This window comes from Pseudomonas sp. R15(2017), from assembly GCF_002112685.1.
GTDB classification, from domain to species: domain Bacteria; phylum Pseudomonadota; class Gammaproteobacteria; order Pseudomonadales; family Pseudomonadaceae; genus Aquipseudomonas; species Aquipseudomonas glycinae.
This window is the reverse complement of record NZ_NEII01000001.1, coordinates 113,350-170,597: the sequence shown is the minus strand read 5'-3', so window position 1 is coordinate 170,597 and position 57,248 is coordinate 113,350. Positions and strand designations below refer to the sequence as shown.

The 57,248-nt window shown below is 61.6% G+C and carries 51 protein-coding genes (1 of these 51 running past the window's edge); 25 read left to right on the top strand and 26 right to left on the bottom strand.

All coding sequences use genetic code 11. The features are described from left to right. The 4 genes from uvrD to CAF77_RS00785 form a co-directional block, all read left to right on the top strand. Positions 1-1,934, top strand: the 3' portion of a protein-coding gene (gene uvrD / locus CAF77_RS00800; RefSeq protein ID WP_085653925.1) for a DNA helicase II. It extends 250 nt beyond the left edge of the window; only the last 1,934 of its 2,184 coding nucleotides appear in the window; its start codon lies beyond the left edge, outside the window; the stop codon is at positions 1,932-1,934. Between the two features lie 148 nt (positions 1,935-2,082). Continuing rightward, entirely contained in the window at positions 2,083-2,523 is a 441-nt protein-coding gene (locus CAF77_RS00795) for an EamA family transporter (protein WP_064379739.1), read from the top strand. 175 nt (positions 2,524-2,698) lie between these two features. Then, complete coding sequence (locus CAF77_RS00790; RefSeq protein ID WP_085653924.1) at positions 2,699-3,577, top strand: Tim44 domain-containing protein; 879 nt, start codon at positions 2,699-2,701, stop codon at positions 3,575-3,577. Between the two features lie 138 nt (positions 3,578-3,715). Next, positions 3,716-4,123, top strand: coding sequence for an SMI1/KNR4 family protein (locus tag CAF77_RS00785; protein ID WP_007954245.1), 408 nt, complete (start codon positions 3,716-3,718; stop codon positions 4,121-4,123). Between the two features lie 21 nt (positions 4,124-4,144). Here the strand turns inward: CAF77_RS00785 and CAF77_RS00780 are convergent, their stop codons facing one another. Continuing rightward, positions 4,145-5,908, bottom strand: a complete 1,764-nt coding sequence (locus tag CAF77_RS00780) for a cation:proton antiporter (protein ID WP_064379734.1) — start codon at positions 5,906-5,908, stop codon at positions 4,145-4,147. 282 nt (positions 5,909-6,190) lie between these two features. On the opposite strand from CAF77_RS00780, the gene CAF77_RS00775 reads away from it, so the two are divergent. Then, positions 6,191-6,673 carry an acyl-CoA thioesterase gene (locus tag CAF77_RS00775; protein ID WP_003229693.1) on the top strand — a complete coding sequence of 161 codons (483 nt, stop codon included), beginning with the start codon at positions 6,191-6,193 and terminating at the stop codon, positions 6,671-6,673. Positions 6,674-6,790: 117 nt separating this feature from the next. Here CAF77_RS00775 and pdxY read toward each other — a convergent pair whose 3' ends face one another. Then, positions 6,791-7,663 carry a pyridoxal kinase PdxY gene (gene pdxY / locus CAF77_RS00770; protein ID WP_085653923.1) on the bottom strand — a complete coding sequence of 291 codons (873 nt, stop codon included), beginning with the start codon at positions 7,661-7,663 and terminating at the stop codon, positions 6,791-6,793. A gap of 117 nt (positions 7,664-7,780) precedes the next feature. On the opposite strand from pdxY, the gene CAF77_RS00765 reads away from it, so the two are divergent. Next, a complete protein-coding gene (locus CAF77_RS00765) occupies positions 7,781-8,194 on the top strand; it encodes a DUF3301 domain-containing protein (RefSeq protein ID WP_064379729.1) in 414 nt (137 codons plus the stop codon). 1 nt (position 8,195) lies between these two features. Here CAF77_RS00765 and CAF77_RS00760 read toward each other — a convergent pair whose 3' ends face one another. After that, positions 8,196-9,167 (bottom strand): CobW-like GTP-binding protein, encoded by a 972-nt coding sequence (locus CAF77_RS00760; RefSeq protein ID WP_064379727.1) that lies wholly within the window; start codon positions 9,165-9,167, stop codon positions 8,196-8,198. A 25-nt stretch (positions 9,168-9,192) separates the two neighbouring features. Between CAF77_RS00760 and CAF77_RS00755 the strand changes: the two genes are divergently transcribed. Next, positions 9,193-9,549 (top strand): hypothetical protein, encoded by a 357-nt coding sequence (locus CAF77_RS00755; RefSeq protein ID WP_064379725.1) that lies wholly within the window; start codon positions 9,193-9,195, stop codon positions 9,547-9,549. A gap of 4 nt (positions 9,550-9,553) precedes the next feature. Here CAF77_RS00755 and CAF77_RS00750 read toward each other — a convergent pair whose 3' ends face one another. Further along, complete coding sequence (locus tag CAF77_RS00750; RefSeq protein WP_064379723.1) at positions 9,554-10,204, bottom strand: DUF1826 domain-containing protein; 651 nt, start codon at positions 10,202-10,204, stop codon at positions 9,554-9,556. Then, complete coding sequence (gene zigA, locus CAF77_RS00745; RefSeq protein WP_011336648.1) at positions 10,204-11,409, bottom strand: zinc metallochaperone GTPase ZigA; 1,206 nt, start codon at positions 11,407-11,409, stop codon at positions 10,204-10,206. The genes CAF77_RS00750 and zigA overlap by 1 nt, the downstream gene beginning before the upstream one ends. Before the next feature lie 224 nt (positions 11,410-11,633). On the opposite strand from zigA, the gene CAF77_RS00740 reads away from it, so the two are divergent. Continuing rightward, complete coding sequence (locus CAF77_RS00740) at positions 11,634-12,008, top strand: hypothetical protein (protein WP_064379721.1); 375 nt, start codon at positions 11,634-11,636, stop codon at positions 12,006-12,008. Here the strand turns inward: CAF77_RS00740 and CAF77_RS00735 are convergent. Beyond that, positions 12,005-13,204, bottom strand: a complete 1,200-nt coding sequence (locus CAF77_RS00735) for an N-acetylmuramoyl-L-alanine amidase (protein ID WP_064379720.1) — start codon at positions 13,202-13,204, stop codon at positions 12,005-12,007. The genes CAF77_RS00740 and CAF77_RS00735 overlap by 4 nt on opposite strands. Positions 13,205-13,288: 84 nt before the next feature. On the opposite strand from CAF77_RS00735, the gene folE2 reads away from it, so the two are divergent. From folE2 to CAF77_RS00705, 6 genes are read left to right on the top strand one after another with little or no spacing between them, the layout of a single operon-like run. After that, a complete protein-coding gene (gene folE2 / locus CAF77_RS00730; RefSeq protein ID WP_064379717.1) occupies positions 13,289-14,185 on the top strand; it encodes a GTP cyclohydrolase FolE2 in 897 nt (298 codons plus the stop codon). Further along, on the top strand, positions 14,182-14,850 hold the full coding sequence (locus CAF77_RS00725) for a metal ABC transporter ATP-binding protein (protein ID WP_064379716.1): 669 nt from the start codon (positions 14,182-14,184) through the stop codon (positions 14,848-14,850). The genes folE2 and CAF77_RS00725 overlap by 4 nt, the downstream gene beginning before the upstream one ends. After that, the gene (locus CAF77_RS00720) at positions 14,850-15,716 is read left to right on the top strand and encodes a metal ABC transporter permease (protein WP_064379715.1); all 867 of its coding nucleotides are present in this window, start codon (positions 14,850-14,852) and stop codon (positions 15,714-15,716) included. Before CAF77_RS00725 ends, CAF77_RS00720 begins: the two co-directional genes overlap by 1 nt. 11 nt (positions 15,717-15,727) lie before the next feature. Continuing rightward, positions 15,728-16,603, top strand: coding sequence for a metal ABC transporter substrate-binding protein (locus CAF77_RS00715; RefSeq protein ID WP_064379714.1), 876 nt, complete (start codon positions 15,728-15,730; stop codon positions 16,601-16,603). Then, positions 16,600-17,160, top strand: coding sequence for a carbonate dehydratase (locus CAF77_RS00710; RefSeq protein WP_011336655.1), 561 nt, complete (start codon positions 16,600-16,602; stop codon positions 17,158-17,160). The genes CAF77_RS00715 and CAF77_RS00710 overlap by 4 nt, the downstream gene beginning before the upstream one ends. A 3-nt stretch (positions 17,161-17,163) precedes the next feature. Beyond that, positions 17,164-18,501 (top strand): dihydroorotase, encoded by a 1,338-nt coding sequence (locus CAF77_RS00705; protein WP_064379713.1) that lies wholly within the window; start codon positions 17,164-17,166, stop codon positions 18,499-18,501. Between the two features lie 40 nt (positions 18,502-18,541). Here CAF77_RS00705 and CAF77_RS00700 read toward each other — a convergent pair whose 3' ends face one another. Then, complete coding sequence (locus CAF77_RS00700) at positions 18,542-19,060, bottom strand: DUF3617 domain-containing protein (RefSeq protein ID WP_007954220.1); 519 nt, start codon at positions 19,058-19,060, stop codon at positions 18,542-18,544. Between the two features lie 146 nt (positions 19,061-19,206). Between CAF77_RS00700 and cls the strand changes: the two genes are divergently transcribed. Beyond that, positions 19,207-20,646 carry a cardiolipin synthase gene (gene cls, locus CAF77_RS00695; protein WP_064379711.1) on the top strand — a complete coding sequence of 480 codons (1,440 nt, stop codon included), beginning with the start codon at positions 19,207-19,209 and terminating at the stop codon, positions 20,644-20,646. 2 nt (positions 20,647-20,648) lie between these two features. Here cls and cfaB read toward each other — a convergent pair whose 3' ends face one another. The 5 genes from cfaB to hflK (CAF77_RS00670) all read right to left on the bottom strand — a co-directional run bounded on the left by cfaB (position 20,649) and on the right by hflK (CAF77_RS00670) (position 27,962). Further along, positions 20,649-21,836 (bottom strand): C17 cyclopropane fatty acid synthase CfaB, encoded by a 1,188-nt coding sequence (gene cfaB / locus CAF77_RS00690; RefSeq protein WP_064379710.1) that lies wholly within the window; start codon positions 21,834-21,836, stop codon positions 20,649-20,651. 177 nt (positions 21,837-22,013) lie between these two features. Next, a complete protein-coding gene (locus CAF77_RS00685) occupies positions 22,014-23,921 on the bottom strand; it encodes a heavy metal translocating P-type ATPase (RefSeq protein WP_064379706.1) in 1,908 nt (635 codons plus the stop codon). After that, the gene (gene hflK / locus CAF77_RS00680) at positions 23,918-24,976 is read right to left on the bottom strand and encodes a protease modulator HflK (RefSeq protein ID WP_064379703.1); all 1,059 of its coding nucleotides are present in this window, start codon (positions 24,974-24,976) and stop codon (positions 23,918-23,920) included. Before hflK (CAF77_RS00680) ends, CAF77_RS00685 begins: the two co-directional genes overlap by 4 nt. Beyond that, the gene (gene hflC / locus CAF77_RS00675) at positions 24,973-26,019 is read right to left on the bottom strand and encodes a protease modulator HflC (protein ID WP_085653922.1); all 1,047 of its coding nucleotides are present in this window, start codon (positions 26,017-26,019) and stop codon (positions 24,973-24,975) included. The genes hflK (CAF77_RS00680) and hflC overlap by 4 nt, the downstream gene beginning before the upstream one ends. Then, positions 26,016-27,962 carry a protease modulator HflK gene (gene hflK, locus CAF77_RS00670; RefSeq protein WP_085653921.1) on the bottom strand — a complete coding sequence of 649 codons (1,947 nt, stop codon included), beginning with the start codon at positions 27,960-27,962 and terminating at the stop codon, positions 26,016-26,018. Before hflK (CAF77_RS00670) ends, hflC begins: the two co-directional genes overlap by 4 nt. Positions 27,963-28,172: 210 nt before the next feature. On the opposite strand from hflK (CAF77_RS00670), the gene lpdA reads away from it, so the two are divergent. Beyond that, complete coding sequence (lpdA, locus tag CAF77_RS00665) at positions 28,173-29,573, top strand: dihydrolipoyl dehydrogenase (RefSeq protein WP_011336663.1); 1,401 nt, start codon at positions 28,173-28,175, stop codon at positions 29,571-29,573. A gap of 37 nt (positions 29,574-29,610) precedes the next feature. Here lpdA and CAF77_RS00660 read toward each other — a convergent pair whose 3' ends face one another. Next, positions 29,611-30,084, bottom strand: a complete 474-nt coding sequence (locus tag CAF77_RS00660; protein WP_007954205.1) for an Lrp/AsnC family transcriptional regulator — start codon at positions 30,082-30,084, stop codon at positions 29,611-29,613. A 143-nt stretch (positions 30,085-30,227) separates the two neighbouring features. Between CAF77_RS00660 and CAF77_RS00655 the strand changes: the two genes are divergently transcribed. Next, on the top strand, positions 30,228-30,857 hold the full coding sequence (locus CAF77_RS00655) for a LysE family translocator (protein WP_085653920.1): 630 nt from the start codon (positions 30,228-30,230) through the stop codon (positions 30,855-30,857). On the opposite strand, the gene CAF77_RS00650 is transcribed toward CAF77_RS00655, so the two are convergent. From CAF77_RS00650 to CAF77_RS00620, 7 genes are read right to left on the bottom strand one after another with little or no spacing between them, the layout of a single operon-like run. Next, a complete protein-coding gene (locus tag CAF77_RS00650; RefSeq protein WP_085653919.1) occupies positions 30,854-32,992 on the bottom strand; it encodes a hypothetical protein in 2,139 nt (712 codons plus the stop codon). The two genes, CAF77_RS00655 and CAF77_RS00650, sit on opposite strands and share 4 nt — an antisense overlap. Next, the gene (locus tag CAF77_RS00645; protein ID WP_085653918.1) at positions 32,979-34,172 is read right to left on the bottom strand and encodes a DUF3142 domain-containing protein; all 1,194 of its coding nucleotides are present in this window, start codon (positions 34,170-34,172) and stop codon (positions 32,979-32,981) included. Before CAF77_RS00645 ends, CAF77_RS00650 begins: the two co-directional genes overlap by 14 nt. A 48-nt stretch (positions 34,173-34,220) precedes the next feature. Next, complete coding sequence (locus CAF77_RS00640; RefSeq protein ID WP_085612457.1) at positions 34,221-35,039, bottom strand: class I SAM-dependent methyltransferase; 819 nt, start codon at positions 35,037-35,039, stop codon at positions 34,221-34,223. Then, positions 35,033-36,187: an acyltransferase gene (locus CAF77_RS00635; RefSeq protein ID WP_085653917.1), complete on the bottom strand. Its 1,155-nt coding sequence runs from the start codon at positions 36,185-36,187 to the stop codon at positions 35,033-35,035. The genes CAF77_RS00640 and CAF77_RS00635 overlap by 7 nt, the downstream gene beginning before the upstream one ends. Further along, a complete protein-coding gene (locus tag CAF77_RS00630; protein WP_085653916.1) occupies positions 36,184-37,068 on the bottom strand; it encodes a class I SAM-dependent methyltransferase in 885 nt (294 codons plus the stop codon). The genes CAF77_RS00635 and CAF77_RS00630 overlap by 4 nt, the downstream gene beginning before the upstream one ends. Next, a complete protein-coding gene (locus tag CAF77_RS00625; RefSeq protein ID WP_085653915.1) occupies positions 37,065-38,369 on the bottom strand; it encodes a glycosyltransferase in 1,305 nt (434 codons plus the stop codon). The genes CAF77_RS00630 and CAF77_RS00625 overlap by 4 nt, the downstream gene beginning before the upstream one ends. After that, positions 38,363-39,910: a glycosyltransferase gene (locus CAF77_RS00620; protein ID WP_256576090.1), complete on the bottom strand. Its 1,548-nt coding sequence runs from the start codon at positions 39,908-39,910 to the stop codon at positions 38,363-38,365. Before CAF77_RS00620 ends, CAF77_RS00625 begins: the two co-directional genes overlap by 7 nt. 425 nt (positions 39,911-40,335) lie before the next feature. On the opposite strand from CAF77_RS00620, the gene CAF77_RS00615 reads away from it, so the two are divergent. Genes CAF77_RS00615 through CAF77_RS00580 form a run of 8 tightly spaced genes read left to right on the top strand, consistent with a single transcriptional unit; the run spans position 40,336 to position 49,321 of the window. Further along, positions 40,336-41,250 (top strand): GDP-mannose 4,6-dehydratase, encoded by a 915-nt coding sequence (locus CAF77_RS00615; protein ID WP_085653913.1) that lies wholly within the window; start codon positions 40,336-40,338, stop codon positions 41,248-41,250. Next, positions 41,247-42,218, top strand: coding sequence for a GDP-mannose 4,6-dehydratase (gene gmd, locus CAF77_RS00610; protein ID WP_064379679.1), 972 nt, complete (start codon positions 41,247-41,249; stop codon positions 42,216-42,218). Before CAF77_RS00615 ends, gmd begins: the two co-directional genes overlap by 4 nt. A gap of 3 nt (positions 42,219-42,221) precedes the next feature. Then, positions 42,222-43,664, top strand: coding sequence for a mannose-1-phosphate guanylyltransferase/mannose-6-phosphate isomerase (locus tag CAF77_RS00605; protein WP_085653912.1), 1,443 nt, complete (start codon positions 42,222-42,224; stop codon positions 43,662-43,664). Further along, entirely contained in the window at positions 43,665-44,462 is a 798-nt protein-coding gene (locus CAF77_RS00600) for an ABC transporter permease (RefSeq protein ID WP_085653911.1), read from the top strand. It begins immediately after the preceding gene. After that, on the top strand, positions 44,462-45,712 hold the full coding sequence (locus CAF77_RS00595) for an ABC transporter ATP-binding protein (RefSeq protein WP_085653910.1): 1,251 nt from the start codon (positions 44,462-44,464) through the stop codon (positions 45,710-45,712). Before CAF77_RS00600 ends, CAF77_RS00595 begins: the two co-directional genes overlap by 1 nt. Continuing rightward, positions 45,709-47,076, top strand: a complete 1,368-nt coding sequence (locus CAF77_RS00590; protein WP_085653909.1) for a glycosyltransferase family 1 protein — start codon at positions 45,709-45,711, stop codon at positions 47,074-47,076. The genes CAF77_RS00595 and CAF77_RS00590 overlap by 4 nt, the downstream gene beginning before the upstream one ends. After that, positions 47,060-48,190, top strand: a complete 1,131-nt coding sequence (locus tag CAF77_RS00585; RefSeq protein WP_085653908.1) for a glycosyltransferase family 1 protein — start codon at positions 47,060-47,062, stop codon at positions 48,188-48,190. The genes CAF77_RS00590 and CAF77_RS00585 overlap by 17 nt, the downstream gene beginning before the upstream one ends. Beyond that, a complete protein-coding gene (locus tag CAF77_RS00580; protein ID WP_085653907.1) occupies positions 48,191-49,321 on the top strand; it encodes a glycosyltransferase family 4 protein in 1,131 nt (376 codons plus the stop codon). Between the two features lie 4 nt (positions 49,322-49,325). Here CAF77_RS00580 and CAF77_RS00575 read toward each other — a convergent pair whose 3' ends face one another. The 6 genes from CAF77_RS00575 to glmU all read right to left on the bottom strand — a co-directional run bounded on the left by CAF77_RS00575 (position 49,326) and on the right by glmU (position 57,234). After that, positions 49,326-51,356, bottom strand: coding sequence for a pyridoxamine 5'-phosphate oxidase family protein (locus tag CAF77_RS00575; protein ID WP_064379666.1), 2,031 nt, complete (start codon positions 51,354-51,356; stop codon positions 49,326-49,328). A 38-nt stretch (positions 51,357-51,394) separates the two neighbouring features. Next, a complete protein-coding gene (locus tag CAF77_RS00570) occupies positions 51,395-52,021 on the bottom strand; it encodes a glutathione S-transferase family protein (RefSeq protein ID WP_064379665.1) in 627 nt (208 codons plus the stop codon). 104 nt (positions 52,022-52,125) lie between these two features. Beyond that, a complete protein-coding gene (locus tag CAF77_RS00565; RefSeq protein ID WP_064379662.1) occupies positions 52,126-53,052 on the bottom strand; it encodes a LysR family transcriptional regulator in 927 nt (308 codons plus the stop codon). Between the two features lie 73 nt (positions 53,053-53,125). Further along, a complete protein-coding gene (gene glmS / locus CAF77_RS00560; protein WP_064379660.1) occupies positions 53,126-54,958 on the bottom strand; it encodes a glutamine--fructose-6-phosphate transaminase (isomerizing) in 1,833 nt (610 codons plus the stop codon). Positions 54,959-54,960: 2 nt separating this feature from the next. Next, the gene (locus CAF77_RS00555) at positions 54,961-55,737 is read right to left on the bottom strand and encodes a DeoR/GlpR family DNA-binding transcription regulator (protein ID WP_064379658.1); all 777 of its coding nucleotides are present in this window, start codon (positions 55,735-55,737) and stop codon (positions 54,961-54,963) included. 129 nt (positions 55,738-55,866) lie between these two features. Then, positions 55,867-57,234, bottom strand: coding sequence for a bifunctional UDP-N-acetylglucosamine diphosphorylase/glucosamine-1-phosphate N-acetyltransferase GlmU (glmU, locus tag CAF77_RS00550; protein ID WP_064379656.1), 1,368 nt, complete (start codon positions 57,232-57,234; stop codon positions 55,867-55,869). Positions 57,235-57,248 lie beyond the last annotated feature (14 nt).

Sequence of the window (57,248 nt, the reverse complement as noted above, 5' to 3'; positions counted from 1 at the left end):
CGGCCGGCATGTGGGTCGGCACCTTCCACGGCCTGGCGCACCGTCTGTTGCGGGCGCACTGGCAGGAAGCCGGGCTGAGCCAGACTTTCCAGATTCTCGACAGCGACGACCAGCAACGCTTGGTCAAGCGGGTGATCCGCGAGTTGGGGCTGGACGAGCAACGCTGGCCGGCCCGCCAGGCCCAGTGGTTCATCAACGGGCAGAAAGACGAAGGTCTGCGTCCGCAACACATTCAGGCCAGCGGCGATCTGTTCCTGGCCACCATGCGCGGCATTTATGAAGCGTACGAGGCGGCGTGCCAGCGTGCCGGCGTCATCGATTTCTCCGAACTGCTGCTGCGCGCCCTCGACCTGTGGCGCGACCACCCGGGCCTGCTGGCGCACTACCAGAAGCGCTTCCGGCACATTCTGGTGGACGAATTCCAGGACACCAACGCCGTGCAGTACGCCTGGTTGCGTCTGCTGGGCAAGGGCGGCGACAGCCTGATGGTGGTCGGCGACGACGACCAGTCGATCTACGGCTGGCGCGGCGCGAAAATCGAGAACATCCACCAGTATTCTTCGGACTTCCCGGATTCGGTGACCATCCGTCTGGAGCAGAACTACCGCTCCACGGCCGGCATCCTCAAGGCCGCCAACGCCCTGATCGCCAACAACACCGGGCGTCTGGGCAAAGAGCTGTGGACCGATGGCGGCGATGGCGAAGCGATCAATCTTTACGCTGCCTTCAACGAACACGATGAAGCACGCTACGTTGTCGAAACCATCGAAAGCGCGCTGAAAACCGGCCTGGCTCGCAGCGATATCGCGATTCTCTACCGCTCCAACGCCCAATCGCGCGTTCTGGAAGAAGCCTTGCTGCGTGAACGCATTCCGTACCGCATCTATGGCGGCCAGCGCTTCTTCGAGCGGGCGGAAATCAAGAACGCCATGGCTTACCTGCGCTTGCTGGAAGGTCGCGGCAACGACGCGGCCCTGGAACGGGTGATCAACGTTCCGGCGCGCGGCATCGGCGAGAAAACTGTCGAAGCGATTCGCGACCATGCGCGCCACTGCGATGTGTCGATGTGGGAAGCCATGCGCCAGCTGGTGGCCAACAAAGGCCTGACCGGTCGCGCCGCCGGTGCGCTGGGCGCGTTTATCGAACTGATCGAAAACCTGGCTGCCAAGTGCGCCGAGATGCCGTTGCACCTGATGACCCAGACCGTCATCGAGCAATCCGGACTGATCGCCTACCACGAAGCGGAAAAAGGCGAGAAAGGCCAGGCCCGGGTGGAAAACCTTGAGGAACTGGTCAGCGCTGCGCGCAACTTCGAGAACACCGAAGAAGACGAAGAGCTGACGCCACTGGCGGCATTTCTCGGCCACGCTTCACTGGAGGCCGGTGACACCCAGGCCGACGAGCACGAAGACAGCATTCAGTTGATGACCCTGCACAGCGCCAAGGGCCTGGAATTCCCTTACGTGTTCCTGGTGGGCATGGAAGAAGGCTTGTTCCCGCACAAGATGAGCCTGGAAGAACCGGGCCGCCTTGAGGAAGAGCGGCGTCTGGCCTATGTCGGCATTACCCGGGCGATGCAGAATCTGGTGATGACCTATGCTGAAACCCGACGCCTGTACGGCAGCGAAACCTACAACAAGGTGTCGCGTTTCGTACGGGAAGTACCGAAAGGCCTGATTCAGGAAGTACGCCTGTCCAACAGCGTCAGCCGGCCGTTCGGCGGCAACCAGTCGATGGGCGGCAGCAACCTGTTCAGCGGCAGCGAGATACCGGAAACCGGCCTGAGCCTCGGGCAGGCTGTCCGTCACTCGATCTTCGGCGACGGCGTGATCCTAAACTTCGAAGGCGCCGGCGCCCAGGCCCGGGTGCAGGTGAATTTCGCCGAAGGCAGCAAGTGGCTGATGCTCGGGTACGCGAAGCTGGAAGCCATTTAAGGGCAGCCCGTAGTTGCTCATCGTTCCCACGCTCTGCGTGGGAATGCATCCCGTGACGCTCTGCGTCACTGTGGACGCGGAGCGTCCATGGCGGCGTTACCACGCAGAGCGTGGGAACGATCGGACACGAACACTGGAGGCAACATCCATGGGCTCGGGCTTCTTTTCTTCCTGGACGTTCTGGGCCCTGCTCTCGGCCACTTTCGCCGCGCTGACGGCCATCTTCGCCAAGATCGGCATCGAAAACGTCAACTCCGACTTCGCCACCCTCCTGCGCACAATCGTCGTATTGGTGAGTCTGGCCTTGATTTTGTACGCCACGGGCCAATATCAGTCCCTGGGATCGATCTCCGCCAAGAGCTACCTGTTCCTGCTGTTGTCGGGCCTGGGCACCGGCGCTTCGTGGCTGTGCTACTTCCGGGCATTGAAAGTCGGCCCGGCGTCGCTGGTCGCCCCGGTGGACAAGCTCAGCGTGGTCTTCGTGGCGGTGCTCGGTGTGATCCTGCTGGGCGAGAAACTCGACCTGCGCCAGTGGGGCGGCATCGGCCTGATCACCGCCGGTGTGGTGATGCTCGCCTTGCGGCGCTGATCCATTTCCTGCTGAACCTATCGCCTTTTCCTACAGACAAAAGTACATGGCCTTATTGCCCCGACCGAGCTGAACGTAACCTGTCAGGCAAAAGCCCGAAACACTCTCTCGCTAGCCAGTAACACTTCAGCTGTGCAACATGGCGCGCGTGTCTCCACAAACGGGAATTCCCTTTATGAAACGTTTTCTTAGCATCGCCATGGCGTTGTGCATCGGCCTGACGATGAGCCTCGACGCCAACGCCAAGCGCTTTGGTGGTGGCAAAAGCGCCGGCGCTGCGCCGACGCACCAGACCAGCCAGATGGCTCCTTCTTCCCCAGGCATGGGCGGCGCTGCGGCGACCGCTGGTGCTGCCGGTGCCGCGGGCGCTGCGGCCAAGGCCGGCGGTGCTTCGAAATGGCTCGGCCCTCTGGCCGGCATCGCGGCCGGTGGCCTGCTCGCTTCCATGTTCATGGGCGGCGGCTTCGAAGGCATGCAGTTCTTCGACATCCTGATCATGGCCGTGATCGCGTTCGTGATCTTCCGCTTCATCGCCGCCCGTCGCCGCAAGCAGCAGGAGCAGTTCGCTCCGGCCGGCGCGCCGATGCAGCGTGAAGTGTTCGAACAGAAACCGGCAGCCATGGGTTCGATCTTCGGTGGTTCGGCCGCGCCTGCTGCCGCCCGTCCGGTGATCAACGCGCCGGCCTGGTTCAACGAACAACGCTTCCTCGAAGCCGCCCGCAGCCACTTCCAGGCGCTGCAGCAGCACTGGGACGCCAACGAAATGGACAAGATCGCCGAGTTCGTGACCCCGCAAATGTTCGAGTTCCTCAAGCGCGAGCGCGCGGAACTGGGTGATGCCTTCCAGTCCACCTACATCGACAACCTCCAGGTACAACTGGATGGCGTGGATGACCGTGCGGACAAGACCATCGCCACCCTGACCTTCAGCGGCGTGTCGAAAACCTCGCGTTTCGACCAGCAGGGCGAAGTGTTCAGCGAAAGCTGGAACATGGAACGTCCACAGGGCGACAACCAGCCTTGGCTGGTCGCCGGTATCCGCCAGAACGGCTGATCACTTCCGACGTTTTACCCGCTGCAATAAAAACCCCGGCCTCGGCCGGGGTTTTCTATTTCACGGTTGCATCTATAGCGAGCTACTGTATAAACCGGCCCATATAAACCGCGCCATTCAAGCAAGAGGATCCCGGACGTGGAAGAAATCATCGAACAACTGCGCGAAGCCAACGAACCCGTACCGGTTCCTTTGGAATTGCCCGACGAAGACCAGTTGGTGGAAATCGAAGAAGAACTCTTCATCAACATCCCGTTCGTCTTCAAGGAGTTTCTGCTGACTGTCAGCGACGTGGTTTACGGCAGCCTGGAGCCGGTAACCGTCACCGACCCGCAATCCCACACCTACCTGCCGGACGTCGCTGCCAACGCTTGGGATGCCGGCGTGCCGCGCGACCTGATCCCGATCTGCCAGGACGGCGACGACTACTACTGCGTCGAAGAAGACGGCACCGTGGTGCTGTGGTCGGGCGAAGAAGAACTGATCACCGAAGAGTCCTGGGAATCGGTCTGGCACTGGGCGCGGGACGTTTGGTTGGAAAGCTGAAACGCCCCACACCATGGGTGGTCAGTGCCCCGACGGCTCCTTGTGGTTGTCGAGGGTTTCCAGCAAGGCTACCTGCATCCGCGTGTGCACCCGGATGAACCAGCGCCAGAGTAGCGCCGCCACGGCGGCCGCGACTACGGCGATCAGCACCAGCAACTTGTTGGTCGGCAAGATACTGGCCGACAAGGCTGCCAGCAGCAGGAAAATCACCAGCAGCGAGATGATCGGGATCACTTCGGCGATCACCCGGCGCACTCGCTGCGTGTGACGCCCGGCCATTTCCGGCTTCACGCCCATCTCCGCCAGCAGCATCGACAGCGCCTTGAGCTTGCGATAGGCCGCGATCAGGAACGGCAACGACACCAGCAACGCCCCGCCCCAGATCAACGCCTTCTGCCAGCTTGGATCGCTGATCCAGTCCTGCATCCAGATCGAGAGACGTCCGGCAAAGAAAGCGCCGGCAAAGAAGATTGCTATCACCAACGCCAGATTGACCCCGACCTGCAACAGTATTCGCCGGATCATCGACGCCAGCATCGCGCCCTCACCCTGCGGCTGAATGCTGCGCAGCCACTCGCCGTACATCCCGAACACTCGACCGAGGCGCTGCGGCATGGCGGCGGACAGCTTGATCGACAGCGGATCGGCAGCCCGGATCAGGTACGGCGTCAGTAACGTGGTAATCACCGAAACCGCCACGGCCACTGGATACAGGAAGTTGCTGGTGACCTGCAGGGTCATCCCCAGCGCCGCGATGATGAAAGAAAACTCGCCAATCTGCGAAAGCCCCATCCCGACCCGCAGTGAGGTGCGTCCGTCATTACCCGCGATAAAGGCACCCAGACCGCAGGACAGCATCTTGCCCAGCACCACAGCCACAGTGATCACCGCGATCGGCCACGCGTACTGCAGAAGAATCATCGGGTCGAGCATCAGGCCGATGGCGACGAAGAAGATCGCGCTGAACAGGTCGCGAACCGGCTCGATCAGGCGCTCGATTTTCAGCAGTTGCCGCGACTCGGCCATGATCGCGCCGATCAGGAACGCGCCGAGCACCATGCTGTACTCGAGTTTGACCACCAGCAGGCAGAAGCCGAAACACAGGCCCAGCACGGTGATCAGCAGCATCTCGTTGCTTTCGAATTTCGCCACGTAGGCCAGCAGTCGCGGCACCAGCAGAATGCCGACCACCAGGGCGACGATCATGAACAGCGAGAGCTTGCCGACCGTGGAAAACACTTCGCCGGAACTCACCGTGCCACTGACTGCGATGCTCGACAGCAAGGCGATGATACCGATGCCGAGAATGTCCTCGACGATCAGCACGCCGAAGATCAGCTGCGCAAAGCGCTCGTTTTTCATCTTCAGGTCGTTGAGCGCCTTGACGATGATGGTGGTCGAGGAAATCGCCAGGATCGCACCGAGGAACAGCGAATCCATGGTGTTCCAGTCGAACCAGCGGCCAATTTCGTAGCCGATCCAGATCATCAGGACAATTTCGAGAAACGCCGCGATGAAGGCCGTGGCACCAACCTTGAACAGCTTGCGCAGGCTGAACTCCAGACCCAGGCAGAACATCAGGAAAATCACCCCCAGCTCGGCGAGGGTCTTGATGGTTTCTTCGTCGTGGATCAGGCCGAACGGCGGCGTGTGGGGGCCGATGATGAAACCGGCGACGATGTAGCCGAGCACTACCGGCTGCTTGAAGCGGTGGAACAGCACGGTCACCACACCTGCGACCAGCATGATCACCGCCAGATCCTGAATAAAGCTGATGGCATGCATGGTGTGGGCTCCTTGAATGACGAGGCTCACGCAGGCATGGGAAATGTCTGGGCGAGCTGAGTAAAAATCCGCTTTGGGTGTAGGAATCGCCCTTGGGGAGGCGCTTTTGCAGGGTAACACCGCGACTTCCGGCTGAAAGGCGGTGCAATATATGGAAACAGATCGCTTCCGGCGTGACGGCGACCAGTTGCCTGGCGTCCCGATATCGGTGCTTTTGAAAAGCGACCAGGCACCCGCAGAGGTGTTTCTTCCAGCAACCCTGCCTTGACCCGTGAGAACGTTATGGAACCCGGAAACGCCCAGCTGTCGATGACGGTACTGATGACCCCTGACATGGCCAACTTCTCTGGCAATGTCCACGGCGGCACCCTGCTCAAATACCTCGACGAAGTGGCCTATGCCTGTGCCAGCCGCTATGCCGGCCGCTACGTGGTGACCCTGTCGGTGGATCAGGTGATTTTCCGCGAGCCGATCCATGTCGGCGAACTCGTGACCTTCCTCGCGTCGGTCAACTACACCGGCAACACCTCGATGGAAGTCGGCATCAAAGTGGTGACCGAAAACATCCGCGAGCGCTCGGTGCGCCACACCAACAGCTGCTTCTTCACCATGGTCGCGGTGGACGATCAGCGCAAACCCGCCGCCGTACCGCCGCTGCAACCGCAAAACAGCGAAGACAAGCGCCGCTACATGCAGGCGCAGCAACGCCGGCAGATCCGTCAGGAGCTGGAAAAGCGCTATCAGGAAATCAAGGGCGACGCCTGATCAGCCCTTCGATCTATGGCGCTCTGTAGATAGCTTTCGCGAGCAAGCCCGCTCCCACATTTGGAACGCGTTCCTCCTGTGGGAGCGGGCTTGCTCGCGAATGGGGCCAACTCGGTATTACAGACTGATCGGCGTGGCCTCGAACTTCACCCGCGGATGCGCAATCCGGTCCTGCGCTCGCACCAGCTGCAGCTCGTAACTGGCGCAGGCCTGGGTTTCCAGCAACACCTCATGCACCGCCGCTGCGGTGAATTCAAACGCCGCCACCAGGCTGTCACCGAGCAGCACTCTCGCCAGGAACAGGCCGGACGTCAGATCGCCCACACCAACCGGCTGACGCGGAAACGCCAGCAGCGGACGCCGCAAATGCCAGCTGCCCTCGGCCGTTACCAGCAACATTTCAAAGCCATCCGCCGGTTTGCCCGGATAATCCAGATGTTTGACCAGTACCGCTTTCGGCCCACGTGCCAACAGAGCCCGCGCCATCGCCAGGCAATCGAACAGCGACTGCGGCTTGCGCCCGGAGAAACTGTCCAGTTCCAACTGGTTCGGGCACATGAAGTCCGCAACGGCAGCGGCTTCGTCCAACAGAAAATCACTGACTTCAGCAGGAACGCTGCAGCCCTTTTCCGGATGCCCCATCACCGGGTCGCACAGATAAAGGGCTTTCGGGTTGGCTGCCTTGATCCGCTCGATGCCACTGAGAATCGCCCGGCCCTGCGCCGCACTGCCGAGATAGCCGGACAGCACCGCATCGCAATTGCCCAGCTCACCGATCGCGGCAATACCTTCGACCAGTTCCGGAATCCGCTGCGGCGCCAGCACTTCTCCGGCCCACTGGCCGTACTGCGTATGGTTGGAGAACTGCACCGTGTTGAGCGGCCAGACATTCACCCCGACCCGCTGCATCGGAAAAACCGCAGCGCTGTTGCCGGCGTGGCCGAACACCACATGGGACTGGATGGCGAGCAGATGAGGCGTACGTTTCATTCGGGTTTTTCCGTAAAACGATTGAAATTCAAGCCGCGCAGTATGCGACGAAACGCAGCCTGTACGACAGACCGGCGACGCAGTTAAGCTGACGCCATCATTTGGAGTTTCGTGTTAATGCTCACCCTGGAAAACATTTTCGTGCTGATGCTGTTCGCCGTCGCCGGTGCGTGGCTCTGGCACAACCACGGCTTGCGCGAGCGGGCGCTGGAGCGGGCCAAACAGCATTGCGCGAATGTCGGCGTCGAGTTGCTCGACGGTAACGTGGCGCTGAAGAAGATCGGCCTGATCAAGGACGCCAGCGGTCGGCGACGCTTGGCCCGGGTCTACAATTTCGAATTTACCGTGACCGGCGAATCCCGACACAACGGCACCATCACCCAGTTCGGCGCGCACAGCGCGCAGATTGAACTGGCGCCCTACCCGGCACCGTTCGATGACACACCGCCCGTAGTGGAAGTGACCAAGCCGCGTGGTGAAGTGATCGAGTTGAGCCAGTGGCGCCAGGAACACACCAAGTGGAAGCCTTGAATCAGCTCGCCTGAAGCCGACACCAGGCCAGTCCGGCCTGTAATTCACCGACCGACTGCGGTTCGTCGAAAATCAGCTCGATCCGGGAATCCTTGCGCCATTCACTGGGCAGCCAGCGGAGCTCGGCATTGTCCAGCGCATTGGCTGACTGCCAGCCGTCCGGGCTGTGAATCACCAGTTTGGCCCGGCGCCAGTTCAGGCTTTTCAGCCATTGAGTTATTCCCGACACATCGAACACCTGGCTCGGATGCCAGCGCCAACCGATGCTCCAACCACCCTCCTGGGCCTGACTCAGGCAGATCGGCAACGCCGGATCGCTCCAGATGGCCGGCATCTGCGCCAGCCCTTGGGGGACGATCAACTTATCCACACCGGCCTGCGCCTGTACCGCCAGACCTGGCAACTCGCTGAGCGACAACATCGCCTGTTGCGCCCAGATCAGTCGGACAGGCGGCAACTGTCGAATGATTCGCTCACGCGCGGGCTTGTCGAGGTTTTCTGCCTTGTTCAACAGCAGCAAGCCTGCACTGGACAAGGCTTCCTGCTGCGCGTCCGGCAGCGGTTTGCCCGCGGCGAGGGCCTGGGCGTCCAGCACCAGCACGCAAGGTTGTACGGCGAGTACGCCTTGCCACGGCGCCTCGTTCAGTTGCTTCAGCAACTGCGCCGGATGCCCGAGCCCCGAGGGCTCGATGAACAGGCGATCCGGCTGCGCCTTGCGCAACAAACGCCCCAGACCAATCTGGAACGGCGCACCGTTCACGCAACACAAACAGCCCCCGGCCACTTCGCCCAGTGCGATACCATCGGCGGCGCAGGTCAACAGCGCAGCGTCGAGACCGATCTGGCCAAACTCGTTGATCAGCACCGCCCAGCGTTCGCCCTCCGGTCTCTGGGCCATGAGCTGGCGGATCAGGCTGGTCTTGCCCGCGCCCAAGGGGCCGGCGATGACGTGGGTGGGAATGTTCTGCAACATGATCAAGGTTTTCTGGAGGTCGAAGATGCGGTGGATGGGATGGTCGTTGCTGCTGATGCTGGCGTCGGGCCAGGCATTGGCACAGGCCTGCGTGGTGCACAGTCAGGCAGAGCGGCTCGACGTGAAAGTCTGCCAGCAGAACCGCAACATCCCGGAAAAACTGTTCAGCGACGGCTTCTGTCAGCCGACCCTGGCCGGGCAGAAAGTCGAGGTTCAATACGTCGACCAGTGCCCCGCCGGCGCGTTCGGCGTGTGCAGCAACGCGCAAGTCGCCAATATGCCTTATCGTCAAGATATCCACTATTACGGCGTGGCCACCGATGCGGCGTATTTGCAGCCCTACTGCGAGGCCCAGAGCCAGGGGAAATGGCTCAAGCCCTGAGGCGCTATCCGAGCCAGTCGAGGGTCAGCATCAGCCGCCGCTCACCCGGCGCCGGTTGCGGCGAGCGATGGATCAGCCCGAAACCTTCGTTGCCGTGCCATTTCTCGCCCTTTAGCAACGCCACTTCGCCGCGATTCAATTGCTGAATCCGTGAAGTTTCCCGCGGCTCGGCTTGCGGCTGTCCCAGTTGCCGACGGTCCATTTCCCCTTCCCTGAGCCATTCGCTGCCAACGCCTGAATAGGTCGTGATCAACCGCACCGGCACATGATCGACGTGAAAACGCGGACACATGGCCTTGTCCAGCACACGCAGGCGCAAGCCGATCCGCCGCGCGCCGAGCAAGCAGGCGAAGGCACTGACCAGCCATTTCAAGTCGCTGATAAACCCTTCGTAGCCTTCCAGATCGCGAAAGCCGCTGGCCAGCCCCGTGAGATCCGGTTCGGCGTCTTCGTCCGGCAATTCCAGGCAAAGCGCCTCGGCGTAAGGCTCGTTCAGAGACAACAACAAATCAGCGAACTCGGCAATGTGCAGCGGAAGCTGGCGCTGCCAGACCGCGAGGTTGGTCTCGTCGTCGAGAATGTTCGCCAGTGCCTGCGGGGTCTGGCCGAAAGACTGATGACGAATGCTGCCTGGCAGCGTTTTCAGGGCGAGCATCAGGCGACCTCGTCGTGCCATGAGCCAAACGGATCGCGTAGTTGTAGCCAGCCTTGAGTACCGAGCGCCATTTCGTCATCGGTCAGCAGGCAATCATCCAGTTCCGACGACAGCTGTGCGAAATCGATGTTCTGTCCGATAAACACCAGCTCCTGGCGACAATCGCCTACGCTGGCGATCCAGTTTTCCATGATCGCGGCGGTACTTTCCTGATCCTGCGGCCACTGTTCCTTTGGCACGAAGCGCCACCAGCGCCCGGCGAAACCGTGGCGCATCAGGCCACCTGCCTGGGACCAGCTACCGGCGTCGGTGGGTTTGCTGGCCAGCCAGAAAAAGCCTTTGGAGCGCAGCAATTTGCCGTTTACCCAAGGACGATCGATGAAGTCGAAGAAACGCTGTGGATGAAAGGGCCGGCGCGCCCGATAGGCCGTGGAGGCGATGCCGTATTCCTCGGTTTCCGGCACATGCTCGCCACGCAATTCCTGCAACCAGCCCGGGGCCTGGGCGGCCTTTTCAAAATCGAAGCGACCGGTATTGAGAATTTTCTCCAGCGGTACCTCACCCATGACCATCGGGATGATCTCGGCCTGAGCGTTGAGGCGTCTGAGAATGGCCATCAGCTCTTCCCGTTCGCGGCTGCTGATCAGGTCGATCTTGCTGATCAACAGGACGTCGGCGAATTCGATCTGCTCGATCAGCAGATCGGTGATCGAGCGCTCATCTTCTTCACCAAGAAATTCGCCACGAGAGGCGAGGTTTTCGGCGGCCTGGTAGTCCGGCAGGAAATTCATACCGTCGACTACAGTGACCATGGTGTCGAGGCGAGCGATGTCGGTAAGGCTTTGCCCCTGTTCATCACGGAAGGTGAATGTCTCGGCCACGGGTAACGGCTCGGAGATTCCCGTGGATTCGATCAGCAGATAGTCGAAGCGGCCTTCACGGGCCAACTGACTGACCTCTTCAAGCAGGTCTTCGCGTAACGTACAGCAGATACAGCCGTTGCTCATTTCCACGAGCTTCTCTTCGGCACGGTTCAGGCTGACATCACGCTGGACTTCGCTGCCATCGATGTTGATCTCGCTCATATCGTTGACGATAACGGCGACGCGCAAATCATCTCTGTTACGTAGTACGTAATTCAAAAGTGTACTTTTTCCGGCACCGAGAAAGCCGGACAAAACGGTCACGGGAAGTCGGGAAGACATTGGATAAACCTCATCAGACGGTCGCAAAACAGCGCTGGAGGCTCTCGGGGGCGAGCGTTCTTGGGCTTCGATGGGATCACCAGGGAAGCGGACGCTTGAAAAGGAAGCCACGGAAAGCCCGGTCCGGATAATGTTATAGTATAACAACAAAATCAATCCACTCTCTTCTTGCCCAAAGTGACAAAGGGCCGGAAGCTGCAATCAGTTCATCGCCGAGTCACATCATGAAAACCGCGCTGAAATACTCTTTTATCTGCCTGACATTGCTGACGCTGAAGGCCGAAGCACAAGTGCCGGGACTCGCCAATTGCACGCGCAGCGCAAACCTGTTGGCGTGCATCGATGACAACGGCAACGCCTACAGCGTCAACACCGTCGGCAGCACGATTTACCTGCGCGGATTCGAGAAAGCGGGAAACCGCTACTGGGCACAAACCAACAGCCGCTATGGCCAGCTGACGTTCTTCACCGGCATCGCATCTGATGGAGAAGCCTGGGTTGGTTACAACCGCCGCGTGGGCTGGACGACGATCAATCGGTTCTCCAGCTCAGGCGGCAGCAGTGCGAAGTTCACCTGCAGCCGGATCACTGGCTGCTAAACCCGCGATCCTTTCTGCTCTTGCTGCCAGGCCATGTAGCTGTCGACAGGCGGATTCTTCTGGAAATAGCGCTGCAAGCCCTCAAACAAACCGTCTGCCACGGCCTGCTGATGACGCGCGGTTACCAGACGCTGACTGTCCCGCGGGTTGGAAATGAACCCGGTTTCCACCAGGATTGACGGCACATCCGGCGACTTCAGAACGGCAAATCCAGCCTGTTCCACGCGCTTTTGATGCAGCGTGGTGATGCCGGCCAGGCTGCCCAGCACTGTGCTTCCAAGTTGCAAACTGGCGGCGATGGTTGCGTTCATCGACATGTCGAGGATCACGCCAGCGAGCATCGGGTCCTTGTCCTTGAGATTGAGCAGGCTGGTTGCGCCGAGCAGATCCACACCGTTCTCACGCTGCGCCATGAACCGTGCGGTGGCGGAGGTAGCGCCGCCTTCGGACAAGCAATACACCGACGCCCCGGAGGCCGTCAGACGCGGCGCAGCATCGGCATGTACCGAGATGAACATGTCGGCCTTGTGCTGACGCGCGATTTCCACGCGCTTGCGTAACGGGACGAAGAAGTCGTCGTTACGCACCAGCTTCACATCAAAGCCTTTCTCTCGCTTAAGCCGACGTGCGAGCAGTTGCGCGATGGACAGCACCACATCCTTTTCTCGCTCGCCTTTGGCGCCGATTGCACCCGGATCTTTCCCGCCATGACCTGGGTCGACCACCACCATGATGTCGCGCTTGGGGTGAGATTTTTCTTGGGGTGTTTCACGTGGAACGCTCGCCGGAACTCCTGCTGATGCGCTCATCAAATCCAGAACCAGGCGATGTCCTTGCCCATCCTGAGGCGCCAGCAAGAATGAATTGAGCTGCACCGGGCTGCTTAGATCCAGCACGATCCGGGTGTTCCCCTGGCCAAAGTGCCCGGAGCGAATTGAGCGAATCGGAGTGCCGGATAACGCCAACTGGCTGAAATCCCCACTCAGACTGGCCCCGCTCATATCGATGATCAACCTTTCAGGCGCACTCAAGGTGAAGGTCTTGTAGCTCACGGAACCACTCAGATCGAACACCAGCCGAAGCTTGTCATCCGAACGCCAAAGCCGCGCATTGCGTATTTGCGTGGCGGACACCGAGAAAGGCAAAAAAAAGGCCGCGCTGGCCAGCATCATGTTGAGCAAGTGACGTCTGTGCATATGAAAGCCTGTTCATGAAAAAGGCATCGTGGTTTGAATTGTTATAATGTAACATCTAATTCAATCACCATGATGGAACAGCTCATGAACGCGCTGACTTTGCCGGATGTCGCGGCGCAAGCCGCCCGCCAGGCCCTGCCTCTCGAATGGGTGGGGATGTGCGGCATCGCACTACCTGTGTTTATCGAAGGCCAACGCTTGGCTGCCAAAGCGGATGCAGGCGTCAGTCTGGATGATGGAGATGCACGCGGCATTCACATGTCGCGGCTCTATCTGGGGCTGGAAGCGCTGGAGCAGCAGAACCTTTCTCCCGCTCTCCTACGCCAGGTTCTGCAGGGTTTTCTCGACAGCCACGAAGATCTGTCCGATGCCGCTTATCTGAATATCCACACCGATTTACTGCTCAGAAGACCGGCATTGGCCAGTCCTTTGGCGGGATGGAAAACCTATCCCATCACCGTTTCAGCCCAGCTAAAAAACAAAGTGTTCCACGTGGAACTGAAAATCGACGTCGCGTATTCCTCAACGTGCCCATGTTCTGCAGCATTGGCGAGGCAGTTGATCCAGCAACAATTCGTCGACGACTTTGCCAACAAGCCACTGCAACACGCCGATGTGTTGACCTGGTTGGGTTCGGTACAAGGCATCGTGGCCACACCTCACAGCCAGCGCAGTACCGCCCAGTTGCATTTGCACCTGGATGAATTCGTCGACGAACTACCGCTGACGTCTATCATCAACGACGCCGAAGCAGCCCTCGGCACCGCCGTGCAAACCGCTGTGAAACGCGCCGACGAACAGGCCTTCGCCCTCGCCAACGGCCAGAACCTGATGTTCTGCGAAGACGCCGCCCGACGCCTGAACCTGGCACTGCGTCGTTCACCCGGTATCAGCGAATTCCACGTACGAGTCATCCACGCCGAAAGCCTTCATGCTCACGACGCCGTCGCCGAGAGTCATTGGCGCCGGGAGCAGCCATGATTCGCTGCCACAACCTGAGCTGGGGGATACCCGGCCAACCGCTCACTGCACCGCTCAACCTGAGGTTGGAAAACGGCAGTCTGACGGCAATCATCGGCGTCAACGGCAGCGGCAAAAGCAGCCTGCTCAAAGTCATCGCTGGTTTGCAGAGACCGCTGGCCGGCAAAGTCGAACTGGGTGTTCCACGCCAAAGCGGTTTGTCCTTCCTGCCTCAGCAACAGCATCTGGATCGACAGTTCCCGATCAGTCTTCAAGAGTTGGTGGCGGCCGGTTTCTGGGGACGCCGACTGTCGTCGCAACTGAGAGCCCAACGTCTCGAATCCGCACTGGAAGACTGGCACCTGAGCGGACTGGAACATCGTCCCTTGATGGCTCTCTCCGGCGGGGAACTGCAACGCGCCCTACTCGCTCGACTGAGTCTGGCCGACACACCGTTGCTGCTGCTCGACGAACCCCATGCCGCGCTAGACGAAGTGGGTCAGACACTGTTGTGGCAACACCTGCACGCCTGGCATGAACAAGGACGAACCCTGGTCGTGGTTTGCCATGACCTTGCCGCCGTGCGCCAACACATTCCACAGACCTTGCTGATCAGACAGAGCGGCTGCGCTTTCGGCAGCAGTGCCGACCTCATCCAGCAAACACCTCACACGCAGGTGGCCTGATGCTGACGTTGAGCCATTTATGGCAACCGTTCCACGAGTTCGTCTTCATGCGTCGGGCCCTGCTCGGCGGTCTGGGATTGGCGTGCAGTACGGCACCACTGGGCGTGTTTCTGATCCTGCGCCGAATGAGCCTGATCGGTGACGCCGTCGCCCACGGCATCCTCCCCGGCGCCGCACTGGGGTTCTGGTTCGCCGGACTGAGTCTGCCGGCGCTGACCCTCGGTGGACTCGGTGCCGGTCTGAGCATGGCCGGACTTGCCGCGTGGATCACTCGACGCACCGGCCTGCGCGAAGACGCCAGCCTCGCGGCCATCTATCCCATCTCGCTGGCCAGCGGTGTGCTGATTCTCGGCATCGCCGGCAAGCGACTCGATTTGCTGCACCTGCTGTTCGGCTCTGCCTTGGCGGTAGACGGGCCGACCCTCAACGGCATGTTGTGGGTATCGGCGCTCAGCCTGATGGCCATGGCGCTGATCTACAAACCGTTGCTACTCGACACGCTCGATCCGTTTTTCCTGCGCACGGTCAGCCGGCTCGGACCCGTCGCCCATGGCGTGTTCCTGACGCTGGTGGTGCTGAATCTGGTGATCGGCTTTCAGGCGATCGGTGCATTGATGGTGGTCGGGCTGATGATGCTGCCTGCCGCCGCCTCGCGCTTCTGGAGCCGACGCCTGCCGATCCTGATCGCCATCGCCGCGCTCATCGGTTGCGCCTCGGTATGGCTTGGACTGTTGCTGTCGTTCCACTACTCGCTGCCCAGTGGCCCGGCCATCGTGCTGGTCGCCGGTGGCGGTTACCTGTTTTCCGTGGTGTTCGGACCGGTTCACGGTCTGTTGCGCCGCCCGCCTTTGCTTACATCCCAATGAGGTGTTTCCCGATGCGCGCTCTACTCGTGCTGTTCAGCCTGATGCTGTCGATGTCGTTATCGGCGGCGGAAAAACTGCCGGTGGTCACCAGTTTCAGCATCCTTGCCGACATGGTGCATCAGGTCGGCGGCGAGCATATCCAGATCACCAACATGGTCGGCCCTGACGCCGATGCCCACACTTACGAACCCACTCCAGATGACGCCAAGGCACTGCTCAAGGCAAAGCTGATCATCAAGAACGGACTGGGTTTCGAGCCCTGGCTGGATCGGCTGATCGCCAGCACCGACACCAGAGCCCCGGTGATCTGCGCCAGTCGCGGCGTGATTCCGCGCTCGCTGGATGAGGACGGCGAAACCGTCCCCGACCCTCACGCGTGGCACAACCTGGCGAATGCCGAGCTGTACGTCGCCAACATCACCAAAGCGCTGATCGCTGCTGACCCGGCCAACAAAGCCGACTACGAGCGCAACAGCCAGGCTTACCTGAAACAGATCTACGCCCTCCTCGCCCAAGCGAAAGCCAAGCTCGGTTCACTGCCGCCGGGCAACCGCAAGATCGTCACCAGCCACGACGCGTTCGGTTATCTCGGTCAGGCCTACGGCATCGACTTCATGGCGCCACAAGGTCTGTCCACCGAACGCGAACCTTCCGCTGCCGAAGTCGCCGCGCTGATCACCCAGATTCGTCAGGCCAAAGTCAAAGCGGTGTTCATGGAAAACATCAAGGACGCGCGACTGCTGAAACAGATCGCCGACGAAAGCGGCGCGCACATCGGCGGCACGCTGTACTCCGACGCCCTCGCCGCCAGCGGCCCGGCCAGCACCTTCACCGGGCTGTTCGAATACAACCTCAACACCCTCCACCAAGCCCTGAGCCAACCATGATCCGTAAAAACCCTTCCGGTGATTTGCCGCAGATTGCCGAGTCTGCCTACGTCGATAAAACCGCAATCATCTGCGGCAAAGTCGTCATCGGTGAAAACGTGTTCGTCGGCCCGTACGCGGTGATCCGCGCCGATGAAGTAGACGCCACGGGCGAGATGGAACCGATCACCATCGGCGCCAATTCGAACATACAGGACGGCGTGGTAATCCACTCCAAATCCGGCGCGGCGGTGACCATTGGCGAATTCAGCTCGATCGCCCACCGCTCGATCGTGCATGGCCCGTGCACGGTCGGCGACCGGGTGTTCATCGGCTTCAACAGCGTGTTGTTCAACTGCGTGGTCGGCAACGGTTGCGTGGTGCGACACAACTCGGTGGTTGACGGTCGGGATCTGCCGGACGCGTTCTACGTGCCCTCCACCACCCGCATCGGCCCGGGAACCGACCTCTCACAATTCCCGCCAGTGAGCGTCAGCGCTTCGGAGTTTTCCGAAGACGTGGCGCGCACCAACGTCGACCTGGTGCGCGGCTACAAAGCCTTGCAGAACGAGTTCTGAATCATGAGCAGTGTGCTGATTCGCAATGCGCGGCTGGTGAACGAAGGGCGTGAGTTCGATGCCGATCTGTTGGTCAGCCACGGACGCATCGTCAAGATCGCCGGCAGCATCGAAGGTGAAAACGCGACCCGGGAAATCGACGCCACCGGCCAATGGCTGCTGCCGGGGATGATTGATGACCAGGTGCATTTCCGTGAGCCGGGTGCGCCGGCCAAGGGCAGCGTCCACACCGAGTCCCGTGCAGCCGTGGCCGGTGGCATCACCAGTTTCATGGACATGCCCAACACCCACCCTGCCACCCTCACCCTTGAAGCGCTGGCCGACAAAAAACGCCGGGCAGCAATCAACTCGGTGGCCAACTACGGTTTTCACTTTGGCGTCAGTCACGACAATCTGGACACGGTCGCAGCACTCAACCCGAGCGAAGTGGCCGGGGTCAAAGTGTTCATGGGCGCGTCCACCGGCAACATGCTGGTGGACGACCCGCACACCCTCGAGCGCCTGTTCGCTGAAGTGCCGACGATTCTGCTGGCCCACTGTGAACACACGCCGAGCATCGAAGCGAACGCCGCGAACCTGCGTCAGCGGTACGGCAACCAACTGCCACCCGATGCCCATGCGCAGATCCGCAATGCCGACAGCTGCTTTCGCTCATCGTCTCTGGCAGTGGATCTGGCCAAACGTCACGGCACTCGCCTGCACGTCCTGCACCTGACCACGGCCCACGAGCTGGCCCTGTTCGAAGATAAACCGCTGACGCAAAAACGCATCACCGCCGAAGTCTGCCTGCACCATTTACTGTTCGATGAACGTGACTATCCGAACCTCGGCAACCTGATCAAATGCAACCCGGCGATCAAGTCCCGGAGCGATCGTGACGCCCTGCGCCAGGCACTTCTGAGCAATCGACTGGACGTGATCGGCAGCGATCACGCACCGCACACCTGGGCGGAAAAACAGCAAGCGTATGAACAGGCACCGTCCGGGCTGCCATTGGTGCAACACGCGCTGCCGGCGTTGTTGGAACTGGTGGCGGATGGCGTGCTGCCGATCACCACGCTGGTGGCCAAGATCAGTCACCGGGTGGCAGATCTGTTTGCCATTCCGGATCGCGGATATTTGCGTGAGGGGTATTGGGCGGATCTGGTGTTGATTCAACCGGAGCCAAAAGGTGTCGCGGTTTCACGCCAGCCGGTTCTGTCGCAATGCGGCTGGACGCCGTTCGCTCAGCGTAGCTTTCGGCATCGGGTCAGCACGACGATGGTGTCAGGGCAGATCGCGTGGCATGACCATCGGATCCATGACAACTGCCAGGGATTGCCGCTGCGGTTCATGCGCTGAAAAAAAGAACCGCCTCCACTCGATGTGGAGGCGGTTTGATTTACGCTCTCGGTTTGACGGTGCCGCAATCCTGACCCAGCCAGACCGCCCGGGTTTCCAGACTGCCCTTCTGGTTGATCCCGATCGCATTGAAAGTACCGTTGGCGACAGTGGTGAACTCACGATCACTGAGGAACGTCGCGACGCCGGTGCCTTGGGCTTTCGGGCAACTGAAGCGGAATTTCCACTGGTTGCCGACGCGCTCGGTGATCTGCTGCTTGCAGCCCGACTGTGGGTCCGCCAACGGAATATCGTTGGTCGCCACCTGCTGTGGCGTCAGGCAGGCCCGGATGCCCTTGCCGCCGATGTTGATCCCCTGCTTCTCCAGTTCAGCCCGCTGCTGCGGGGTGATCTGGCCTTGAATCTGACCGAGGATCGATTGCACATCCATCACCTGATCGTCGACCTTCACATTGCTCGACGTCATTTCCCACAACCCCGGCTGCAGCATTTGCGCCTGAGCAACCACCGGCAAGGCCAAACCCAGGCCCAGCGCCAAACCCAGCAGACGAACGTTCATTGAAAAACTCCTGATCAGTAGTGGCCGTTAGACGCCGGCCGCCCGTTTCGGTTCATGGCAGGCGCTGGCGGCGTGAAAACAAATAGCGACAATCGCCATGGAACATGGTCTGTTAAGCATTGAATCTTCAGGAGCAAGGTTGCCCCATGGATTATTTCGGACCGCACATTTTCGGTTATCTGATCGCCCTGATACACACCCTCGGCTCGATCGCCGCGATCCATGCCGTGTTGACCGTCCGCACCGCCCAAGGCTCGATCGCTTGGGCGCTGTCGCTGATCTTTATTCCCTACCTCACCCTGATTCCTTATCTGGTGTTCGGCCGCAGCACCTTCGATGGCTACATCAAGGCCCGCCGCCAGGCCAACGAACAGATGCGCCTGGCGATTTCCGAACTCAACTGGCGGCCGTGGGTGGAAGAAGCCCTGACCGCCCGCGCCTCGAATGCTTACGACTCATTGCGCGCGATGCCGAAGCTGGGGCGCATGCCGTGCCTGGCCAACAATGAAGTGCAATTGCTGATCAATGGCGCGGCCACCTTCGAGGCGATTTTCCACGCAATCGACCAGGCGCGGGAAGCGGTGCTGATCCAGTTTTTCATCATTCACGACGATCGTCTTGGTCAGCGCCTACGCGACCTGTTGCTGAAAAAAGCGGCCGAAGGCGTGGTGATTCATTTGCTCTACGACCGCATCGGCAGCCATGCCCTGCCCCACAGCTACGTGCAGGCGCTGCGCGACGGCGGCGTCGAGGTCAAGGCGTTCGCCACCCGCAGCGGCTGGCTCAATCGGTTCCAGGTGAATTTTCGCAACCACCGTAAGATCGTGGTGGTCGACGGGCTGATCGGGTTTGTCGGCGGTCACAACGTCGGCGACGAATACATGGGTGAAAAGCCACCGCTGGCACCGTGGCGCGACACCCACGTCCAGGTGCGCGGCCCCGTGGTGGCGTGCATGCAGGAGTCGTTTGCCGAAGACTGGTTCTGGGCCGCGCGGACATTGCCGCCGCTGATCCTGCCGGACGCTTACCCGGATGACGGCGTGCTTTGCCAATTGCTTGCAAGCGGCCCGGCGGATGCTTACGAAACCTGCTCGCTGTTCTTTGTTGAGGCCATCCACGCCGCCACCGAACGCGTGTGGATCACCAGCCCCTACTTCATTCCTGACGAAGCCGTGTTCGCGGCGTTGCGCCTCGCAGTTTTGCGCGGGGTCGACGTGCGCCTGTTGCTGCCTTCGCGTCCCGACCACCGCATCGTCTACGCCGCCTCCAGCCTTTACGCCTTCGAAGCGGTACGCGCCGGCGTGCGGGTATTCCGCTACGAACCGGGGTTCCTGCATCAGAAAGTGGTGTTGATCGACAGCGAAATCAGCGCCATCGGCAGCGCCAATCTGGACAATCGTTCGTTCCGGCTGAATTTCGAGGTGATGCTGCTGACCGTCGACAGCGAATTCGCCGCCAGCGTGGAACAGATGCTCAACGACGACTTCGCCCTGGCCTACGAGGTCGCCAAAGAAGAAAGCCGGGAGATCCACCGCCTGCAACAGGTCGGCATGCGGATCGCCCGGCTTATTTCACCGATTCTCTAGGTTCAAGGATGGTAGATGTCGTCCCTCGTCCACGGCAGTTCATGGCTGCCGTCGGCATGGGCCTTCACAGCGAGGATCTGGTGCAGATTGATCCAGCCGCGAGCGAATGCATAAGCGCAGCCCGCCAGGTACAGACGCCAGATACGCAACGCCTGGTCCGGCACCAGTTTCGCGGCGGCTTCAAGGTTGTCCTCCAGCCGTTCGCTCCAGTGGTCCAGAGTGCGTGCGTAATGCAGGCGCAAACTCTCGACGTCGACAATCTCCAGACCCGCTTCGCTGATCTCGGCCGAGATCATCGCCAGGTGCGGCAGCTCGCCGTTGGGGAACACATATTTCTCGATGAAATCCCCGGCGCCGCGCCCCACAGGGCGGCCATCGGTGTGCTTGGCGGTGATGCCGTGATTCATCACCAGACCGCCCTCTTTCACCGCGCCGAACAGGGTTTTGCAGTATTCGGCGAGGTTGGCGTGGCCGACGTGCTCGAACATGCCGACGCTGACCACTTTGTCGAAACGCCCGTCCTGGGGCAGATCGCGGTAGTCGAGCAGTTGCAGTTCGATCTGATCTTCCAGCCCCTCGGCTTTGACCCGCTCACGGGCCAGCGCCAGTTGCTCTTTGCTCAGGGTGATCCCGAAGACCTTGGCGCCGAACTCACGGGCGGCATAACGCGCCAGTCCACCCCAACCGCAACCAACGTCCAGCAAATAGTCGCCGGGCTGCAGACGCAGCTTGCGGCACAGGTGTCGGAACTTGGCTTGCTGGGCTTGCTCCAGGGATTCGCTGCCGGTTTCGAAATACGCGCAGGAATACGCCATGTCGCTGTCCAGCCACAGCTGGTAGAACGCGTTGGACAGGTCGTAGTGATAGGAAATGGCTTTGGCGTCGGTTTCCTTGTCGTGGAGCGTACGCACCGGCTGACTGTCCTCGTCTTCATCGAGCAGCGCGGAGCTCAGCTCATCGCACACCCGGATGACTTCGCTGATCGAGCCCTCCAGTTCGAGTTTTCCCTCGACGAACGCCGCCCCCAGCGCGTCGAGACTTGGATGGGTCAACTGGGACACCATCAACGGGTCCTTGACCACGATGGTGACGCTGGGCGCCGGGCCCAGATTGAATTCATGGCCGTCCCAGAGTCGCAGGCGCAGCGGAAGCTGCAGATTCTGTAAGGCCGGTGGAAGTTGCGCGAGCATGGAATATCCCCCTGGTTTCAGACGTCTGATCTGAGGGTAGACCATCCTTGAAAATTAGCAGGCTATCGATTTGATAGTCGCCGACTATCAGCCGCACAGGCTGTAATGGCGCTGTCATCCTTGCTTCAGTGCGCCTTCTCAAATGACTGCGAGGGCGGCGCACAGTTCGAAAAATGATCAGTCCGACGCCTTCAGCTTCAGCAGCGGCTCCTGAAACCGCAGCAGGCGACCGGCATTGCCCAGCACCAGCAACGTGCTCAGGTTGTGCAGCAATGCAGCGATCATCGCCCCCGCTGCACCGAGCCAGCCGAAGGCCGCGAACACCACAATGGCCAGCGTCCAGCCCAGGCCAATGATCACGTTCACTTGCAAGGTCCGTCGACACTGACGACTAAGGCGCACGCAGGTGCCGAGCCGACGCAGGTCGCTGCCGATCAGCACGATATCGGCGGAGGCCAGCGCGATGTCCGCGCCACCCGCGCCCATCGCCACACCGACCACTCCCGCTTTGAGCGCCAGCGAGTCATTGATCCCGTCGCCGACCACCATCGGCCGGAAGCCGTTGTCGATTTCCTTGAGCACTCGATTGAGTTTGTCTTCGGGCAACGCCTGGGCTTCGACTTCGTGCAGGCCGACATCCTTGGCCAGTGTCTGCGCGACGCTTTGCCGGTCACCGGTCAACAGCAGTTGTCGTCCCAATCCGAGGTCACGCAGTTCACTCAGCGCAAATCGCGCTTCCGGTTTGACGGTGTCGGCCAGCAACAGCCAGGCGAGGAATTCGCCGTTCAATGCCAACCCGGCAATCGGGCCATCGTGTTCGGGGATCGCCGTGGTCGGGATGCCCAACTGCGCAAACAGCTCCGGGCGCCCGAGCGCGGCCTCGCCTTGCTCCGTCCCGGCGACCACGCCCAACCCCTGCCGCTCATGAATATCGGTCAGCACCAGCACCTGTTCCGCGCTGACCAGTCCGGCCAGCGCGCGGCTGACCGGATGGCTGCTCGCCGCACCCAGGCTTGCAGCCAGCGCCATCACCGACCCGTGATCCGCTCGCGGGCTGTTGATCGACTGCAAGCGCAGCGTGCCGTAAGTCAGAGTGCCAGTCTTGTCGACGACCAGCGAAGTGAGATCAGCCAGCTCCTCAAGAAATGCCGAACTGCGAATCAGAATCCCGTGCCGCGCCGCCACCGCCACCCCGGCAATCGCCGTGGCCGGCGCTGACAACACCAGCGCGCATGGGCATGCCGCCACCAGCACCGCGAGCATCGCCTGTGCATCGTTGGTGATGAACCAGGTCACCGCCGCGAGCAGCAACACCAGCACCATGTAACTGCCGGCATAACGTTCAAGCAAACGGGTGATCGGTGGCTTGGAGCGTTCGGCGTTCTGCATCAGCGCGATGACTTTGCCGAGGGTAGATTCATCCCCGGTACGGGTCACTTCGATTCGCAGCAACCCGTCGAGGTTGATCGCGCCGCCGAACACCGCCATGCCGACGCCCGCCTCCACCGGTACCGACTCACCGGTGATCGACGCCGTGTCGAGGCTGGCCTGGCCGGATAAAACCCGACCGTCCGCCGGCACCCGATCCCCGGCGCGCACTTCGACGTTATCGCCGGCCTTGAGCGTGCCGTTGTCGACTTCGATGATCGAGCCGTCCGCCTGCACCTTGCGCGCATGGCTGCGGGTCAATTGGCCGAGGGCATGAATCGCTTCCTGGGAACCGATCACACTGCGCTCTTCCAGCACGTGGCCGAAGATCATGATGATCGGCAACAACGCGGCCGTGAGCAGATCACCCGTGGCCCAGGCTCCTATCATTGCCAGGGCGATCAACTGGTCGGTGATGCCGTGCAGGCTCGGATAACGCAGGCTGAACCACGCCGAACGCATTACCGGCACCGCGACTAATAAAGAAGCGAATCCGAGCAACAACTGACTGACGCCGGTTTGCTCCGGCATCAGCCAGCGCCAGATCAGCCCCAGACCGAGCAAGCCGAGGGCGAGCATCGCCAGGGTCAACTGGCGCGCGGCGCGGCGTTGTTCGGCCGAGGACAACAGGCTCGGAGCGGAGGTGGTTGCAGTCATTGGCTGGCTCCCTGAATGATCAGGCGTGAATCGTCTTTCGGATCAACCGTGGTCACCGAACCGGCCTGACCGAGAATCTTCGGCATCCGCTCGCGGTACAGACGCAACAGCAGTTGCGGGTCCGTGCCCTGCTGTTGCGCCTTGGCCAGACTCAACACCGTCGCCGTGTCGGCGGAGGCTTTGGCCAGGCGCTCACCGGCCTGGGCGTGGGCGACTTGCAGCGTGCGGTCGGCTTGCTCGTTGGCGGACTGGGTGAGTTTCTCAGCTTCCGTGCGGGCATTGGCGACCGCTTTGTCGGCTTGCTGGCTGGCGGTGAGGACGGCGTTGAACGCACTCACCGCCGGCTCCGGCAGACTCGATTGCACATCGACCCTCGCCACTTCGATGCCGATGCCCTGCCCGCTCGCCTTCAACTCGGCGAGACGTCGGTTGATGCCTTGCACCAGGTCACCGCGCAACCTTTCACGACGTTCGGCAGCCTGATTATCAGCGCCGATCAACTCCGGTCGCGCCACCAGAATCGTGTCCAGATCCCGCGCTGCCGTCAGTGCGACTGCGCTACGCGTTACCACTCGATCCAGCGCCGGCAGCACATGTTCGCCTTGCAGTACGAAGTCATAGGGATCGGTGACTTTGTAGAACACCCGCACATCCAGCTGCACAACACCGGCATCACCGGTGAGCAGATAACCGGAACCGGCCAGCGCATCACTCAGCGGCGTGGCGAAGGTTGCCACGCGATCCGCCTGCAGGGCCTGATCGCTGCGCAGCAAGTTTTCCACTCTGCGCTCGATCACCCGATCCGCCGCCGGCAATAAAACCACCTGTTCGAACGGCTGCGGCCACGCCAACAACAGCCCGGCATTCTGAATGCGATCCAGCGCTCCGAAATGCAAAACCACCGCTCGGTTTTGCGGATCGATCTGCCGGACATTGGAAAATGCCCAGGCCAATGCCGCGAGCACGGTTACCGCGTACAGCGCGAAAAACGCCAAACGTCCTGCTTGAATCCACGGACTGTTCAGCGAATGTGTTCCACGTGGAACTTCATTCATGGCTGCAATCCGCTCTTGCTGTCGAGATTCGGCGGACCGTCGACCAACACCCGGAATGGCGCGGCGTCGGTGCGCAGGATCAGTTTGGTGTCTGGCGAAACGATAGTGCCGAGGGTGTCCAGCGAACGAAGCAAGTTATACAGCTGCGGCGAACCGGCGTAAGCACGCCCGTAAATCTGCGCCGATTCCACCCGCGATTGGGCTTCGATATCGGCGGCTTTCACCGTGGCATCGGCTTGCACGATTCGCGCATCGCGTTCGGCGGCGGAGCGGATCTGCGCCGCTTCACGTTTGCCGATGGCAGTGCGTTCGGTGGCGATGGTTTCACGCTCTGCGCGCATCCGGTCAACCGTTGCGGTCAGGGTCACCGATGGCAATGTCAGCCGTTCGATGCCCACCTGCACCACGCGAACGCCATAAGTGGCGAGCAGTTGCTGATCGATTTGCTGACGCAACTGCGCTTCAAAATCGGCGATGCGAACCTGACTGGCATCGGTGTTCACCAGATTGGCCAGATCGAAACTGCTGGCCGTGGTTTCCAGTGCCGAGCCGACAAACGTGCGAATCTGCCGCGCCGCTTCGTCCGGCTGGTTCTGCACCGCGCGCATAAAGCGCTGCACGTTGTCGGGATCGCCCTGCACCTGCCAGGCCACGTACGCCTGCACGATGATGCGCAGACCGTCGCGGGTGCCGACATCCTGCAAGCCGCTGGAGGTCGTGCGCAAACGCAGATCCACCGGGATCGCCGCTTCGAACGGCGCCGGCCAACGCCAGCTCAGTCCCGGTTCCAGCAACACGCGGGACGGGTTGCCGAAACGGGTGATGACCGTGGCTTCACCGGAGCGCACTTGCACCAGGCTCGCCGCCGCGATGGCAAACGCCACCAGCAATGCCGCCCAGCCCATGCGTTTCCACGGAAAAGGCCCCGCCTCTTCCGGCGCACCGTGGTGATGGTGATGATGCCCGTGATGGTGATGACCGCCGCCATGAGCATGATCGTGGCCGCTGTGGTCATGGTGATCGTGAGTGTGCGACTGGCTCAATGGGTGGCTCCTGGCTGAGCGGTGGTGCGCGCCGGATCTACCGGCAGCGTGAACGTACGCAGGTCGATGGTCGGTGCGTTAGTGCTGCCGCCCAGGCGATGGTCGAGTACCAACAGTTTGGCTTTGCTCAAACCCTGGCTGAGTTGGCTGAGGTATTGCTCCAGCACAAAGGCCTGGCCGGCGCTGGCGTAGGCTTTTTGTTCGGCGCTGAATTTCAGATCCGCCGCCCGGGCGGTGGCATTGATTTCGTGGGCGTTGGCACTGGCCTGGTCCCGCGCGAGGCTGGCCTGCAACTGCGCCTGATTACTCGCTTCGGCAGCGGCACCGCGCTCGCGGGAGATCAACGCCTGAGCACCGATCTGAGCCGCCTGCACGCTGTGATAGGCATTGGCCGCCCCGGCCGGTGGGTGAATCGCTTCGACTACCGTGGCGAGAATTTCCACACCGCTGTCGAGTTTCTGCAGATCGCTTTGCACGGCGCGGCCGATTTCTTCGGCGAGCCCGGTCCTGTCCTCGCCGAGCAATCCGTCGAGGGTACGCGAGGCAAAGTCATGCACCAGAATCCGGCTGGCGGTGCTGCGGATCAGCGTCGGCACATCGGCGCTGTTGTAAGTGGCGGCCAGCGCGGCTTGATCGCTCAGACCGATGCGATAGACGAAGCGCACGTCCATGTTGACGATCTGAAAGCTCTGCTGATCGCCACGGCTGCTGGCGATCACCTGTGACTTGTCATTGACGTGGCTGGCGTCCCACAAACGGTTGGCGGTGAGTGGCGCCGGGCCTTCTGCCGGGTCCAACTGCACGGGTGCCGGGTTCTCGCCGACGCTGGTCGCCAGTTCATGCACCACGCCGTTCTCAACATTCAGCACACGCCCCAGTGGCCAGGGCAAACCCGCATGCAGCCCCGGCCCGAACACCTGCACCGGTTTGCCGAAGCGCTCGTAGATGCCACGGCTTTGCATCGGAATTTCGTGAAGGCCGGTGAGCAACCAGCCCACCGTTGCTACCAGCACCAACACCGGCAAGAACGCGCGGCGCATGTAACTGAAGGCCCAGATCTGACGCAGATCGATGCCGAAGCGGTTATGCAGTTCATGCTGCAACGCGAGCAACGGTTGTGGCGGCCAACGCAGCAGATCAGCGACAAAACTGCGGGCCAGCAGCACCGGTTCGAGTTGCTCGCGGCGCGGGCTGAACAGCGACAGCAGCGCACGCAGCAGCAATTCCAGAGCAACCAACCCCGGCAAAATGCCAATCAACACTGCCAGCCGCACCGGCCAGATTGCACTGTCACTGGCGAACAACAAACACAGCGCGCCCAGCACCAGACTGATGATTGCCACTCGAGTCAGCTGCGCCAGCGCTCCGGCCTCGGGCCATTGCGCCGGGTTTTCCTGCGCCAGCTGTCGCTCCAGTACCAGCAGAGCGAACGCCAAGAGCAACGCGATGGCCGCGCCGACCGTGGCGGACACCCCCACACCCGCCGCCGGCAGCGTCAGATTCCACATTTGCTCGATGCTTAACAGCGCCAGCAACGACCACCCGCCCAGCCACAACGTGGCTGCGCCGATCTGCCCGAGCAGCTGCAGACTGCGCTGGCTCATGCGATCCAGCAGTCGCTCGTACCAGCCTTCTGGCGCAGGTTCTTCAGCAGCCGTCACCGGCACCACGGGATTGATCACCCGCGCCCGCCATTGCGTCACCCACCACGCCGATTGCAGCCCGGCCACCAGCACCAGCAGTGCCGCGCTCTGATTGACCAGCAGCGCGGGCCACAGCGATTGCGGCGCAAACAGCCCGACAAAAAATGCCAGCACCCACCCTGCACCGGCCAACGCAGCCAGACCGATCGCCAGGCGACGCAAGCGCCGGCCCTGCGTCGCCGCTTGCTGAAAGCGCGGCAACCCGGTGACCGGCGTGCCTTCATCCAGATCGACTTGCATATCCCCCCAAAACCCTTGGCTCACTGCACATATCGTTACGATATAACGAAAGTCGTGAAATATTTGTACTCATTTGCATCATTCAAAGATGCGCAACCTGTCGCTTGCCTGAAGCCTTGACCGAAATGTCGGGAAACGCTCATATTACGTTCGTAATTTTTAGCACGAACTACTTTTACTGATCCGCATCCTTCAGCCAGGAGCAAGAGCATGAGCAACTATGACGTGGTGATTCTGGGCGGTGGCCCCGGCGGTTATAACGCAGCGATCCGCGCCGGCCAGCTGGGCCTCAAGGCCGCGTGCGTCGAGGGTCGCGCCACGCTGGGTGGTACCTGCCTGAACGTCGGCTGCATGCCGTCCAAGGCGCTTTTGCATGCGTCAGAGCTCTACGAAGCGGCCCTGGGAGCGGAGTTCGCCAACCTCGGCATCGAAGTCAAACCCACGCTCAACCTTGCGCAAATGATGAAGCAGAAAGACGAAAGCGTGAGCGGCCTGACCAAAGGCATCGAGTTCCTGTTCCGCAAGAACAAGGTCGACTGGATCAAAGGCTGGGGCCACATCGACGGCCCCGGAAAAGTCAGCGTGACCGGCGATCAGGGCAGCAGGATCGAGCTCACCGCAAAAGACATCGTCATCGCCACCGGCTCCGAGCCCACTCCCCTGCCCGGTGTGGAGATCGACAACAAGCGCATCCTCGACTCGACCGGTGCGCTGTCCTTGAGCGAAGTGCCCAAGCATCTGGTGGTGATCGGCGCTGGCGTAATCGGTCTCGAACTCGGCTCGGTCTGGCGCCGGCTCGGCGCGCAGGTGACCGTAGTGGAATACCTCGACCGCATCTGCCCCGGCGTCGACGGCGAAGCCGGCAAGACCCTGCAACGTTCGCTGAGCAAACAGGGGATCAGCTTCAAGCTGAGCTCGAAAGTGACCAGTGCCACTTCATCGGCCAACGGCGTACAACTCAGCGTCGAGCCCGCCGCTGGCGGCAGCGCGGAAATCCTTGAAGCCGATTACGTTCTGGTGGCCATCGGTCGTCGTCCATACACCCAGGGCCTGGGCCTGGAAAACGTCGGCCTGAGCACCGACAAACGCGGCATGCTCGCCAATAAACAGCATCGCACTGAAGCGCCTGGCGTGTGGGTGATCGGTGACGTGACCTCCGGGCCGATGCTCGCGCACAAGGCCGAAGACGAAGCCATGGCCTGCATCGAACAGATCGTCGGCAAGGCCGGCGAGGTCAATTACGACCTGATTCCCAACGTGATCTACACCCGCCCCGAGCTGGCCAGCGTCGGCAAGACCGAAGAGCAGCTGAAGGCCGAAGGCCGGGCGTACAAGGTCGGCAAATTCCCGTTCACCGCCAACAGCCGGGCGAAGATCAATCACGAGACCGAAGGCTTCGCCAAAGTCATCGCCGATGAGCGCACCGACGAAGTCCTCGGCGTGCACCTGGTCGGCCCGAGCGTCAGCGAAATGATCGGCGAGTTCTGCGTGGCCATGGAGTTCAGCGCCTCGGCCGAGGACATCGCGCTGACCTGCCACCCGCATCCAACCCGCTCCGAAGCGTTGCGTCAGGCGGCAATGAATGTCGAGGGGATGGCGACGCAGATGTAAGCACTGTGCGAATACTTCCCGCGCAATGCGGGAAGTATCAGGACGGCAGATGCCCCAGCGGCAACGCGCCGGGCGTCTTCACCGTGTGGATCGCAAAATTGCTGCGGATATCGCTCACCCCCGGCAGCTTCAACAGGCACCCGGTGAGAAAGCGGTCATAGGCGCGCAGATCCGGCACCACCACTTGCAGCAGAAAGTCCGATTCCCCGGACACCAGAAACGCGGAAATAACCTCCGGCAATGCCGTCACCGCCCGGTGGAATGCCTCGGCCTGTTCGTCGTTGTGCCGCTCGACCTTGACCCCGACAAACACCGTCAGCCCCAACCCCACTTCATCACGATCCAGATTGGCCTGATAACCGCGAATCACCCCGGCCTCCTCCAGCATCCGCACCCGGCGCAGGCACGGCGATGCCGACAGACCGATTTCGTCAGCCAGCTGCACATTGCTCAGGCGCCCGTCCCGTTGCAGCGCGGCGAGAATCTTGCGATCAAAGGCATCCAGTTTCATGGCTGGCAGATCCTGATGGCTTAGGCGGTGAAGGAGCGCAGATTATGCCAATTCAGAGGCCTTTAGAAGCTGACTACGCAACCACCTGCCCTGCCCTTCGGCTCTAAACTGAGGCGACCGAATCGACGACGAAGGGGTGCGACATGGCTAGTCTCTGGCTGTTTTTCCTGGCGCTGGCAGTGGTCTTTCTGTTGCCCGGCCCGGACATGATCCTGCTGTTGCAGACCGGCGCCCGCCAGGGTCGCGGCGTAGCGCTGGCCACGGCGGTGGGCCTGGCCGTTGCCCGAGGCTGTCATGTAGCGCTCGCGGCATTGGGGCTGGCGGCGCTGTTCAAGGCGGCGCCGTGGACGTTCGATGCCGTGCGAATCGCCGGGGCGGCGTATTTGCTGTGGATTGGTATTCAATGCCTGCGCACTACGTTGCTGCCGGATCTGAACGCCGGCACCCTCACGGACAGTCATGCGCAGTGGTACGCCGCCATCCGTCGCGGCCTGTTGACCAACCTGCTCAACCCGAAAGCGTTGCTGTTCTGCTCGGTGTTGCTGCCGCAGTTCATCGTGGCAAATGGCGCACCGGTGCTGACGCAATTCGCCGCGCTTGGCGCGATGCTGGTGGGCGCCGGTCTGTTGTTCGACAGCGCCTACGCCCTGACCGGCGCCGCGCTGGGCCGCTGGCTGAAGCACAACCCGACGGCCCAACGGGTGCAACAGTGGCTGTTCGGCAGCCTGTTGATCGGCTTCGCCGTGCGCCTGACGTTTGTCCAGCAGGCTTAGGTTTTGCGAGCCTTGCGCTGGCGGCGGGTGATCAGCAAGAACGCCACAGCGGTGAGGGCCACGATCGCTCCGATCTGAACCGGCCACTTGTACGGCCGCAGTGTCGAACGCACCGAGTCGGTCACCTGAGTGACGTAGCGCTTGTCGGCACTTTCGAAGTCCGGATAAGGACACTGATGGCCGAAATCTACGGCCCACGGCACGTACGGCCCTTCGTCGACATAGCGTTTGTACAAGGCGCTCTGCTCTTCCAGGCTGCTGTTCCAGCCCGCCGCCGAGCACAACACGGCGGCGAACGCCTGACTGGTGTGCGGCAGATTATCCGCCGCCCGGCTGGCCAGCGCCGTGGCGACAAACCGATAGTGAAAACGCTCATCCGGCTGCGCTTCACTGGTCTTCTGACGCTGCACTTCGGCTTCGCTGACCAGCGGGCCGACTTTCAGCTCGGTATTTTCCAGGCTGTAGTTGCCGCCGAAGGTCGCGTAATCCGGAGCCATTTCATAGCCCAGGATGTCCATGCCCCACTCACGGGCCGTCCACGCGGCATTGAACAGCGCGCTGGCACGCTTGGTCGGCCACCAAGCCGAGTCGGCCTTGAGGCGTTGCTGGCCATAGAGCCGGGCCTTGTTCTGCAGATCAGCATTGTCGAAATAACCGACCGCTTCTTCGTAATGCCCCTCACGCAACAGGCGCCGACCCAGCAGATTGCGCAGGCTGGCGGCCACTGGCAGCGGCACGTAATTGTCGCGATCCTGCTGGCTCAGCGCGGGCGGTGCCGGGACGTTGGTATCGACATAGTTTTTCAGCTCATCGACCGTCAGCACTCGCTCGGCCACGGTCGCGGCGTCGAACCAGTAAATATGCTGGCTGCGATACAACTGGTCGAAGGCCTGCAGGTACTCGCCACGTTGCAGCGCAAGAATTGCGCTTTCACCTTCGACCCGGCATTTGGGCTGCACGGTTTCGAGATTCCAGTCGGCGGTGCGCCGCTCGCCCCAGGATTCGTCCTGCGGGAACGCTTGCGCAGCTTTCGCATAGGCCGCAGCTGCCGCGTTCCTGTCGCCATCGCGCACCGCCAGTTTTGCCCGCAGCCACCACGCCAGACCGCTGTCGCCCGCGTGTTCGAGGAACGCCTTGGCGCTGGCGTAATCGCCTTGCTGATAATTCATCGCCGCCAGGCGATCAGCGTTGTCGAGGCTGCCTCGGGTACTCGCTTGCAGCGCCTTGACCAGCTTCTTCTCGTTCGGCGGTTCATCGCCGAACGACCAGCCAATGCGGCTAATCAGCGAGGCGGTCACCAGTTGCTGCACGGCTTCGCGGCGCAGCAATTTCGCCAGCCGATCTTCGGGCTCCTCGGCCAGTTCGTTCATCAACTGCTTCAGCGAGGTGTAACCGACGTTCGAGCCATGCAGGTTCTGCGCGGCATACAGCTTGATGGCGTTGTTCCAGTCACCCGCCATGCGCAGCGCCCGCGCCTCTTCGCCAAGGCTGGCCACACCCAGTTCCAGCGGATCGCTGAAACCGTCGATGCTCAGTTGCCGCGTCTGGCGGAACGCGTCGATAGCGTTTTCCCAGGCTTCAAGCGCATCGCCCGCTTCGCTGCTCATGGCAAAGAACGCCCGGCCCAGAGAATAGGCAGCCCAGGTGCTGCGTAACGCCCGCTGATCGGCCGGCAGCGCCAGCAACTGACGGAAATACTCGACCGCCAGTTGATGGTCACCGGCGCCGAACGCCACCGCGCCCGCCACATACAGACGCAGTTCCGCCGGCAGGCTCGCGCCCTGCACGTCAACCTGATGCGCATCGGTCAGGCCGCGCAGTTGTTTGACCAGCGCTTGCTGTTCAGGGGTCAGGCCGATCTGCTCGGCCTTGTCGCGCACCTCGGCGGGATCTGGCGCCTCGGCGTAGATGTCATCCGGATTGTGGGTGGTGGCGGTAACGTTCTTCAGCCCGGCAATGGTTTTGCCGAGGCGACTGATCTCGAATCTGAAGTTGCCCTCCGGCAGTTCCGCCAGTGATTGCCCACGATCATCGAGCAGACGCATCGGAAAATCCGGGCCGCAGGCCAGCGCCGAGCCCAGCGGCAGGCTGAGGCTCAGGTAAAGCAGATGGCGGGGCCAGTTACGGGTCAACATGCGAACCTCCTTGATCAATATTTGCGCAGCGTGCCCAACCGATCGCCCGCTGCCCGCCCGCCGGCAGGCGGCCGTCGCGCAGGCGGGTGAAGGTAAGCAGATCCGCCGTCTGTTGCAACGCATAACCGGCGAGCGCGTCAGCCCCTTCGCAGCCCCGGGCCTTGAGGGTGATGCGGGCGGGCCAGGCGCTGTCGAGGTTACCGACATTACGCAGGGCGATGTCTTGCAGGCCATTCTGATTGGTGAACGTGAGGCCGAGCTGGCTGCTCAATGCATCGCCTCGGGCGACCGCACGCAGCGTGCTCAGGCTCCAGGCTCTGCGGTCGTTGGCCAACGGCAGGCGAAACCAGATCAGACCGGCCAGGTGCGCCGGGCGATCCTCGCGAAGTTCAATGGCCAGCCGGCCCAGTTGTTGCGGATCGGCGAGCAATTCGCGCCGCTGGCCACCGCGCTCGAGCGGCACTTCGCTTTCCACCACCGGGGCGCCATCGACATCCGGCAATAGCGCCACGCCATAAGCCGGCAGCGCCAGATAAAACGGTTTGTCGGTCACCCGCCCCCAGGCCTTGGCCCAGCGCCGCGCCTGCTCGGGATCGAACAGACCGCGACGCGGATCGCTGACGGCATGCACCTGCAACACACTGCTGTCGACGGTCGCCAGCAGCGCCGGCAACTGCGGGCTGTCGAGCCAGGCAGGTAACGCAGTGATGCTCAGGCGCAGATTGGCCGGCAATGCGTCGCGCAAGTGGGTGAGGAATTCGGTGTAAGCGGACAGTCGGGCACTGCCGGCGTCATGGTCGATCTCGACGCCACTCAGGGTCAGTCCCTGCCCTTGCCAGTCGGCTAGTACTTGAAGGATTTGCGCCGTAACCGCTTGCGGGTCGAGCGCCTTGAGCTGGCCGTCGAGGCGAATCACCGCGATCAACGGCCGGGCATCGCGTTTCAGCAACTCGGTATCGATGCGTGCCCGGCTCCATCCGGCATTCGGGAAAGCCTGCAACGCCAAGACCCGCAACGTCGAAAAGTCGCTGCGACTGTCGTTCAGCGCAGGTTCATGGGCCGGCGTCCATTGCCGTTGCCAGACGTAAAGCTGCTGGTCGAGCGGCACTGCGTCCTGTCGTTCACAAGCACACAGCAACAACACAGCCACCAGGGCTGACCACCCGATGATAAAGCGCATACCTTGCAGATCCCTGAGACATCAGGCTGCAAGGTTACACAAAAGCGCTCAGGGCTTGCGGGCAATGATGACCTGACTTTTCGCCACCACCGCATCCAGCGCCTGCTTGATCTGCGCGCCGCGCGGCGAGTCGAGCACCGCTTGCCAGGTATCGGCCCAATGGTTGAGCAGCGGATGATCCGGGTTGCTGAATTCGACCTTGGCTTCCCAGAACAGCATCATCCACATTGACCAGTAAAAGCCGTACTGGCTATGGCTGATGATCTCGAGTCCCGCCTCGCTGACCATCGCCTTGAACTGCTCTTCGCTGATGATGCGAATGTGGTTGGGCTTCTGGAAATACTCCGGCGCGGCAATGTCCTTTTGCAGGTCTTCGGAGCTGGGGTGCGGCACGCTCAGCAAATACAGCGCGCCCGACTGGCCGACACGTACCAGCTCGGCAAGGAACTGCGCCGGGTCGTCGACGTGCTCGATGACTTCCGTGGACACCACGCGAGTGGCCGTGCCATCGGCGATCGGCAGCGGATTACAGTCGGTCACGTGGCATTCGACGCTGCGCGCCGGCGTATCGCTCAGGCGCTGGCGGGTCGCCTCGACCTTGGCGCCGTCGATGTCGGCAATGATGATCTTCGCCCCGCGCATGCCGCAGAAATGCACGTTGCCACCGTCGCCGCAGCCAACGTCGAGCAAGGTGTCATCGGCGGTCACCGGGAAGCCTTTGAACAGCTCACCGGTTTGCTGGTTGAACCAGCCGCTGAGCATCGCGTCGTGCAGGCCGAGCATGTAAGGGTCGACCTTGTCGGCGACCGGTGCGACAGCGTGTGCGGGGGCCGGAGCCGCCGTGAGTTTTTTCAAAAGGCTCAGCATGAGGTGGCTCCAGGGGACGAGACGACGGTTCGCGAGGTGCCGAGGCGTTTCACCAGCGTGGCGCCTCGATTGCGCATGGGCATTTCGATCAAGCGGTAATTGAGTTCGCTGAGCAGCACGATCAGGCCACCGGCAATCAGCAGCGTCACGATCGGATGCCCCGCCGGGCTCGGAAGATCGGCGCTCTGCAAACGAAAGGTCAGTTCCCGCACCAGTTGATAGGCCGGGATGTGGATCAGGTAAATGCCGTAGGAGCGGCTGCCGATCCAGGCCATCAGTCGTTGCAGCCTGCCGGCCGGCAGCAGGTAATTGCGGTCGTACGAAGCAATCCACACCAGAACGGCGCTGAGCACGGCGATAGACCCGATGCGGTAACCGGCAAAAGTGAAACGGTCGGTGGCCATGAAGCTCAGCAGCGCTGCGAGGCCGATCAGCGCCAACACTCCGGCCCATGGCCGACGCAGGAATACCGGCTGCCAACGGCAGTAACCCGGCTGCACGCTCCACATCGCCAACAGCACGCCCAACGCCAGCGCATCCGTGCGAATCACCATCAGCAGCGGCGTACGCACCGTGAACAACTGCACCGCCACCAGTGCCAGCAATGCCCACACCAGGTGCTTGCGGCACAGCAGGATCACTAGCGGGAACAGCAGGTAGAACTGCTCTTCCAGCGCCAGACTCCAGTAGACGAAACTGCTGCCGTATTCGTAATGAAAGAACGCATCGGCAAAGCGGAAGTTGGCGTACTGCAGCACCCCGGCCAACGTGGCCTGGACGTTGGCGGACCACGTGCCGAACGCCCCTGATCGATTGAGAAACACGCACGCCAGCAGCATCAGCGCCAGCCATAGCCAGGCCGAGGGCAACAGACGAAACGCCCGACGCAGCCAGAAATTGCGCGTCTGCTCCCAGTATTCCCGGCGGTTGCTGCAACCGCGCAGCGCCGGAATCAGGCTGCGGGCGATGACAAACCCCGAGATCGCAAAAAACAGGTCAACGCCCCACCATGGCTGCGCCCAGGCATGGATCCTTTCAAGCAGCGGCACCGGGTCGGTGAACAGGCTGCCCTGCAAGTGATGAAACAGCACGCCGAGTACCGCAATAGCACGCAGCACTTCGATGTCCATGATCCGCTTGCCGCTCATGACACTCGTCCTGCATCGAGCGGTTTGCGGGCGATGATTACCTGACTCTTGGGCATGAATCGGTCGAGTATCTGCTTGATCGCCAATCCGTCTGGCTGCGCCAGCAAGTCCTGCCAGGTTCTGGCCCAACTCTCCATCAACGGTGGATACGGCGCCTGGATCCGGTCGCGCACGGCCCCCCCGAGGTCACGCCCGGCAGCCCGTTCGCTGGCCCAGAAAAAAATCATGCCCATCACCCAGAAAAACCCCGTGGCCTGACGATGCTCGATCACCAGACCGGCATCCTCCACCAGTGCCGCGAAGCGCTCCGGGGTAAAGATCTGCACATGATTGGGTGACTGGTAATAACCCGCCGGGGCAATGCCCTGCTGCAAATGCTCACCCACCGGCGCCGGGACACTGAGCAGGTACAGCGCACCGGGACGACCCATGCGTACCAGCTCGGCCATGAACGGCTCGGGCTGATCGATGTGCTCCAGCACTTCCATGCACACAACCTTGCTCGCACAGCCATCGCTCAGTGGCAGTGGCAGGCTGTTGCTGACCAGGCCGAGACTGGCCTTGCGGCTCTGCGCCTCGACTTGTCGGGCGAGGTCGCGCACCTTGTCGTGTTCGCTGTCGGTGAAGATCACCGAGGCCCCCTGGCGCACGGCGAACAATGTCGCCACGCCCTCACCGCACCCCACGTCGAGCAGGGTGTCGTCCGCGTCAATGGCAAAGCCCTTGAGCAACTCGCCACTGTCGCCGTGAAACCAGCCGTCGAGCATGGCATCGTGCAGGCCGACGTCCCGCGGCGACACGCTGACGGACACAGGATCCGGCAGAGAGTCCGGCACCGATGGCGCAACCCGACGCAAACGCCTCAGCCATGCGCGGATCATGCGCCCGTGGCTTCCGTTGCAGCGATAGCGCGGAGCTCGTGCACTTGAGCGAGAAAATCGCGCAAACGCTGCTCGGCCACCGCCTGACTGCAGAACGCCTGGAGACTGGCAACGGCTTGCGCCGACATTTGCGCATAACGCCCGGGATCGTTCTTCGCCACCTCATAGCTGTCGCGATAAGCCACGCAGACCGATGCCCAGTTGGTCATGTAACGCAACGTGCGGAATGCCCTGCGCGGGTCGTGAGGCCAGGCCGTGAGTTCATCGGTGGACTCGACCAAAAAGGCGTTGTCGGTGCTCAGGTAATCGATCATCGCCGTGGTACGCGGCGCCACGGCCGGTTTGCCGCAGGACATGAATTCCATCAGCGGCAGGCACTGGCCCTCGCCGTAGGAAGTGTTGACCACGTAACGGGTGGCCTGCACCAGACGCTCGTAGTCGGCGTCCGCGAGGTAGCCGTAAATCAGCACGATGCGGCAGCGGTAGGTCTGGTTTTTATACAGGTGATGAAGAATGTCGCTGAGCGCTTCTTCGGCATCGTGATGCGTGAGCTTGAGTACCAGCGTCGCGTCTTCGACGTCGCGGAACGTCACGCAGAAGGCGCTGAGCATGTCTTCCCAGTTCTTGCGTCCGTCACCGGGATTGAACACCGACGTGTAGACGACACCGTCCAGCAGCAACTCCTGCTCGCGCACCGGTGCCTGGAAATCGATGCCCTTGCCACGGCGCAGGTGTTTCGGGCCGAACGCATTGAGATCGAGCTGACGACTGTCGGCGACCAGCCCTTTGATCGTCAGGCGCACCGGCCCTGTCGAGGGCTGCCCCTGAAGCTGCGCGCCCCGGGCTGCAAAGCGATCCCACACCGGCGCCGGCACCGCGACAATCGGGTAATCGGCGCCCATGGCCTCGCGCACGGCGTTGACCGTGTAGCTGGAATGGGTGATCGCCGCGCCGCAGGCCCGGAGCACCGTGCGCCAGTCATTGCGAGGCTCGTTGTCGAAGGGTTCATTGGGGATGGTGCTGAACTCCCAGGCGAACACCGGCAGCGTCGGGCACGCCAGGTGGATCGGCGTGCGGTGCGGCGGCGAGAACGAGAGGAACACGCAGGGCTCGCCACGGGACAGGCACTCCAGGTACAGCGCATCGACTTCGCGCGCCGGATCGACGACTTCCACCACACGCCCAAGGCGTTCGAGCACCGGCCGGTATTCCTTGAGCACGAAGTAATAGCTGTACTCCGAACGACCGAGGTTCTGCGCAATGGTGTGCTGGTTGGTTTCCGAATGAATGATGATCAGCATGAGGCGTTGTCCGTCACGGGGGCGGCATCGACGGTCAGTGGCGCGAGGCCGAAAAAGTCCGCCATGCGCTGCTGCACTGGGGCAAACGCGCAGTAGTCGTGCATGCGCTCGACAGCAGCGGCAGACATCCGCGCGTACTCCTGCGGCTGCGCCTTGGCCATCCGGTAGCTGTTCTCATAGGCGCTTATGAGCGAAGACCAGTCCGGCCGATAGCGCAAAGTGCGGTAGATGATGCGGGTGTCCTGGGGCCAGATCGTCAGCTCTTCGCTGGATCGGACGACGAAGGCCACGGTGTCGTCGATGTAGTCTTCCATGGCCGTGTGATCCGGGGCGATCACCGGTTTGCCGCTGGACATGAATTCCATCAACGGCAGGCACAGGCCTTCGCAGCGTGAAGCGTTGACGTAAAAACTGGCGGCCTGGTAAAGCCGCGCGTATTGCGCATCGTCCAGATAACCGTGCATCACCAGCACCCGGCAGGCGAACGGTGTCAGTTGTGCGAGCAGGGTCATCAGTTCGCTGTAGTAGGACGCCAGATCGTTCTGGGTGATTTTCAGCACCAGCGTCGCGTCAGGCGTTTCGCGAAAGGCCCAGCAGAAAGCGGTGACCAGATGATGCCAGTTCTTGCGGCCGTCCCTGGGGTTGAACACGGTCACGTAGATCACGCCTTCTACCGTGACCTCGACCACCGAGGACGTGTCCGGCAGATCCAGCGGCGGTGGCTCGGCTACGGCCACCGCATGCGCTGCGGCAATGGCCGGCAGGCGTTTCTCGAGCCAGGCGTGTATGCGATCCGAGAGCAGATCCTGCACACCTTCCCAATACCAGTGATGCAGGAACTTCACCCGGTCTTCACCCGCCCCCAGCCACCACAGACGCAGATAATGGCGGGCAATCACCAGGCGGCGTTTGAACGTCAGCGGTGGTGGGCGTAGCGCCTCGATTTCGGCCAGTTGTTCGGCAGTCAGGGGCTTGGGCAACAGATCGTCGGCAGATAACGCCAGCGTGCGACTGTCGAAAATGCAGCCCTTGATGGCCAGGGTCGCGCCGGGATTGATCGGCGCACTGACATGTTGCTCACGAATGGCGGAGAAGTTTTCCCACAAGGGCGTCGGCAGCACGAGTACCGGAAAGTCCTCGCCCATGGCGCGGCGAATCGCGCGGGCGGTGTGGCTCGACAGCGTAATGACCCGTCCCTGTCGGGCGAGCATTTGCGTCCAGTCGTGGCGCGGATCATCGTCCCATGATTCATCGGGGATCGAATCGAATTCCCATGCAATCACGCAGATCGTCGGGCATTCAAGGTCGGTCGGGGTATTTTGTGGCGGCGTGAAGGACAGGAAAACGCTGCTTTCACCGGCGGCGAGCAGTTGCCGATAGAGTGGATCAACCTCGGCGCTGGTAGACACCACATGCACCCGCCCCAGGCTTTCCAGCACCGGGCGATAGGCCTTGAGCACGAAGTAGTAGCTGTATTCGGGACGCCCCAGACTCTGGCTGATGGAGCGGTCGTTGACGTCCGAGTAGAGAATGAAATTCATGGCATCCCACGGTGCAACCGCCATCCCGGCAGCTTCACGCTATGACGACCGAGCGTCGGATCGAACCGGCATCAGCGCTGTTCGTCCTGCGTCATCGGGCACGTCTCGTTCTTGTTTTAATGGTCGGTTTTACCCTGTCGCACGATCCTTGCGAAAAGCCGCCGGGGATCGCGACGAGGGGCATTCTAAACACATCCGTCGCGCCTTCGGGAACCGCCCGGCGAGAAAAACCCGACTACTCTGACGAGAACTGACCGGTCACGGTTTGGCCGGTTGAAATTGCTGCGCAATTGGCACAGATTGGCAGCCAAACAACTACAACAATGACTTCACCCTTTGTCTCGGCCGGATTTTCTCTCAGTCTGACGGACATTCCCTTAAAGCCTGTGGGAAGTGGTGAAAGTTAAAGACCAAGGGGTCGCTGTTTGAAAAAAAGTCTGTTCATCACGGGCCTGAGTGGGTTCGTAGGACAACACATCCAGTCACGTCTGCAAGAGGAAGACGCGTCGTGGCAACTGCTGCCTGTCGCCTCTGCCTATGACCTGACAAACCCGGACAGCCTCATTGACCTGTGGCCGCAACTGCCCGATGCGGTGATTCATCTGGCCGGCCAGACCTTTGTCCCTGAAGCGTTCCGAGATCCGGCACGTACCTTCGACATCAACCTGCTCGGCACCCTGAACCTGTTGCAGGCCCTCAAGGCCCGCGGCTTCAAGGGCACGTTTGTGTATGTCAGCTCGGGCGATGTCTACGGCCAGGTCGAAGAAACCGCACTGCCGATCACCGAGCAACAACCACCCTGCCCGCGCAATCCTTATGCAGTCAGCAAGCTGTCGGCCGAGTTTCTCAGTCTGCAATGGGGGTTGAGCGAAGGCTGGCCGGTGCTGGTGGCGCGCCCGTTCAATCACATCGGCACCGGGCAGAAAGAAAGCTTCGTCATCGCCAGCGCCGCACGGCAGATCAACCGCATCAGGCAAGGGCTGCAAGCGCCGCAACTGGAAGTCGGTGACATTGATGTCACCCGCGATTTCCTCGACGTCGGCGATGTGGTCTCGGCCTATTTCGCGCTGCTGGAAAAAGGCACGCCGGGACAGATCTACAACATTTGCTCGGGCCATGAGCAAAGCATCCGCAGCCTCATCGAACAGATGGCCGACCTGGCCCAGGTCAAGCTGCAACTGGTTCAGGATCCGGCACGCATGCGCCGCGCGGATCAGCGTCGCGTCTGCGGCAGCCACCAACGGCTGGCCCGGACCACAGGATGGACGCCGCAAATCACTACACAACAATCCCTGCGGGCGATCCTGTCCGACTGGGAGACGCGAGTACGACAAGAATGACAAAAAGTGCATTGATCACCGGGATCACCGGCCAGGACGGGGCGTATCTGGCCAAGCTGCTGCTCGACAAGGGTTACAAGGTTCACGGCCTTGTCGCACGGCGCAGCAGCGATTCACGCTGGCGCCTGCGGGAGATGGGCGTCGAAGCGGACATCGTCTACCTGGATGGCGACATGGCCGATGCCTGCTCGGTGCAGCGCGCGGTGATCAAGTCGGCGCCTGACGAGGTGTATAACCTGGCGGCCCAGAGCTTCGTTGCCGCCTCCTGGGACCAACCGGTAACCACCGGCATCGTCGATGGCCTGGGCGTGACTCACCTGCTCGAAGCGATCCGTCAGTTCAGCCCGCACACGCGTTTCTATCAGGCATCCACCAGCGAAATGTTCGGTCTGATCCAGGCCGAGCAACAGGACGAGAACACCCCGTTCTACCCGCGCAGCCCGTACGGCGTGGCCAAACTCTATGGCCACTGGATCACCGTCAACTACCGCGAAAGCTTCAACCTGCACGCCAGCAGCGGCATTTTGTTCAATCATGAATCGCCCCTGCGCGGCATCGAATTCGTGACCCGCAAGGTCACAGATGCCGCCGCCCGGATCAAACACGGCAAACAGCAGGAGCTGGCCCTGGGCAACATCGATGCCAAGCGCGACTGGGGCTTTGCCGGTGACTACGTCGAGGCCATGTGGCTGATGCTGCAACAGGACAAGCCCGACGATTTTGTGGTCGCCACCGGCGTCACTACCACCGTGCGCGAGATGTGCCGCATCGCCTTCGATCACGTCGGCCTCAACTATCGGGATTACGTGAAGATCGACCCGGCGTTTTTCCGCCCTGCGGAAGTCGAAGTGCTGCTCGGCAATCCGGCCAAGGCCCAGCGCGTGCTGGGCTGGAAACCGAAAACCGACCTCGACACCCTGATCCGCATGATGATGGATGCGGACATGAAACGCGTCGCCAAGGAGTAGGCCATGCTGATCCCCGTGATTCTGTCCGGCGGTGCCGGCACCCGTTTGTGGCCGGTGTCCCGGGAGGGCCATCCCAAGCCGTTCATGACCCTGCCCGACGGCCAGTCGCTGCTGGGCAAGACCTACCGCCGCGCCGCCGCGCTGCTGGACGGCTGGGGCGACATTGTCACGGTGACCAACCGCGAGTATTACTTCCAGAGCAAGGATCACTATCAGGCCGCGCACCTGTCCCGCCATCGCGGGCACTTCCTGCTTGAGCCCACCGGGCGCAACACCGCGCCGGCCATTGCGGCGGCGGCACTGTCGCTGCAAGCGCTGCACGGTGATGCCGCGATCATGGTGGTGATGCCCGCCGACCATTTGATCGTCAATGAAGAGGCGCTCAAAAGCGCGGTCGAACACGCGGTCAATCTGGCGAAGGACGGCTATCTGGTGACCTTCGGCGTGGTGCCGACCGCCCCGGAAACCGGCTTCGGCTACATCGAGACCGGCGCCCCGCTCAACGACCGCGGCGCGGCCAAGGTGCAGCGTTTCGTGGAAAAACCCGACCTGCAAACCGCCACCCATTACCTGGAAAGCGGCAACTTCCTGTGGAATTCGGGGATGTTCTGCTTCTCCACCGCAACGGTGATTGCCGAACTGGCGCTGCACGCCCCGGAGTTGCTGGAACAGACGCGCGCCTGCATGGCCGCCAGCGAACCGGTGGAAACCGCCGGTTGCCTGCAACAGGAATTGTCCGCGCAGCTGTTCGCCGAAATCACCGACATCTCCATCGACTACGCCTTGATGGAGCGTTCGGAAAAAGTCGTGGTGGTACCCGCCGGTTTCGACTGGAGCGACATCGGATCGTGGAGCGCGGTCGCCGCGCTGGTGCCGGCCGACGCCGATAACAACCGCGCCAGCGGCGAGGCGATCTTCATCGACAGCCGCAACAACTTCGTACAAAGCGAAGGCCGGCTGGTGGCCGCCGTTGGTGTGGAAGACCTGATTGTCATCGACACCGCCGACGCCGTGCTGGTAGCCCACGCCGACCGTGCCCAGGATGTGCGGCGGGTGGCCAAGCAGCTCAAGGACAAATCCCACGAAGCCTATCGCCTGCATCGTACGGTCAGCCGTCCGTGGGGCACGTACACCGTGCTTGAGGAAGGCCCGCGCTTCAAGATCAAACGTATCGTGGTCAAACCCGGCGGCAAGCTGTCGTTGCAGATGCACCATCACCGCAATGAACACTGGGTGGTGGTCGAAGGCATGGCCAAGGTCACCAACAACGGCAGCGGCACGACCCTGGTGGCGAAGAATGAATCGACGTTCATCGCCGCCGGTCACAAGCACCGTCTGGAAAACCCCGGCGTGATCGACCTGGTGATCATCGAAGTGCAAAGTGGCGAATACCTGGGAGAGGACGACATCGTCCGCTTCGAAGACCAATACGGCAGGACGGTGTGAATGCTGCTTTCCCTGTACCGCTCGCTGCACGACTATCGGGGTTTCATCCTCGGTAGCGTCAAGCGGGAGTTTCAAGCGCGGTATCGCAATTCGCTGTTCGGCGCGCTGTGGACGGTACTCAACCCGCTGTCGATGATCATCGTGTACACGGTGATCTTTTCCCACATCATGCGCGCCCGTCTGCCCGGCGTGGACGACGGCATGGCCTACAGCGTCTACCTGTGCGCCGGGCTGCTGACCTGGGGCCTGTTCTCGGAAATCACCCTGCGCAGCCAGAACATGTTTCTGGAAAACGCCAACCTGCTGAAGAAAATCAGCTTCCCGCGCCTCTGCCTGCCGGTGATCGTGCTGCTCAATGCCGGAATCAACTTCGCGATCATCATCGGCCTGTTCCTCGGGTTTCTGTTGATCAGCGGACGCTGGCCGGGCATGGCCCTGTTGGCACTGCTGCCGCTGCTGGCGTTGCAAGTGCTGTTCTGCGCCGGGCTGGGGATGATCCTCGGGGTGCTCAACGTATTCTTTCGCGATGTCGGGCAATTGTTCGCCATCTGCCTGCAATTCTGGTTCTGGCTGACGCCGATCGTGTATCCGCTGAGCATCCTGCCCGAGTGGGTGCAGCGTCTGCTGCAACTCAATCCGCTGACAAACCTGATCGGCAGTTACCAGAATCTGTTTCTCTATGGTCAGTGGCCGGTATGGAGTTCGCTGCTGCCGATCTTCGTCATCGGCCTGCTGTTGTGCGCGGTCGGCCTGCGCCTGTTCCGTCGGCGGGTCGGCGAAATGGTGGATGAACTCTGATGGGGCACGTACGCGTCACAGGCCTGGGCAAGGCCTACAAGCAGTACCCCACCCGCTGGAGTCGCCTGGCCGAATGGCTGATTCCGTTTTCGCCGATGCGCCATCGCCAGCACTGGGTGCTGCAGGACGTGAATTTCGAAATCGCCCCCGGTGAAGCGGTGGGTATTGTCGGGGTCAACGGCGCCGGGAAAAGCACCTTGCTCAAGATGATCACCGGCACCACCCAACCGACCTGCGGCCAGATTCAGCTCGAGGGCCGGGTCGCGGCGCTGCTGGAACTGGGCATGGGGTTTCACCCGGACTTCACCGGCCGACAGAACGCAATCATGGCCGGGCAACTGCTGGGCATGCAGGTCGAAGACATCGAAGCACTGATGCCGGACATCGAACGCTTTGCGGAAATCGGCGAGGCCATCGATCACCCGGTGCGCACTTACTCCAGCGGCATGCAGATGCGCCTGGCCTTCAGTGTCGCCACCGCGCGCCGCCCGGACATTCTGATCGTCGACGAAGCGCTGTCGGTGGGCGATGCCTACTTTCAGCACAAGAGCTTCGACCGCATCCGCAGCTTCCGCAAGGCAGGTACCACGCTGCTTATCGTGTCCCACGACCGCTCGGCGATCCAGTCGATCTGCGACTCGGCGATCCTGCTCGAAGGCGGCCACATGGTGATGCACGACAAGCCCGAAGCGGTCATGGACTACTACAACGCCCTGCTCGCCGAACGCGAAGGCCAGACCGTGCGCCAGGAGCTGCTCGACGGCGGCCAGGTGCGCACCGTGTCCGGCACCGGCGAGGCCGGGATCCTCAGCGTGCGCCTGCTCGATGAACGCGAACGTTCCATCGACGCCGCCGAAGTCGGTCAGCCGGTGACCCTGGAAGTCGAGGTAGAGATTCGCCAGGACATCGAGCGGCTGGTGCTCGGCTTCATGATCAAGGATCGCCTGGGTCAGGCCATGTACGGCATCAATACCCACCGCCAGAACCAGGCACTGGAAGACTTGCGTGCGGGTGAACGCATCACCTATCGCTTCTCTTTCGTCATGGGGCTGGGCAAGGGCAATTACTCCGTGGCCCTGAGCCTGTCGCGACTGGACTCGCATTTGGATCGCAACTTCGAATGGCGTGACTACGGCCTGGTGTTCCACGTGATCAACAACCGTCAGGAAGATTTCGTCGGCTGTTCCTGGCTGGGCGCCAGCACCTCGATCACCCGCCACGCGGACAGCCTCGCGGAGCGTGCGCCATGACCCGCCTGCTGGTCGAATGCACCCACGTGTTCAAACACCCGAAGGTCAATTCGGGGATTCAGCGGGTGGTGCGCAACGTCATCAAACAGCTGCCGCCAAGTGCTGAAGGGGTCGAATGCGTGCCGGTGGTTCTGCTCAAGGGCCAGTTATACCGAGTGAAGCGTCTGGCGCCGCTGGATTCGCCGCTGTTCAATGCCATCGTCACGTTTGGCGAACGTCTGGAACGGCTGTCTCATCGTTTCTGGCAGCTGCATCAACGGCTGGACACCCGTTGCCGCACAAAACTGGCAAGACGCGTGTTGTACGTCGGCTATCGCCTGACCTCGTTCGGTGCATTCGGGCTACCGCTGCGGCTGGTCGGGCTAGTCAATCGCTATCAAATGCCCCAACGCTGCGAGCCGCTGCAACACCAGCCGGGCGATCAACTGGTGCTGCTGGATTCGTCCTGGCATTCCGACTTTTTCCTGCATGCCGAGCGCCTCAAACAGGAAGGCATGGGCATCGTTGCGGTGATCTACGACCTGATTCCCCTGTCCCACCCGCAGTTCTACGACACGCGGCTGGTCGAGGTGTACAGCGAGTGGTTCGACTGGATCGCCCGCAATGCCGACGGCTTTATGGCGATTTCCGCCACCGTGCGCGATCAGCTGCGTGCAGAACTGCAACGTCGCCTGGATTCGGCACAAGTCGGCAAACGCTGGTTCGACTACTTTCACCTCGGGTCGGAGCTGGATCTGCAGAGCGTCGAAGCCGCCGTCGAACCGCGTCTACAAAAGCTGTTCGCAACACCGGAGCCGGTGTTCCTGATGGTCAGCACCATCGAACCGCGCAAGAACCACGACTATCTGCTGGATGCCTTCGACCATGCCTGGGCGAACGGCTCGAACGTCCGGTTGTGCATTGTCGGGCGCATTGGCTGGAAGTGCGACGCACTGCTGGCCCGGATCCATCATCATCCCGAACTGAACCGGCGCCTGTTCATGTTCAACGACTTGAGCGACACCAGCCTCGAACACGCCTACGCCCATGCCAGCGCGCTGGTGTTTCCGTCGTTCGTCGAAGGCTTTGGTCTGCCGCTGGTGGAAGCCATGCAGCGCGGGCTGCCGGCGATGGGCAGCGATATCCCGGTATTTCGCGAGATCGGCGGTGAATTCATGGCGTATTTCGATCTGCAGTCGCCGCAAAGCCTCGCCGATCTGCTGCAGAGCTTTGAGCGCAGCGGTCGATTCCCCGCCGCCCGTGATGTCAGCGACTGGCAATGGATCGGCTGGCGTGAAGCCGCCGCGCAACTGGCCGAGCGTACCGCGCGCCATGTGCTGGAGGCACCTCAGGTGCCAGCGAGGCAACATGCGCATAGCCCTTAACGCCCGCATTCTCCAGGCGCCGCGCACCGGCATCGGCCATTACGTGGCCGAACTGGTGAATGCCTTGCACGCTGAAACCGATATCGAGCTGGCGCTGTTCCATGGCTGGGGCTGGAGCTCGCAACTGCCGCAAGCGGCGATGCCCGGTTATTCGCGTCTGACGCCGCTGCTGCGGCAGATCCCCGGCGCCTATCAGGCCCGCCGCTGGCTTGAGCAGAAACGCTTCGATCAGGGCCCGGCGCAACCGGTCGATCTGTATCACGAACCGAGCCTGTGGCCGCTGGCCTTCGATGGCCCGACCGTGATCACCCTGCACGATCTTACGCACCTGCATTTCCCCGAAACCCAGCCGCCGGCCCGGCTGCGGGAAATCGAACGGCGGCTCGCCGATGGCGTACGCCAGGCGCGGATCATTCTGACCGACTCGCAAGCCATCGCTGACGAGGCCCGGGACTATTTCGGACTGCCTGCCGAGCGCTTCGTGGTCGCGCCGCTGGGTGTTGCCGCGCGTTTCCATCCGCGCGAGCCGCAGGACATCGATGCGGTGCTCAAGGCCCATGCGGTCGAGTATCGGGAGTATTTCCTCTGCGTCGGCACTCTGGAGCCACGCAAGAACCTCAACCTGGCCCTGCGCGCCCACGCACTGTTACCGGACCCCGTGCGCCAGCGTTTCCCGCTGTTGATCGTCGGCATGGCCGGCTGGCAGCGCGACCAGTTCAGTGAAGAATTGAATCAGGCCCTGGCTTGCGGGCACGTGTGCCTGCTCGGCTATTTGCCCGATGAGCAAGTCGCGAAATTGCTGGCCGGTGCCCGGGCACTGATTTTTCCGTCGCTGTATGAAGGTTTCGGCCTGCCGGTGCTGGAAGCGATGGCCAGCGGCACGCCGGTGGTGCTCACCCGCTCTTCGGCCATGCCGGAAGTGGCGGGGGACGCCGGCAACTATATTGAAGCTGACGATGCAGACGGCTTGCGTGATGCGATGAGCCGACTGATCGATGATCAAGCACACTGGCAGTCATGCCGGGAAGCCGGATTGCAGCAGGCACGGCTTTTTTCCTGGAAGCGTTGCGCGCAGGCCACGGCCGGCGCCTATCACCAGGCCATGGGAGGTTGAATGCGAGTTCTTCATTTCTTCAAGACGTACCTGCCTGACTCGGTCGGCGGTATCGAACAAGTCATCTTTCAACTCTGCGAGAGTGGCGCCCAACACGGTATCGAAGGCCAGGTGCTGACCCTCAGCGCCCATCCAGAACCTGCGATGGTGCGCCTCGGCCAGCACGAGGTGCATCGGGCAAAACTGGATATCCAGTTCGCCTCCACCGGTTTTTCCTGGAGCGTGTTCAAACAGTTTCGCGAACTGGCCGCCGAAGCGGACGTGATCAACTACCACTTTCCGTGGCCGTTCATGGACTTGGTGCATTTCGCCAGCGGCGTGAACAAACCGACGGTGGTGACGTACCACTCGGACATCATTCGCCAGAAGCACCTGCTCAAACTGTATCGCCCGCTGATGAACCGTTTCCTCGCCAGCGCCGACCGGATCGTCGCGGCTTCGCCGAACTATCTGCACACCAGCGATGTGTTGCAGCAATTCCAGGCCAAGACCCGGGTCATCCCGTATGGCTTGAACAAGGCCGGTTATCCACAGCCCGATATCGAGCGCATGAACCGCTGGCGGCAGCAGCTTGGGGATAAGTTTTTCCTGTTCGTCGGGGTGATGCGTTATTACAAAGGCCTGCACATCCTGCTCGACGCCTTGAAAGATGTGGATTACCCGGTGGTGATCGTCGGCGCCGGCCCGCTGGAGCAGGAATTGCACGCCCAGGCCGCCGCGCTGGGTCTGCGTAACATTCATTTCCTCGGTCGTTTGAGCGACGAAGACAAGGTCGCCCTGCTGCAACTGAGCTACGCCATCGTCTTCCCGTCGCACCTGCGCTCGGAAGCGTTCGGCATTTCGCTGCTCGAAGGCGCGATGTACGGCAAGCCGATGATCTCCAGCGAGATCGGCACCGGCACCAGCTACATCAATATCCACAACGAGACGGGACTGGTGGTGCCACCGAGTCATCCACAGGCGTTTCGCGAAGCGATGCGCACCCTGTGGGAAAATCCGGCTCTCGCTGCCGAAATGGGCCTCAAGGCCGAGGCCCGCTATCGGCAGTTATTCGCAGCCGATGAAATGGGCCGCAAATGGACCGAGCTGTATCAGGAGCTGCTGGAGGAAAAGGCGTTGTCTTACGCCTGATCCGTTACAGATCCAGCACCAGCGGCTGGGCACTCTGGGCCGGCACCGCGCAGCAGATCAACACCTGCCCTTCCTCCGGTACTTCAGCCGGAGGCTGTGGATAATTCACCGCGCCGCTGATCAGCCGCGTCTTGCAGGTGCCGCACGAACCACCGCGGCAACTGAATTCCGGCCGCAGGCCGCGGCTTTCCGCCAGCTCCAGCAGACTGCCGCCGTCGGGCTGCCAGCGCGCCTCCTTGGCCGAACGGTCGAACACCACAGGTACTGACGTGGTCGCGGCCGGCGGTTGTTCCATCACGATCGCATCCGGATCGGGTTGACGCTTTAGGGTCGAAGGACCAAAGGTTTCTGCGTGGATCTGCCCGTCCCGCACATCCAGTTCGCGCAAGATGTCGTAAATACCTTGGGTAAAACCGCCGGGACCGCAGAGCACGAAGTCGACCTGATCGAAGTCCTCATCGGTGAGCAGATTGCGCAACAGATCGCCATCGATACGGCCACGCAGGTCAAAGTCTTTTCCTTCGACCAGACCGTCTTCCGGCTGGCTGAGCACTCGCAACACCTTCACGGCGTCACCGGCATCCTCCAGCAAACGATCCACCTCTGCGCGGAACGGCTGGTCGGCGAGGCTGCGGGAACTCTGAACAAACAGGGTCGGACGAATCCGCCGCGTCCGCAGGCCCTGATAGACCACCTCACGCAACATCGACAGCAACGGCGTGATGCCGACTCCGGCCGCCAACAGCACCAGCGGACGACGCTCCAGCGCCGCGACCGTGAAATGCCCCTGGGGCAAGCGCGCCTCCAGCACATCGCCCACACGAATCTGCTCATGCAGATGCGTCGACACCCGACCTTCACGTTTGACGCTGATCCGGAAGAAATCGTCCGACGGCGCACCCGACAGGCTGTAGGTGCGGATGTGCACCTCGCCATCGAGGGTGAACCGCAGCGGCAGATGCTGCCCGGCGAGAAACACCGGCAGTCCTGCGCCATCGTCCGGCTCCAGGTAGATCGAGCGGATGTGACGGCTTTCCATTTCGACTCTTGCCACGCGCAATGGCCGCCAGCTGTCACCTAATGCCTTGGCCTGCAACCGTGCATCGGCCTGGGCCCAGTTGCCGGTCAGCAGACTGGTGGGCGACATCCCGTCGAAGCGCCAGCGCAGTGCCAGTGCCGCAGGACGCCGGACCAGTTTTTCCACCTCGAATGTCCACAGCCGCTCGGCGCCCTGAAACGCCTCGATTTGCGGCGCTTCAAGAATGACCTCGGTGCGACCGCTGAGCTGCAACACGTCGCCTGTGGAAAAGTCGATGAACAACAAACCCGCCAAGGGATTGAGCAACAGATTGCCGAGGGTATTGAAGTGCAGGTTGCCGGCAAAATCCGGAATCGTCAGGCGATTGCCTTCGATCCGCACAAAACCGGGCTGACCACCGCGGTGGGAAACATCCACTGAACGCTCACCGTCGACATCAACGTAACTGGCGACGAAGAAGGTGTCGGCACTTTCAATCAGCGCAACGGCGGCGTCATCGAGGCTGTCACGGTGTTCGGCTTTGCGGGTCTGCGGATCCGTCAGCGGCACTCGCTGAAACTGGCGCAACTGAATGTACTGCGGGCAGTTGCCGAACGACTGATCGACCGTCAGCCCGAAGCCGTTCGCGTCGAGATGATCGATGTGGCCATTGAGCCGATTGCGCCGGCGGGTGTGCAGTTCGATCCCAAGCAGACCGATCGCGGCGCCAGCCTGTAACTGTGCAGGATCATCAGCAGCCGGCAGACTGGCGAACTGCAGTTGCGTCGGCTCGGGAGAGTGAGCAAAGCCCGGCTCCCCCTCCAGCACACTGGCCCAGGGGCGACCTTCGGCATCCACCGCGCCGTACAGCATGAATGGCAATTGCTGATAGAACTGGCGGTGTTGATCCGGCATCCAGGTGCGAATCACCTTACGACCGAATTCCTCCATGCGCTCGGCAACGCCGACATGGGCCTGCAACTGTTGCTCGCCAGCGTGCCACGGTGAACGTTCCATCACGGTCTCTCCCCTGCGCCGTCGGCGCAGATTGAATGTCAGACGGTGGTTTGCAGGCCGGCAACGGTGCGCGGCATGCCGACAAAACCGGGCAGCGCTTCGATACGCGAGAGCCAGGCGCGAACGTTAGCGTAGTCGTCCAGCGATACATTGCCTTCCGGCGCGTGGGCGATGTAGCTGTAGGCCGAGACATCGGCAATGGTCGGCTCAGTGCCGGTCAGGTACGGGGTTTTGCCCAGTTCCGCATCCATCACCTTGAGAAAATTGTGTGCACGGGTGATGACTTCCTCGGCGTTGAACTTCGCCCCGAACACCGTGATCAAGCGTGCGGCAGCGGGCCCGAAAGCAATCGGCCCGGCGGCGGCCGACAACCAGCGCTGCACGTGCGCGGCGCCGACCGGATCACTTGGCAGCCAGCGGCCATTGCCGTATTTCTGTGCCAGGTAGACAAGAATCGCGTTGGAGTCCGCGAGCACCACACCATTGTCATCAATGGCCGGAACCTGGCCGAAGCTGTTGATGGCCAGATATGCCGCCTGTTTATGTTCGCCCTTGGCCAGATCGACGAAGATCAGCTCGGTCGGCAGTTGCAACAGTGACAACATCAGTTCGACGCGATGGGCGTGGCCGGAACGCGGGAAGTTGTAGAGTTTGATCGCTTGCATGGTCGACTCCGCTGGATGATGGCGCCGTTCAGGATGGACGGCGGCCGTGGGAGCCATCTTCCCCTGATCGCGAAAACAACAGAATCACCAGCAAATGCAATCCATTATTTCTCTGGATGAAATAACGCAGCGTTTTTCAGCGCCGGATGCTCGCGCAGCGCCTGCACGATGAAGTCGACAAAACTGCGTATCCGCGCCGGCGCCTTGCGCCCGCCCTGATACACCACATGGATCGGCAGAGCAGGCAATTCGAACTCGGCAAGGACGATTTCCAGCTCGCCGGAGGCGACCTTGCTGGCCACCTGGTAAGACAGCACCCGGGTCAGCCCCAGACCCAGCGACGCCGCTGTGATCGCGGCCTGATTGGCAGTGACCACCAGACGCGGTTCCGGTTTTACGCCGATGAGTTCACCGTGTTCCATGAATGGCCAACTGCGCTGTTGACCGATGGCCGATGTCGCCACCACTGGCGCCCCGGCCAAGGCCTGCGGATGGGCAGGCCGACCATGGACCGCGAAGTATTCCGGCGAGCCGCAAATCACCCGCCGTACCTCACCGACCCGGATTGCATGCTGATTGCTGTCCGGCAACTCGCCGATTCGCACCGCGACGTCGACGCCCTCCTCGACCATGCTCACCACCCGGTCGAGCAACAGGGCGTTGATGGAAACGTCCGGGTATTGCGTCAGATAACGCGCCATCACCGGCGTGACAAACAGTTCACCGAATAAAACAGGCGCCGTCACCGTCAACTGCCCGCGGGGCTGGGCATGACTGCCGGCAGCGGAATCCTCCGCTTCCTGCACCTCGGCGAGAATTCTCCGACAGTCTTCCAGATAACGCAGACCGGCTTCGCTCAAATGCACACTGCGGGTGGTCCGGATCAACAACTGCGTACCGATCCGCTGCTCCAGCGCCGCCACCGCCCGGGTCACGCTCGCCGCCGACAGACCCAAACGCCGCGCAGCGGCGGAAAAGCCCTGTTCCTGGGCGACGATGGCGAAAACCTGCATTTCCTGGAAGCGATCCATGGTGCCCTCGATCCGAATAAAAAAATCGCAGCCGAAGCTGCGATTTCATTGGAGGTGATTAACTGTGGATAACTTATTCCACCGTCACCGACTTCGCCAAGTTACGCGGCTGATCCACGTCGGTGCCCTTGAGCACAGCGACGTAGTACGACAGCAGCTGCAGCGGAATGGTGTAGAGAATCGGCGACAGGATGTCGTGGATGTGCGGCATCTGTACCACGTGAGTGCCTTCGCCGTTGGTCATCCCGGCCTTTTCGTCGGCGAACACGATCAGTTCGCCGCCGCGGGCACGGACTTCCTGCAAGTTGGACTTGAGCTTCTCCAGCAATTCGTTGTTCGGTGCGACGGTGACCACCGGCATGTCGTTATCCACAAGCGCCAGCGGGCCATGCTTCAATTCACCGGCCGGGTAGGCTTCGGCGTGGATATAAGAGATTTCCTTGAGCTTCAGGGCCCCTTCCATCGCCACCGGGAATTGCGCGCCACGGCCGAGGAACAGTGTGTGGTTTTTCTCGGCGAACAGCTCTGCGATTTTTTCCACAGTGCTGTCCATCGCCAGCGCTTCGCCCAGGCGGGTTGGCAGACGGCGCAGTTCTTCGACCAGCGTGGCTTCAACGCCTTTGCCCAATGTACCGCGCACCTGACCGAGAGACAGGGTCAGTAGCAGCAGACCAACCAATTGTGTGGTGAACGCCTTGGTCGAGGCCACGCCGATTTCACGACCAGCCTGGGTCAGCAGGGTCAGGTCGGATTCGCGTACCAGCGAGCTGATGCCGACGTTGCAGATCGCCAGGCTGCCCAGAAAACCCAGTTCCTTGGCATTGCGCAGAGCGGCCAGGGTATCGGCGGTTTCGCCGGACTGGGAGATAGTGACGAACAGGGTGTCCGGCTGCACCACGACTTTACGGTAGCGGAACTCACTGGCAACCTCGACCTGGCACGGGATCCCGGCCAGCTCTTCGAGCCAGTAACGGGCAACCATGCCGGCGTGATAGCTGGTGCCACACGCCACGATCTGTACGTTGCGCACCTTGGCGAACAGCTCGGCGGCCTGGGGGCCGAACGCCTGCACCAGCACCTGATCCGCACTCAAACGACCTTCCAGAGTGCGCTGCACCACGGACGGCTGCTCGTGGATTTCCTTGAGCATGTAATGACGGAACTCGCCTTTGTCGGCGGCTTCCGCACCATCCGTATACTGCACGGTCTGGCGCTCGACGGCTTTGCCGGTCACGTCCCAGATCTGCACCTTTTCACGCTGGATTTCGGCGATATCGCCCTCTTCCAGATACATGAAACGATCGGTGACCTGACGCAGGGCCAGTTGGTCGGAAGCGAGGAAGTTTTCGCCCAGGCCCAGACCGATCACCAGCGGGCTGCCACTGCGAGCAGCAACCAGTCGATCCGGCTGCTGTGCGTGGATAACCGCCAGACCGTAAGCGCCATGCAGCTCCTTGACCGTTGCCTTCAGGGCGTCGGTCAGGTCCGGCAGGTTCTTGAGTTTTTCGGTCAGCAGGTGGGCGATGACTTCGGTGTCAGTGTCTGAGGTGAACACGTAGCCCAATGCCTTCAGTTGTTCACGCAGCTCTTCATGGTTTTCGATGATGCCGTTGTGCACGACAGCGACGTCGCCGGAGAAATGCGGGTGGGCATTGCGCTCGCTCGGCGCACCGTGGGTGGCCCAGCGGGTGTGGGCAATACCGAGACGGCCAACCAGCGGATGTTCGGCCAGCGCCGCGTCGAGTTCGCTGACCTTGCCGACACGCCGGGTGCGTTCCAGAGCGCCGTCTTTGGTGTACACCGCAACACCGGCACTGTCATAGCCCCGGTATTCGAGGCGTTTGAGGCCTTCGACCAGAATGGCGGTGATGTTACGTTCAGCTACCGCGCCGACAATTCCACACATGCTTATTTCTCCTGACTGACAGTCGCGCAAATCAAGTTGATACCGCGAGCCTGAATCTGATCGCGCGCATCAAGGGGCAGGCGATCATCGGTAATTAGGGTATGGACGCTGCTCCATGGCAGCTCCAGGTTGGGAATCTTGCGGCCGATCTTGTCGGCCTCGACCATCACGATCACTTCCCGCGCCACTTCCGCCATCACCCGGCTCAGTCCGAGCAATTCATTGAAGGTGGTGGTACCACGCACCAGGTCGATGCCATCGGCACCGATAAACAACTGGTCGAAGTCGTAAGAGCGTAGTACCTGCTCGGCGACCTGGCCCTGGAAGGATTCCGAGTGCGGATCCCAGGTGCCGCCGGTCATCAGCAGCACTGGCTCGTGTTCGAGTTCGCTCAGGGCGTTGGCCACGTGCAGGGAGTTGGTCATCACCACCAGACCAGGCTGCTGACCGAGCTCGGGAATCATGGCGGCAGTGGTGCTGCCGCTGTCGATGATGATGCGGGCATGTTCACGGATGCGTTTGACCGCAGCCCGGGCAATCGCCTGCTTGTATTTGGAAACGTTGAGGCTGGTGTCCGCCACCAGTTCCTGCGGCATGGTGATGGCTCCGCCGTAGCGACGCAGCAATAAACCATGACTTTCCAAGGCAGCGAGATCCTTGCGAATCGTAACTTCCGAAGTTTCGAAGCGCTTGGCCAGTTCATCCACACTCACTTCGCCCTGCTCATTGAGCAAAGCCAGAATGCTGTGACGGCGCTGAGGTGTGTTGCGTTTCGACATGGCTGATTAAGTTTCGATTCGAAAGATAACGGAAGCAATCAAAACCTATCAGCTGCAAATCGTCAAGCCGACGCCCATAAAAAAAGACCGCTGGCGGCGGTCTTTTTTAATTCGAGCATTGTGGATAACTCAGCTCTTCTTGATCTTCTCCGGCCGCTTCCAGCCATCGATGTTCCTCTGCCGCGCACGACCTACGGCCAATTGCGCGTTGTCCACATTCTGGGTGATGGTCGAACCGGCAGCGGTGGTTGCACCGGCGGAGATATCCACAGGCGCCACCAGCGAGTTGTTGGAACCGATGAACACATCCTCACCCAGCACGGTTTTCCACTTGTTGGCGCCGTCGTAGTTGCAGGTGATGGTGCCGGCGCCGATATTGGTGCGGGCACCGATCTCGGCATCGCCCAGATAAGTCAGGTGGCCGGCCTTGGCGCCCTCCCCCATCCGGGCGTTTTTCAGTTCGACGAAGTTACCCACATGGGCGCGGGCCTCCAGCACGGTACCCGGACGCAGACGGGCAAACGGGCCGGCATCGCTGCCTTCGCCCAACACCGCGCCTTCGATGTGACTGTTGGCCTTGACCACCACTCCTTTGCGCAGGGTGCTGTCCTTGATCACGCAGTTCGGGCCGATGACTACGTCGTCCTCAATGACGACCTTGCCTTCGAGAATCACGTTGATGTCGATCAGGACATCGCGACCCACGGTCACTTCGCCACGTACATCGAAACGGGCCGGGTCGCGCAGGGTGACACCCTGAGCCATCAGTCGACGACCGGCGCGCAACTGGTAATGACGCTCCAGCTCGGACAGTTGTTTGCGATCGTTGGCGCCCTGCACTTCCATCGGGTCGTGAGGTTGTTCGGTGGCGACCGTCAGGCCGTCGCTGACTGCCATCTCGATCACGTCGGTCAGGTAATACTCGCCCTGCGCGTTGTTGTTCGACAGGCGACTCATCCAGTCCGCCAGGCGATTGGCCGGCACCGCCAGGATGCCGGTGTTGCCTTCAGTGATCGCCCGCTGTGCTTCGCTGGCGTCCTTGTGTTCGACGATCGCGGCGACCTTGCCATCGACATCGCGCACGATGCGGCCATAACCGGTCGGGTCGTCCAGCTCGACGGTGAGCAAACCCATCTGCCCGGGTACAACGTGCTTGAGCAGACGCTGCAGGGTCTCGACTTCGATCAACGGCACATCGCCGTAGAGAATCAGTACGGTATCGGCGGTGATGAACGGAACAGCTTGGGCGGTGGCGTGGCCAGTGCCCAGTTGCTTGTCCTGCAACACGAAATTCAGGTCGTCGGCGGCCAGACGCTCGCGTACCACATCAGCGCCGTGGCCGATGACCACATGAATGCGCTGTGGATCAAGTTGACGGGCACTGTGGATAACATGACCGAGCATGGAATTGCCGGCAATCGGGTGCAGCACTTTTGGCAGCGCGGAGCGCATGCGGGTGCCTTGGCCGGCCGCGAGGATTACGATTTCAAGAGACATGACTGGCTACCAAT

Excerpts from the sequence above, each read along its gene's own strand:
- CAF77_RS00795 (WP_064379739.1), top strand. The coding sequence starts at position 2,083 with ATGGGCTCGGGCTTCTTTTCTTCCTGGACGTTCTGGGCCCTGCTCTCG.
- CAF77_RS00790 (WP_085653924.1), top strand. The coding sequence starts at position 2,699 with ATGAAACGTTTTCTTAGCATCGCCATGGCGTTGTGCATCGGCCTGACG.
- CAF77_RS00780 (WP_064379734.1), bottom strand. The coding sequence starts at position 5,908 with ATGCATGCCATCAGCTTTATTCAGGATCTGGCGGTGATCATGCTGGTC.
- CAF77_RS00775 (WP_003229693.1), top strand. The coding sequence starts at position 6,191 with ATGGAACCCGGAAACGCCCAGCTGTCGATGACGGTACTGATGACCCCT.
- pdxY (WP_085653923.1), bottom strand. The coding sequence starts at position 7,663 with ATGAAACGTACGCCTCATCTGCTCGCCATCCAGTCCCATGTGGTGTTC.
- CAF77_RS00765 (WP_064379729.1), top strand. The coding sequence starts at position 7,781 with ATGCTCACCCTGGAAAACATTTTCGTGCTGATGCTGTTCGCCGTCGCC.
- CAF77_RS00760 (WP_064379727.1), bottom strand. The coding sequence starts at position 9,167 with ATGTTGCAGAACATTCCCACCCACGTCATCGCCGGCCCCTTGGGCGCG.
- CAF77_RS00755 (WP_064379725.1), top strand. The coding sequence starts at position 9,193 with ATGCGGTGGATGGGATGGTCGTTGCTGCTGATGCTGGCGTCGGGCCAG.
- CAF77_RS00750 (WP_064379723.1), bottom strand. The coding sequence starts at position 10,204 with ATGCTCGCCCTGAAAACGCTGCCAGGCAGCATTCGTCATCAGTCTTTC.
- zigA (WP_011336648.1), bottom strand. The coding sequence starts at position 11,409 with ATGTCTTCCCGACTTCCCGTGACCGTTTTGTCCGGCTTTCTCGGTGCC.
- CAF77_RS00740 (WP_064379721.1), top strand. The coding sequence starts at position 11,634 with ATGAAAACCGCGCTGAAATACTCTTTTATCTGCCTGACATTGCTGACG.
- CAF77_RS00735 (WP_064379720.1), bottom strand. The coding sequence starts at position 13,204 with ATGCACAGACGTCACTTGCTCAACATGATGCTGGCCAGCGCGGCCTTT.
- folE2 (WP_064379717.1), top strand. The coding sequence starts at position 13,289 with ATGAACGCGCTGACTTTGCCGGATGTCGCGGCGCAAGCCGCCCGCCAG.
- CAF77_RS00725 (WP_064379716.1), top strand. The coding sequence starts at position 14,182 with ATGATTCGCTGCCACAACCTGAGCTGGGGGATACCCGGCCAACCGCTC.
- CAF77_RS00720 (WP_064379715.1), top strand. The coding sequence starts at position 14,850 with ATGCTGACGTTGAGCCATTTATGGCAACCGTTCCACGAGTTCGTCTTC.
- CAF77_RS00715 (WP_064379714.1), top strand. The coding sequence starts at position 15,728 with ATGCGCGCTCTACTCGTGCTGTTCAGCCTGATGCTGTCGATGTCGTTA.
- CAF77_RS00710 (WP_011336655.1), top strand. The coding sequence starts at position 16,600 with ATGATCCGTAAAAACCCTTCCGGTGATTTGCCGCAGATTGCCGAGTCT.
- CAF77_RS00705 (WP_064379713.1), top strand. The coding sequence starts at position 17,164 with ATGAGCAGTGTGCTGATTCGCAATGCGCGGCTGGTGAACGAAGGGCGT.
- CAF77_RS00700 (WP_007954220.1), bottom strand. The coding sequence starts at position 19,060 with ATGAACGTTCGTCTGCTGGGTTTGGCGCTGGGCCTGGGTTTGGCCTTG.
- cls (WP_064379711.1), top strand. The coding sequence starts at position 19,207 with ATGGATTATTTCGGACCGCACATTTTCGGTTATCTGATCGCCCTGATA.
- cfaB (WP_064379710.1), bottom strand. The coding sequence starts at position 21,836 with ATGCTCGCGCAACTTCCACCGGCCTTACAGAATCTGCAGCTTCCGCTG.
- CAF77_RS00685 (WP_064379706.1), bottom strand. The coding sequence starts at position 23,921 with ATGACTGCAACCACCTCCGCTCCGAGCCTGTTGTCCTCGGCCGAACAA.
- hflK (WP_064379703.1), bottom strand. The coding sequence starts at position 24,976 with ATGAATGAAGTTCCACGTGGAACACATTCGCTGAACAGTCCGTGGATT.
- hflK (WP_085653921.1), bottom strand. The coding sequence starts at position 27,962 with ATGCAAGTCGATCTGGATGAAGGCACGCCGGTCACCGGGTTGCCGCGC.
- lpdA (WP_011336663.1), top strand. The coding sequence starts at position 28,173 with ATGAGCAACTATGACGTGGTGATTCTGGGCGGTGGCCCCGGCGGTTAT.
- CAF77_RS00660 (WP_007954205.1), bottom strand. The coding sequence starts at position 30,084 with ATGAAACTGGATGCCTTTGATCGCAAGATTCTCGCCGCGCTGCAACGG.
- CAF77_RS00655 (WP_085653920.1), top strand. The coding sequence starts at position 30,228 with ATGGCTAGTCTCTGGCTGTTTTTCCTGGCGCTGGCAGTGGTCTTTCTG.
- CAF77_RS00650 (WP_085653919.1), bottom strand. The coding sequence starts at position 32,992 with ATGTTGACCCGTAACTGGCCCCGCCATCTGCTTTACCTGAGCCTCAGC.
- CAF77_RS00645 (WP_085653918.1), bottom strand. The coding sequence starts at position 34,172 with ATGCGCTTTATCATCGGGTGGTCAGCCCTGGTGGCTGTGTTGTTGCTG.
- CAF77_RS00640 (WP_085612457.1), bottom strand. The coding sequence starts at position 35,039 with ATGCTGAGCCTTTTGAAAAAACTCACGGCGGCTCCGGCCCCCGCACAC.
- CAF77_RS00635 (WP_085653917.1), bottom strand. The coding sequence starts at position 36,187 with ATGAGCGGCAAGCGGATCATGGACATCGAAGTGCTGCGTGCTATTGCG.
- CAF77_RS00630 (WP_085653916.1), bottom strand. The coding sequence starts at position 37,068 with ATGATCCGCGCATGGCTGAGGCGTTTGCGTCGGGTTGCGCCATCGGTG.
- CAF77_RS00625 (WP_085653915.1), bottom strand. The coding sequence starts at position 38,369 with ATGCTGATCATCATTCATTCGGAAACCAACCAGCACACCATTGCGCAG.
- CAF77_RS00620 (WP_256576090.1), bottom strand. The coding sequence starts at position 39,910 with ATGAATTTCATTCTCTACTCGGACGTCAACGACCGCTCCATCAGCCAG.
- gmd (WP_064379679.1), top strand. The coding sequence starts at position 41,247 with ATGACAAAAAGTGCATTGATCACCGGGATCACCGGCCAGGACGGGGCG.
- CAF77_RS00605 (WP_085653912.1), top strand. The coding sequence starts at position 42,222 with ATGCTGATCCCCGTGATTCTGTCCGGCGGTGCCGGCACCCGTTTGTGG.
- CAF77_RS00600 (WP_085653911.1), top strand. The coding sequence starts at position 43,665 with ATGCTGCTTTCCCTGTACCGCTCGCTGCACGACTATCGGGGTTTCATC.
- CAF77_RS00595 (WP_085653910.1), top strand. The coding sequence starts at position 44,462 with ATGGGGCACGTACGCGTCACAGGCCTGGGCAAGGCCTACAAGCAGTAC.
- CAF77_RS00590 (WP_085653909.1), top strand. The coding sequence starts at position 45,709 with ATGACCCGCCTGCTGGTCGAATGCACCCACGTGTTCAAACACCCGAAG.
- CAF77_RS00585 (WP_085653908.1), top strand. The coding sequence starts at position 47,060 with ATGCGCATAGCCCTTAACGCCCGCATTCTCCAGGCGCCGCGCACCGGC.
- CAF77_RS00580 (WP_085653907.1), top strand. The coding sequence starts at position 48,191 with ATGCGAGTTCTTCATTTCTTCAAGACGTACCTGCCTGACTCGGTCGGC.
- CAF77_RS00575 (WP_064379666.1), bottom strand. The coding sequence starts at position 51,356 with ATGGAACGTTCACCGTGGCACGCTGGCGAGCAACAGTTGCAGGCCCAT.
- CAF77_RS00570 (WP_064379665.1), bottom strand. The coding sequence starts at position 52,021 with ATGCAAGCGATCAAACTCTACAACTTCCCGCGTTCCGGCCACGCCCAT.
- CAF77_RS00565 (WP_064379662.1), bottom strand. The coding sequence starts at position 53,052 with ATGGATCGCTTCCAGGAAATGCAGGTTTTCGCCATCGTCGCCCAGGAA.
- glmS (WP_064379660.1), bottom strand. The coding sequence starts at position 54,958 with ATGTGTGGAATTGTCGGCGCGGTAGCTGAACGTAACATCACCGCCATT.
- CAF77_RS00555 (WP_064379658.1), bottom strand. The coding sequence starts at position 55,737 with ATGTCGAAACGCAACACACCTCAGCGCCGTCACAGCATTCTGGCTTTG.
- glmU (WP_064379656.1), bottom strand. The coding sequence starts at position 57,234 with ATGTCTCTTGAAATCGTAATCCTCGCGGCCGGCCAAGGCACCCGCATG.